This is a genomic window from Marivita sp. S0852 (genome assembly GCF_046591575.1).
In the GTDB taxonomy this organism is placed as follows: domain Bacteria; phylum Pseudomonadota; class Alphaproteobacteria; order Rhodobacterales; family Rhodobacteraceae; genus Marivita.
Genome location: NZ_JBIQWA010000002.1, coordinates 1 through 57,671 on the forward strand (window position 1 = coordinate 1; position 57,671 = coordinate 57,671).

The window sequence follows — 57,671 nt, forward strand, 5'->3', positions numbered from 1 at the left end:
CATCTTGCACACGCTGCGATGCAGGTCGCGATAGGTGATATGCTTGGCGGCCTCGTCAGGATTGTCAGGCTCGAAAATGATCGCGGTCTGATCGCCGCGCGTCGCCAGATGCCGGTCAATACAATTGGCCGCGACATTCAGCGTGCCATCGGCAAACCAGTTGATCTTGACCTGCCCCAGGGTGAAATCAACATCCGACACCTGGCTCGGGGCCTTGATCCAGTCCAGCCGTTGCGCCTGCTCGGCCCAAAACCCGTCAGGATCAGACACCGACCGCGCATACATCTCCTCATACCCCGCCGCATCAATATGCGCCGACTTCACAAGATCAGACGATGGTGGGTAGGTCATATCGTTCATTTTAGCCTCCTCCGCTTTGACCAAAAGAAAAACCGCTCTCGCCAGTTATGCAAGAGCGGCTATCGTCGCATAGTGCTGGTGCCCCGACGTTTAGATGGCGAGGTATTCTGCGCGGAGTGAATCGTTTTCCAGCACTTCTTCGGCGCTGCCGTCGAAAACGATCGATCCTGTGTCGAGAATAATCGCGCGATCCGCCAGTTGCAGCGCGCGGACAGCATTTTGTTCGACAAGGATCGTGGTCATACCCTGTTCCTTGATCAGACGCAGGGTTTTTTCGATTTCGTCGACAATCACCGGAGCAAGGCCTTCGTAAGGTTCGTCCAGCAAAAGTACCTTGAGATCACGTGCAAGGGCGCGGGCGATGGACAACATCTGCTGTTCGCCGCCGGACAATGTCACGCCTTCCTGTTTGCGCCGTTCGCCGAGACGCGGAAAAAGATCATAAAGACGCTCGATCGACCAGCCAATGGGCGGCGCGATCTGGGCAAGTTGCAGGTTTTCTTCAACCGTGAGACCGGGAATGATGCAGCGGTCTTCTGGCACGAGGCCAAGGCCAACACCGGATGCCTCGTAAGAGGTCATGTTGTGCAGCGGTTTGTGGTCCAACCAGATTTCGCCGTGATTAACCTGGGGTTCATCCATACGTGCGATAGATCGCAGAGTGGTCGTTTTCCCGGCACCGTTACGGCCCAGCAGTGCAAGGATTTCGCCTTCGTGAACATTAAAGGAGATACCCTGGACGATATAACTTTCGCCATAATAGCTGTGCATGTCCCAAACAGACAGAAAAGCCGGGGCTGTTTCGGCCATGTTGCGGTTCTTTGAAAAATCGGGTCTGACGTTCATTTTGTGATCCTCGCGAGGGGAGGGGTGGCGGACAGGCCGGCACCGAATGGGTTAAGCGGCTTCGCCGAGATAGGCTTCTTTGACCTTGGGGTGGCCCTTAATGTTTTCGGGGGTGTCTTCCACAAGTGGCGTGCCTTGAGCCAGCACAGTGATCCGTTCGGCCAGGGAAAAGACGACATGCATGTCATGTTCGATGATCGCGATGGTGATGTCGCGCTTTTCCTTGATCTCTTTCAGCAGGTCGATCGTGTTGTTCGTATCGGCCCGTGCCATACCCGCGGTCGGCTCATCAAGCAGCAGAAGCTTGGGGTTTTGAACAAGACACATCGCCATTTCGAGCCGCCGTTTGTCACCGCGTGACATGGATGCGGAATGCATGTTGCGTTTATCAAGCATGTTGACGTCTTCCAGCATCTGTTCGGCCTGTTCGCGCAGTTCGGCCTCGGACGTGACGGTGCGGATGCCATGCAGTGCGAACGACCCGTCGCGTTTGGCAAAGCACGGGATCAGCATGTTTTCCATGACCGTCAGATCCCCGAAAATCTCCGGGGTCTGAAACACGCGGCTGATGCCCATCTGGTTGATTTCGAAGGGCGTGCGCCCCAGGACTGATTGCCCGTCAAACATGACCGATCCGGTGTCGGGGATCAATTTGCCGACCAGGCAGTTCAGCAAGGTTGATTTACCCGCCCCATTTGGCCCGATGATCGCGTGAACGGTGTTTTCGGCAACGCTTAGGTTCACATCCCCGAGCGCCTGCAGGCCACCGAACCGCTTGTTGACGTCTTTGACTTCAAGCATTCCCATCTCAAAATCTCCTTATTCTGCGGGTTCAGTGGTGGCCGATTTCGGGTCTTCTGCTTTTTTCTTGCGAAACAGCGCTGCGATTTTCTGACCGCCCTGGACAAGCCCACCGGGCAGAAAGATCACAACCAGCATGAAGATAATGCCAAGCGTCAGATGCCACCCTTTGCCGATAAACGGGTAAACCATCGTTACAACAAGGTTTTCGAGCCCATCCGGCAGGAAGGCAAACCAACTATGCAGAATGTCTGAATTGATCTTGGAAATGATGTTTTCCATATATTTGATCGCGCCTGCGCCCAAAACCGGCCCGATCAATGTGCCCACACCGCCCAGAATGGTCATCAGAACGACCTCGCCCGAGGCGGTCCAGAACATGCGTTCGGGTCCGGCGAGCGGATCCATCGCCGCCATAAGGCCACCAGCAAGACCGGCATACATGCCAGATATAACAAAGGCCGCCAGCATATAGGGTTTGGGGTTCATGCCGGTATAGCTCAGCCGTTGCTGATTGGATTTGATCGATCGCAGGATCATGCCAAAGGGCGAACGGAAAATGCGGATCGAGAGGTAAAATGCGATCAGCATGATTGCCGCGCTGAAATAATAGCCGGCTGAGAACGTGAACACCCAATCGCCGACAGTCAGTTCGGTGGCACTGCGCATCTCAAGCCCGAACAGGCTGGGGACCGGGATGTTGCCCTCGGCCGTTGTCTGAGCGCCAAAGATGCGCGGGTCGGATTGCGTGAGTTGCAAACCCGTTTCACCGCCGGTCAAGCCCTTTTGCAAAAGGCCTTGCTGATCGGGGCCGTCCATATCCGTGGCCAGCACGGAATAGGCCAAGGCATAAGACATCATGGCGAAGGCGAGGGTCAGGATCGAAAAGTAGATACCCGAACGACGCAGGCTGACATATCCGATCAAGACAGCAAACAGTCCGGACATCACAATGGACAGCGCCAATGCGGGCAAGACGTTCATGCCAAACAGCTTGAACATCCACATCGCTGCATATGATCCGATCCCCAGAAACGCGGCGTGGCCGAATGACAGATACCCAGTAAGGCCAAACAGAATGTTAAAGCCTATGGCGAAAATCCCGAAGATGACGAAGCGCTGCATCAGATCGGGATAGCCCGCGTTGAACTGTGCCCAGCCAGAGCTTTCCGGAAAAGGATTGAGGAGGAAGGGGGCAAAGACCACCAATGCGACCACCAGCAAAAGCAGCGATCCGTCTTTTTTGTTCAGTCCAAGCATGGATTAATCCTCCATTACGCCTTTGCGCCCCATCAGACCGCGTGGACGGGTCAGAAGGATCACAATGGCGACGAGATAGATGATGATTTGATTCAAGCCGGGAAGAATTTCGAGAACTTCACGCATAGAGGCAAAGCTTTCGAGGATACCCAAAAGGAAACCGGCCAACACCGCACCGGGAAGCGATCCCATGCCGCCAACCACCACAACCACAAAGGACAGCACAAGAAAGTCCATGCCCATATGGTAACTTGGTGAGGTAATCGGTGCGTACATCACCCCGGCCAGCCCCGCGACCGCCGCCGCCAACCCGAACATGATGGTAAATCGCTTGTCGATGTTGATGCCCAGCAAGCCCACGGTTTCGCGGTCTGCCATACCTGCGCGCACGACCATGCCAAAGGTGGTGAACTGCAGAAAGGCAAACACGGCACCGATGATCAGCGCGGCAAAGGCAAAGTAAACAAGACGCCAATAGGGATAGATGATGGTTCCGGGTTCAAACCCGATCAACGCACCGAAATCGAACGATCCGATAAAGGCTTGTGGCGCAGGTGTCGGGATCGGGTTCGCGCCGTAATAGTATTTGATGATCTCTTGCAAAACGATGGCAAGGCCAAAGGTGACCAGGATCTGGTCGGCATGGGGGCGCTTGTAAAAATGTTTGATCAACCCGCGTTCCATGATCACGCCAATCGCGATCATGACCGGGATGGCCAGCAGAATCGACAGCGGCACGGCCCAGTCAATGATCGTGGCCCCGGCACTTTCGCCGAAGATGCTGTAAATATACGGCACATCCCGGGTCGCCTGATTGCCAAGGAAATCAACCTCTCCGGGGATCTCGACCTCGTGGCTGATGCTGATAATGCGCGACAGGGTCACAGCGCAAAACGCACCGATCATGAACAACGCGCCATGCGCAAAGTTCACCACGCCCAGCGTGCCAAAAATAAGTGTCAGGCCCAGCGCGATGAGCGCATAGGCAGAGCCCTTGTCGAGCCCGTTCAGAATTTGCAGAATTATGGCGTCCATTGCCCCACCCTTTGCGGTCCTAAGTGTGGAAGTGCTGACAGCCCGGAACAGCAGCGGGTTTTGTCAGAAATGGGGCAGGCCGTTTGGCCCACCCCCAAGAACAGCGGCTTACGCGCCGTTGTTGCACGAACCCAGCTGACCGCCCGCGAATTGCGGGTGATCGGGGGCATAGGTGACCTGATCCACCGGTGTGACTTCGACGATTTCCAGAAGGTCAAACTCGGAGGACGGGTTTTCTTTACCCTTCACAACCAGCACGTCTTTGAAGCACTGGTGATCGTCGCCACGATAGAGGGTTGGGCCATTGCCCATGCCGTCGAACTCGAAGTCCTTGAGCGCTTCGCCCACTGCGCATGGTGCGAACGACCCTGCGCGTTCGACCGCGTCTGCATAAAGCAGCGCCTGAACGTAGCAAGTGTGCGCCGCCTGCGAGGGCGGGAAGCCGTACTTCGTGCCAAAGGACTGAACGAACGCCTTGGAGCCTTCGTCCTGCAAAGACCAGTGCCAGTTGGTTGAGCCGAAGATGCCCTTGACGTTGGCACCCGCACCTTTCGCCATCAGGCGCGAATAGAGCGGAACGACGATTTCAAAGTTCTTGCCATTGACCACACGGTCCCGCAGGCCGAATTGCACCGCGTTGGTGAGCGAGTTCACCATGTTGCCGCCATAGTGGTTCAGGACCAGAACGTCAGCGTCCGATTGCAGAACCGGCGTGATGTAGGACGAGAAATCGGTCTGTGTCAGCGGTGTCAGGACGGTGCCGACGGTCTCCCATCCCATGGCCTCGGTCGAAGAGCGCACGGCTTCTTCTGTGGTGTAGCCCCAATTGTAATCCGCCGTCAGGTGGTACGCTTTACGATCCGCGCCGTAGTTGGCCTCTAGCACCGGGGCAAGCGCCGCACCGGACATGTAAGAGTTGAAGAAGTGGCGGAAACCATTAGCTTTCTTGTCTTTGCCGGTGGTGTCGTTTGAATGGGTCAGACCCGCCATAAAGATGATGCCGGCCTCTTGGCAGAGCGCTTGAACGGCCACGGCCACCCCCGAGGACGAGCCGCCCGTAATCATCACAGCGCCGTCTTTTTCGATCATCGACTTTGCCGATGCGCGCGCCGCGTCAGATTTGGTCTGCGTGTCGCCGGTGACGAATTCGACCTTCTTGCCAAGGATGCCGTTACCTTGAAGCGCCTTTGAGGAGAAGGTGTTCAGCATACCGCCGTCGCCTTCGCCGTTCAGATGTTCGACGGCCAGTTCGTAGGCGCGCAATTCATCCGCGCCTTCGTCGGCATAGGGGCCGGACTGGGGCACGTTAAAGCCCAACGTGACGGTGGAACCGGTGGGTGCGTTTGTAAAGCCGCTGTCTTGTGCCGACAGATATGTCGGGACCGCGAGGCTCGCACCGGCAACGGCGCCGGTCTTGAGCACGCCACGGCGTGTCAGGTTGCCTTTGGACATATAATCCTCCCAATGTCTTATAAGGGTCTGGCAGCACTCCTCCGGCTACCAATACCGCACCAATGTGCAAAGCGATTATCCGCCATGCGTGGAAAACATAGCAATAAGCGCTTTGCGCAAAACGATTTTTCTGTCAAAAAATGCACACTGCGTTGCAGAAATCTGTAAAGTTATTTTTCTGCAGCGCGGAAAGGGATTGATTCATCACAGGATTTACAAATGCCCCGCGACACTCTGACAGGCAGCCGGATTCGCGAACGGCGCATCATGGCGGGGATGAAGCAGTCCGAATTGGCCAAGCGTGCCGAAATATCGCCCTCGTATTTGAATCTCATCGAACACAATCGGCGAAGAATCGGCGGAAAACTGCTGGTCGATATTGCCCACGCATTAGAGGTCGAACCCGCATCTTTGACCGAAGGTGCCGAGACCGCGCTTTTGGCAACATTGCGCGAGGCGGCCTCTGATACGGACCTGCCCGCCGAAGAGCTGTCTCGGGTCGAGGAATTCGCGGGCCGCTTTCCGGGCTGGGCCGAGCTTTTGGCAAATAATCAGCGCAGGGTGGAGACGCTGCAAAGAAGCGTCGAGGCGCTGACCGATCGTTTGACGCATGACCCCCATCTTGCCGCGTCTTTGCACGAGATGCTGTCCACCGTAACCGCGATCCGGTCCGCCGCGTCCATTCTGGCCGAACCCGGAGATATCGAACCCGAATGGCAGCGTCGGTTTAACCGCAATATCTATGAAGACAGCGCGCGCCTTGCGGAAACTAGCCGCAGTCTAGCGCAATATCTGGAAGAGGCGGATACCGGCGTTTCAGAGACAAACGCACCGCAGGACGAAATTGATGCCGTGTTTCAGCGGGTCGGCTTTCATTTGCCCGAGCTGGAAGGCGCCGTTGCAGATGTAGACGAGGTGACAGATCAGATTGGCGCGGGGATCTCGCAATCCGCCCGCTGGCTTTTGCACCGGGCGCTGATGCGCTATCGCGAGGACGCCGAGCGGCTTCCGCTTGAGGCGTGTCTGGCTGTTCTCCCGAACATCGCCGCAGATCCGCTACAGCTGGCCGAGCATTTCGACGTCGATATTCCCACCGCCATGCGCCGTCTTGCGCAGATGCCTGACGGGGTTTTGCCGGAACCTGTTGGTCTGGCGATCTGCGATGGTTCCGGTGTGACGACATTTCGCAAACCGCTGCCTGAATTTCCGCTTCCGCGACTGGGAACGGGGTGTTCTTTGTGGCCGCTTTATCGGGCCCTCGCGCGCCCAATGATGGTGCAGTCCGAATTGCTTGAACAATCCACCCGCACGGCATCGCGTCACCGGGCCATTGCACTTGCACAGCCAACGCAGCGGCCAAAACTGAACGAGGATGCGCATTTCGAAAGTCACATGCTGATCATCCCCGAAGCCAAGCGCGACACCTCCGAGCCGGTGCGGCCCGTTGGATTGACCTGCCGGATCTGTCCGCGCGGTTCATGCGTGGCGCGGCGCGAGCCGTCGATCCTTGTTGTGTCAGACGCGCAGAGTTTTTGACACACGGCGCTTTCTTCGTATTAGTCTGTAAAGGTCGGGCAAACAAAAACAAATCAAGCGATTGCCCGCTGCACCGGGAGGGGGCGCATGTCAAAACAGGTTTTGCTGATCGAAGATGAGCCGAATATCATAGAAGCCATCAGCTTTATTCTATCCCGCGACGGGTGGTCAGTGAAAACCCACTCGAACGGGGCAGACGCGGTTGACATGGTCCGGCAGCGGCAGCCGGATGTCCTGATCCTTGATGTGATGCTGCCGGGCAAAAGCGGCTATGATATTCTGCGCGAATTGCGCAACGATCCCAGCCAGTCGCATGTGCCGGTGCTGATGCTGACCGCCCGGGGGCAAACCAAGGATCGCGAAATTGCGGAACGGGCCGGGTGCGACGCGTTTATGACCAAACCCTTTTCCAACGCCGATATGTTGGAGACCGTGAGAACCCTGGCTGCGAAATGACTGATCCTTCCGACATATCCGGTGCGTCCCCCGTGTTTCACGAAACAAAGACCTATCGGCGTCGCCGGATCATGGACGCGGCGCGTATGGCACCGCTGCTGGCGCTGCTTTTGTGGGGCATTCCGCTTTTGTGGCCGCAAACCGGTGACGACCGGGTCAGCAGTGGCTCGGCCTTGATCTATATCTTTTCCGTATGGGCCGGTGTGATATTCGTGACATGGGTCTTGTCGCGGGTGTTGGGCACCTCCATTGATCCGCCAACGGACCCCGACAGATGAGCACGCTCGACCTTTTGCTGGTGGTGTGCATCGGCTATGTGCTTTTTCTGTTTTCGGTGGCGTTCGCTGCCGACCGCATGGCGATGCAGGGGCACAAATCCTGGTTGCGGTCACCCTTGGTCTATACGCTGTCGCTGTCGATCTATTGCACGGCATGGACGTTTTACGGGGCCGTTGGATCGGCCGCGCGCAACGGGTTCGAATATCTGACGATTTATCTTGGGCCGACCCTCGTCATGGTCAGTTGGTGGTGGCTGCTGCGGAAATTGGTGCGCATCGGCCGCACGCAAAAAATCACCTCGATCGCTGATCTGATTTCGTCGCGATATGGCAAATCAAGCTGGCTGGCGGCCGGTGTCACGATCCTCGCAGTGATCGGCACGACACCTTATATCGCCTTGCAGCTGCAATCCGTGACCCTGTCTTTTTCGGTCTTTGCCGAAGAGGCCGAGGGCGTCACGCCGGACAGTCAGGGCAATCTGGCGCTTTGGTTGTCGCTGGGCCTGGCCCTGTTTACGGTCCTGTTCGGCACCCGCAATCTGGACGCCAAAGAACGCCATGACGGGGTGGTCATGGCCATTGCCATCGAAGCGATTGTCAAGCTCGTTGCGCTCTTGTCTGTCGGCATTTTTGTGGTCTGGGGCATTTCCGGCGGTGTGTCCGAAGCTTTGTCGCGCATTGATGCTTCTGAATTGAACCAATGGCAGATGGACCGGGGGCGCTGGACCGGTCTGATCTTTCTGTCCGCTGCGGCGTTGCTGTGCCTGCCGCGCACCTTTCAGGTGCTGGTGGTTGAAAACAACGACGAAAGCCACTTGCGCACGGCAAGCTGGGCGTTCCCCCTTTATATGGCGTTGATGAGCCTTTTCGTGGTGCCCATCGCCGTTGTCGGCCTTGATTTGATGCCGGAAGGATCAAACCCGGATCTGTTTGTCCTGACCATTCCTCTGGCCTTTGGCGAAGACGGGCTGGCCATGCTGTCGTTTCTTGGCGGGTTCAGTTCTGCCACATCCATGGTTGTGGTTGCCGCGATTGCGCTGTCGACCATGGTGTCGAACCACATCGTCATGCCGATCTGGCTGAAGCTCGTGCCAAGCGGGGCCAGCGTATCGGGCGACGTGCGATATACGGTGTTGCTATCGCGCAGAATATCCATCGTGGCGGTTGTCATGCTGGGATATTTTTATTTCCGCATGTCCAGCAGCGGCGAAGCGCTTGCCGCGATTGGTCTGGTTGCGTTTTGCGGGCTGGCCCAGGTGCTTCCGGCGATGCTTGGCGGGATGTTCTGGCGCGGGGCCACCCGGTTGGGGGCCTATGCGGGCCTGACGGTGGGTTTCGCGATATGGCTTTATACCTTGTACCTTCCCAGCTTTGGCGCGGGCACGGTGCTTCCGTCTTCGGTTATTGAAAACGGATTGTTTGGTGTCGCATGGCTCAAGCCCAATGCCCTGTTCGGAATCACTGGTCTGGATCAGCTGATGCATGCGCTGTTCTGGAGCATGGCGCTGAACGTGATCGCATTTGTGTCGGTGTCTTTGGTTACCTTTCCATCCCCTCTGGAGCGGCTACAGGCAGCGCAGTTCGTCAATATTTTCGAACATTCCACCAACGCACGAAGCCGCACAGGCGGCGGTGCCGAGGCCGAGGATTTGATGATCATGGCCCAGCGTATTCTTGGGGCCGAAGAAGCCCAGACGTTGTTTTCCGAATACGCCGCGAAACAGGGCGCGCGGGGCAATTTGCCTGATCCGACTTCAGATTTCCTGGAGGTGCTGGAACGCGAGCTTGGCAGTTCGGTCGGAGCGGCAACCGCCCATGCGATGGTGGGCCAGATCACCGGTGGCATGACCGTATCGGTCGAAGATCTGATGGCGGTGGCGGATGAAACGGCCCAGATGCTGGAATACTCGGCCCGGCTGAAGGCCCAGTCCGAAGAGTTGAGCCGCACCGCACTGGAGCTGCGCAACGCCAACCAGAAACTGACCCGTCTGTCGATCCAGAAAGACGCGTTTCTGAGCCAGATCAGCCACGAGCTGCGCACCCCGATGACCTCTATCCGGGCATTTTCAGAGATCTTGCGCGATACCGATGAAATGGAGCCAAAGGACCAATCCCGCTATGCCTCCATTATCCATGACGAGGCTCAGCGACTGACGCGGCTGCTGGATGATCTGCTGGATCTGAGCGTTGTCGAAAACGGGCAGGTGAACCTCAATATCCGGCAAGGCACGCTCAAGGATGCGCTGGACCGCGCCGTGTCGTCGGCGGGCATTGGCGAGGACGGGGTCAAGCTTGATATCGAACGCGATGTCACGCAAGAGGATATTGTGCTGTCCACCGATCTGGATCGGCTCAGCCAGGTCTTCATCAACCTTATCGCAAATGCGCGCAAATATTGTGATGCTGATCGCCCGCGCCTTGCGATCCGTGTACGGCAGGACGCTGACAGTATTTCAATTGATTTTCAGGACAATGGCAGCGGAATTTCATCCGAAGCCGCAGATATGATTTTCGAAAAATTCTACCGCGTGAGTGATCAAAAGGCGGGGGGTGCAGGGCTTGGGCTTGCCATTTGCCGTCAGGTTATGACCCGTCTCGGAGGCGCGGTGGATTATATTCCGACAGCAACCGGCACCACGTTTCGGGTGGTGTTGCCGCATCGGGTGGCCATGGCGGCGCAATAAAGTGTCAGACGCGGTGTTGCTAAGCCCTTGGTAACCAATTTCGGCAATAACTCTGATACGAGGCTGAGACGGGGATCACGCGCGACCATGGTGGATGACAGGGCAGACACGGTTCTTGAACGCAAAGCACATGCGCAACGCAAGGCGCTGGGCGTTGGCGCGGTGTCTGTGCCACGCGCTTTGGCCCGTGCCCTGTCGATCGCCGCGGATGCGCTTTGGGGGCTGGGGCTGACCTGTGACCTGGCGAACCATGATACGGGAACTGCAGAGCGGACGTTTCGGCAGCTGTCGGATGACCAGCTTCTGATCCTTCTCGAAAACGAGGCGGGCGCGCGGGGGCTTGTCGCGCTTGATCGGTCGGTGCTGACCGGGATCATTGAAATTCAAACCCTTGGCAAACTGACCCGCTTTCCCCTGGATGACCGTGATTTCACGCCCACCGATGCCGCAATGGTGGCGCCCCTGCTGGATGCCGCCTTGCCGCGTTTTGCCTCAATGCTGTCTTTGCAGGCGGAAATGGCGCATTTGCACGGATTTGAATTCGGCGCGTTGGTCGATGATATTCAAACGGCGGGTCTGACGCTAGAGGCGGATGCGTTTCAATATCTGGTGTATGACATCGGTCTTGAGGACGCCACGCGAAGCGGCCGGGTGGTTTTCTGCTTTCCAGAACCCGAAAAAACCGAGCAGGCGCAAAAGGATGACCCTGAAGCGGGCAAGTACGAATCCGTGCTGCAACTGGTTCCGGCCCGCATGCAAGCGGTGTTGACCCGCATCCATATTCCATTGGCAAAAGCGCAGGCCCTGCGACCGGGCGATGTGCTTCATATTTCGCCAAACGCGATCACGGCGGCCACGCTTGTGGTCGAGGGCGGGCATGTGGCGGCGCATGGCAAGATGGGGCAGATGAACGGCTTTCGCGCCATTCGCATCGGCGGACAAGAGGATCAAACCTGCCTGGCTGCGCCCACCCCACCGTTAGAGGGGCAGGACATGATCGACCAAACCCTGACACCGCCCGACCCGGAGGTTTTCGTTCCGGCAGACGAGCCAACACAGTCTGCATCAACTGCGCTGGAGGTGCCGTCTGATCTGATGACTCCGCTGGCACCCTAGCGCTGTGCGGCGGCAGCCGCGTCAAGCGTGGGGCGCAAGGCGCGTAGATCGTACCCGGCCCGACCTACGGCATCCAATATGGCGTCCGCGTCCTGTTGCCCCGCCTGAGACAGCGCCCAGATGATCGAGCACCGCGTCCCGGATGCGCAATAGGCCAGGACCGGTCCGTCAGATTCCTTCACCAAAGCCGCCTGCTGCGCGATGCGGTCCGGCGTCATTGTGTGATGTGTGATCGGCAGAACCTCAAACCGCAGACCTGCCGCCTCGATCGCGTGACGTATGGTTTCAGCCTGATGAGAGGCGGGCACTTCCTCGTCCGGGCGATTGCAAATCACCGTTGTGATGCCGGCGTCTTTGATCGCCTCGGCGTCCTCTGGACTGATCTGCGGCGAAACGTGATAGCGGTTTGTGATCTGGCGAATATCCATAAATGTCTCCTACTGCGCGTGTGCGGGCCTGTCCAGACGTGCAAGGGTCAGTGCCATGGTCGATGCCCCGGTTTGCGCCAAAGTGTACCGCGCAAAGTTGAATGAATTTCAAGCAGAATAAAGGTGGCTTGAATCCTGAGCCAGTCGCCGCGTAGGAGAGGCCATGAGCAGGCCAAACTTTCACCGATACGCCATTTTCCACGTTCCCACCGGAGCGCTGGGCGATTTTGGGGCGGCGTGGCTCGGATGGGATTGCCGGACCGGAAAGCCGCGCGCTGGGCCACCGTCGCAGCCATGGACGCACAGCGCGCAGCGTTATGGGTTTCACGCAACGCTGAAAGCGCCCTTTCGATTGGCCGAGGCGCGCAGCCCGTCTCAACTTGACGCCGCAGCACGGGCATTTGCGCAGCGATCTGCACCTGTGTGTCTTGGCCCGCTAAAGCAAACCTGGCTGGGCCGGTTTCTTGCACTGGTTCCATCACTACCATGTCAGGGCGTCAGTGATCTGGCGGCACGTTGCGTAACCGATTTCGATGACTTCAGAGCGCCGCAAAAACCACAGGATATTGCGAAATATGCCGGTCGCAGCTTATCGGCGGACCTGCGGGACAACCTGACGCGATGGGGGTATCCCTATATTTTTAATGCGTTCCGGTTCCATATGACATTGACGGATCGGGTGCCCAAATCGGACCGGCCAAAGATTGAAGCGGCGCTCTGCGCACCGGAGTTCCTGAGCCGGCCCTATGTGGTGGACCACATATCATTGGTAGGCGAAGACATAGGCGGTATGTTTCACGAGATCACCACCTATCCGCTGGCCGCCGCGCCGGACGGGTCCGCCAGGTAACGCAGCACATCGTTCTTTCCGATCATCCCAATCGGAGCGCCGTTTTCGATCACCGTCACGTCATGGTCGCAGCTCACGAGCGTGGTCATCACCTCTTGCACGCGGGCATCGGCGTCAACCTGATCCGGACCGGTCTTTGTTGTGCCCGCGCGCATCACATCCCGCGCACGCAGCACCCCAAGTGGATTCATGTGTTTCACAAAATCCGCGACGTAATCATTTGACGGATCACGGAAAATATCCTGCGGAATGCCGCATTGCACGATACGGCCACCATCCATTATGGCAATGCGATTGCCGATCTTGAACGCTTCATCAAGGTCATGGCTCACAAAGATAATGGTGCGCTGAAGCCGGGTTTGCAGTTCAAGCAACTCGTCCTGCAGCTTGGTGCGGATCAGCGGATCAAGCGCAGAGAAGGGTTCGTCCATCAACAAAATAGGCGCATCCGTGGCAAATGCCCGGGCCAGCCCGACGCGCTGTTGCATGCCCCCTGACAGCTCTGACACCTTGCGATCGGCCCAATCGGACAGCCCCACCAAAGCCAGTTGTTCGTCGACCCGGTCTTTACGTTCCGCTTTCGATTGGCCGCCTAACTCCAGCCCCAGCCCAACATTTTCGCGAACAGACCGCCATGGCAAAAGGCCAAATTGCTGAAATACCATCGCGACATGCCGCAGTCGCACCTGCCGCAGCACATCGGGGCTGGCATGGGTGACATCAACCATTTTTGTGCCATCATGCACGCGCACGCTGCCCCGCACGACCGGGTTCAACCCATTCACCGCCCGCAACAGGGTTGATTTGCCAGACCCCGACAAGCCCATCAAAACAAGGATCTCGCCCTCGGTCACCTGCAAAGAACAATCATGCACGCCCAACACCTGACCGGTATCGCGTTGAATGTCGGCGCGGCTTTGGCCAGCGTCCATCAAGGGCAATGCGGCCTCTGGCGTGTCACCAAAGACAATGGAGACAGCATCGAATTCCACGCGGGGGGCGGTCATCCTTTGCGCTCCATCCGCAGCATTCGGTCCAGCATGATGGCCACCACCACAATCACAAAGCCGCTTTCAAATCCGCGCGCGGTGTTCACCTGATTGAGCGCCCGCACAACAGGCACGCCCAACCCGTCCGCGCCCACAAGAGCCGCAATCACCACCATCGACAGCGACAGCATGATGGTCTGGTTCAGGCCGGTCATGATTTGCGGCAAAGCCGAGGGCAGTTCGACCTTCCACAACAACTGTGATCTGGTAGAGCCAAACGCCTGCGCGGCTTCGATCAGGGGCAGGGGCGTCGAGCTTATCCCAAGATGGGTCAGGCGGATCGGCGCGGGAAGCACAAAAATCACCGTGGCGATCAGACCGGGCACCATGCCGATGCCGAAAAACACAATCGCCGGAATAAGATAGACGAAGGTCGGCAAAGTTTGCATCAGGTCAAGCACCGGGCGCATCCAGACATAAAGTTTGGGTCTGTGGGCCACGGCGATTCCAATAGGCACGCCAAGCCCCATGCACACCACACAGGCAGACAAAACCAACGTCAGGCTTTCTGTTGTTTCTTCCCAATAGCCTTGGTTGATGATGAATAAAAACCCCAAAGCCACGAACAAAGCGACTTTCCAGCTGCGTTGCAGGGCATAGGTCAGCGCGACAAACAGCGCCACAATGATCAATGGATGCGGGGTTTGCAGCAGCCACAAAAAACCGTCGATCATCGCTTCCAGCGTATCGGCCAACGCGTCAAAGAAAAACGCGCCGTTGCTTTCAAGCCAGTCAAAGCCGTCTCCGGCGATTTGTCCCACCGGAATCTTGTTGTCGGTCAGCCAATCCATGTGTCTCCCCAAAACGATTAGAACGCAGGCACGCAGGCGACCGGGGCCGCCCGCGGTTTCGATCATGGAGCAAAATTACTCCAGCGCCGCTTTCACAGCTGCCACTGCGTCGCCGCCGTCTTTGGTCGTCACGCCGTCAAGCCATCCCGCAAACGCGTCCGGATTGTTTTTGAGCCACGCTTCGGCGGCATCGCGCGGGTCTTCTCCGTCGTTCAGGATCGCCCCCATGATTTCGTTTTCCATCGCCAGGGTGAATTCAAGATTGTTCAGCAATGCGCCGACATTGGCACATTCTGCCACATATCCGGCCCGCGTGTTGGTAAACACGGTTGCGCCGCCAAGGTTGGGCCCGAACCAATCATCTCCGCCCTCAAGATAGGTGAGGTCGAAATTCGCGTTCATCGGGTGGGGTTCCCAGCCCAGAAACACAATCGGCTCGTCCCGATCACTGGCGCGATCCACCTGTGCCAGCATCCCCTGTTCCGAGCTTTCCACAACTTCGAAACCGTCCAGATCAAAGGCGTTTGCCGCAATCATGTCGATGATCAGGCGATTGCCGTCATTGCCCGGCTCGATCCCGTAGATCTCGCCGTCAAGCGCGTCGCGATGTGTGGCGATGTCGGCAAAGGACGTGATACCCAGATCCGCCCCGGCCTTGTTCACGGCAAGGGTGTATTTCGCCCCTTCCAGGTTGGCGCGCACGATGTCGACAGTGCCCGCTTCGCGGTAGGGGGCGATGTCGGCTTCCATGGTTGGCATCCAATTGCCAAGAAAAACATCCACATCACCTTCGGCCAGGGCAGTATAGGTCACGGGTACGGACAGCAATTTGATATCGGTGTCATAGCCAAGCGCGTCCAGAACAACGGTGGTCGCGGCTGTGGTTGCTGTGATGTCGGTCCAGCCAACATCCGAAAACGTGACAGAATCGCAATTGGCGATGGCAGAGCTTGCTGCGCAAATCGCGAGTGCAGAAAGTGAGGTTTTAAGCATGGTGAGCGGTCTCCCTGAATTAAACCGGTTTTTTGTTGATTGACGAGTCAATTAAAAACGCCATAGGCTCCGCCCGTCAACCAAAGGGGTCAAACGTGCCGAAACTCGGGATGGAGCCTATACGCCGCGCGGCGCTGGTGAAAGCAACGATTGACGAGATCGGTCAGGCGGGGTCACTGGATGTGACCGTGGCCCAGATCGCGCGCCGTGCGGGAATGTCATCGGCGCTGGCGCATCACTATTTTGGTGGCAAAGATCAGATCTTTCTGGCCGCCATGCGCCACACCCTTAGCCTTTATGGTGCTGAAGTGCGCGGCGCCTTGGCCATGGCGCGGGGTCCGCGGGCGCGCACCGAAGCGATTATCCGCGCCGGATTCAGCAGCGCGAATTTTCGCGCCGAAGTGGTGTCAGCCTGGCTAAACTTTTACGTGTTGGCCCAATCCGACGATCAGGCGCGGCGCTTGCTGTCTGTCTATCAGAGCAGATTGCATTCCAATCTTGTTTATAACCTGAAACCTCTGATCGGACCCCGTTCTGGCGAAGCGGCCCTGCGTATCGCGGGGCTGATTGACGGGCTGTACCTGCGCGAAGCGCTGAAGCGGGACATTCCCTCTGGCGAAGACGCCACCCGGCAGGTGCTGACCCTGCTGGACCATGAACTCAGATCCTTTGGCAAAGACAGCGAAACATGACTTATCCCACACAACCCAACGCCAGCCATTTCATCAACGGACGTTATGTCGATGACACAGCGGGCACGCCCATTCCGGTCATTTATCCGGCCACCGGTGCCCAGATCGCGACGGTTCATGCGGCGACGCCCGCGATTGTCGAACAGGCCGTTGCATCCGCGCATGCCGCGCAGAACGCCTGGGCCGCGCTGAGCGGCACTGAACGCGGACGCGTCCTGCGGCGCGCGGCCGACATGATGCGCGAGCGCAATCATGACCTTTCGGTGCTTGAAACCTTTGACACCGGCAAACCCTATCAAGAGACCAGTGTCGCAGACGCCACCAGCGGTGCCGACGCGCTTGAGTATTTCGGCGGACTGGCCGGCAGCCTGACCGGTGAACATATCCAGTTGGGCGAGGACTGGGTCTATACCCGCCGCGAGGCGCTGGGCGTTTGTGTGGGCATCGGGGCGTGGAATTACCCAACCCAGATCGCCTGCTGGAAAGCCGCACCAGCCTTGGCTTGTGGCAACGCGATGGTGTTCAAACCGTCCGAGACAACACCGCTATGCGCCTTGAAAGTCGCCGAGATCCTGCATGAGGCCGGGCTGCCTGCGGGGATATTCAACGTGGTTCAGGGCCTGGGCGAGGTCGGGGCATCCCTGGTGTCTGATCCGCGTGTTGCCAAAGTGTCGCTGACCGGTTCCGTTCCGACCGGTAAGGCGGTTTACGCCGCCGCTGCCGCCCAAATGAAGCATGTCACAATGGAACTGGGTGGCAAGTCGCCGCTGCTGATCTTTGATGACGCCGATCTGGATAACGCCGTGGGTGGGGCAATTCTGGGAAATTTCTACTCCTCTGGTCAGGTGTGTTCGAACGGGACACGGGTATTTGTGCAGAAAGGTATTAAGGAAGCCTTTCTTTCACGACTGAAAGAACGGCTTGCCACGGCGGTCATCGGCGATCCACTGGACGAGGCGACCAGCTTTGGCCCGATGGTCAGTGAACGCCAGATGAACATCGTGCTGGGCTATATCGACACAGGCAAAGCGGAAGGCGCGCGGCTTGTCATGGGCGGTGAACGTCTTGATCGCGAAGGGTTTTTCCTCCAGCCCACGGTCTTTGCCGACGTCACCGACGACATGGCGATCGCCCGCGAAGAGATCTTTGGCCCGGTGATGGCGGTGCTTGATTTCGACACCGAAGACGAAGCCATCGCGCGCGCCAATGCCACCGAATACGGGCTATCCGCCGGTGTCTTTACCTCTGATCTGTCACGCGGGCACCGGGTGATTGCCCAGCTTGAGGCGGGATCGTGTTTTATCAATTCCTACAATGACGCCCCGGTCGAAGCCCCTTTTGGCGGCACCAAGATGTCCGGTGTTGGTCGCGAGAATTCGAAAGATGCGATCAACAATTACAGCGCGTTGAAATCCGTCTATGTGCGCATGGGCGATGTGGAGGCTCCATTCTGATGACCCATCCCGATGACATACAGGCGGGCATGAAGCCTGTCGATATTGTGAAATGGGTCGCCACCGCGATCCAGCTGGTCGGTTATGGCTTGACCGGTTTGAACGTAGTGCCGTGGAACGTGTTCGCGTTCTTCATCGGCATTTTCCTGTGGTTCGCTGTGGGTGTGATGTGGAAGGACCGGGCCATCATGGTGGTTCATGTCGGGGCCTTCATTTCCCTGCTCGTCGGATATTTAAACGCTTGATATGATTGCAGATTACGTTATTGTCGGCGCTGGCTCTGCCGGGTGCGCCATGGCTTACCGGCTGTCCGAAGCGGGGCGGTCGGTGATTGTTATCGAGCATGGCGGCACCGATGCGGGGCCGTTCATCCAAATGCCCGGCGCGCTAAGTTTTCCGATGAATATGACCCGGTATGACTGGGGCTATCAGACCGAACCGGAACCGCATCTGAACAACCGTCGGCTGGCCTGTCCGCGCGGCAAGGTGATTGGTGGGTCGTCGTCCATCAACGGAATGATCTACGTGCGCGGGCATGCCAAGGATTACGACCATTGGCGCGACCAAGGGGCAACCGGGTGGGGCTACGCGGATGTTTTGCCGTATTTCCAAAGGCTTGAAGATTGGCATGATGGCGGCCACGGGGGCGATCCGTCCTGGCGGGGAACGGGTGGTCCGCTGCATGTCACGCGCGGGGCGCGGGACAATCCGCTGACCAACGCCTTTGTCGAAGCGGGCGGTCAGGCCGGGTATGGCATCACTGGCGATTACAACGGGTATCGCCAGGAAGGGGTTGGTCCGTTTGACATGACGGTGTGGAACGGGGCGCGGTGGTCGGCGGCGAAGGCCTATTTGAAACCCGCGTTGCGGCGCGAAAACTGCACGCTTGTACGGGGGTTTGCGCGCAAGGTTGTGATTGCCGAGGGGCGTGCAACGGGGGTTGAAATCGCGCGGTCTGGCGGGGTGGAAACCATACAGGCGCGGGCCGAAGTCATCCTTGCGGCCTCGGCGATCAATTCACCGAAATTGCTGATGCTGTCGGGGATTGGTCCGGGTAAGCATCTGAAAGATAACGGAATTGAGGTTATTGCAGACCGTGCAGGTGTTGGCCAGAACCTGCAGGATCATCTTGAGGTTTATGTGCAGGCGGCGGCGTCTCAGCCGGTGAGCTTGTTCAAATACTGGAACCTGCTTGGCAAAGCCTATGTCGGGGCGCGGTGGCTGTTGACCAAGACCGGGCCGGGGGCGTCGAACCAGTTTGAGAGCTGTGGATTCCTGCGGTCGCGGGCGGGGATCGAATACCCTGATTTGCAGATTCACTTTCTGCCGATTGCCGTGCGCTATGACGGAAAAGTGGCTGCCGAAGGGCACGGGTTTCAGGCCCATGTCGGGCCGATGCGGTCTTTGTCGCGGGGGGAAATCACGCTGAGGTCGGCAGATCCGAATGACGATCCGCGGATTTTCTTCAATTACATGAGCCACGAGGACGATTGGACCGATTTCCGCCAAGGTATTAGATTGGTTCGGGAAATTTACGCTCAGGACGCGTTCAGCCCGTATTACAAACATGAAATCCAGCCCGGCGATGACGTGCAAAGCGATGCCGCACTGGATGCGTTTATCCGCGATCATGCCGAAAGCGCTTATCATCCTTGCGGGACGGCAAAGATGGGGGCGCGGGATGATCCGATGGCGGTTGTTGATCCGGAAACACGGGTGATCGGTGTGGATGGGTTGCGTGTTGCGGACAGTTCGATCTTTCCGCGGATCACCAATGGCAATCTGAACGGGCCGTCGATCCTTGTGGGGGAAAAGGCGTCGGATCACATTCTTGGAAAGCCGCCGTTACCCATGGGTAACCTTGAGCCGTGGATTCATCCCGAATGGCAGACCAAACAACGGTGAACGGTACGAATGGGACGGTCGCATCGTACGGTGTCGATTGTAACGGAGCACTGGGTGGTTGTTTGGGAAAAGTGAACGAAAACGGCGTTTGGTTCGTTTTAATCAAACAATAGCCGCGACACCGTCAAAGCCCGGAACCTGGTCATCAGCCAACGATCGCGCGGTACGTGGCCTTGCGCCGGTCGGGCGGGACGGACGAGGCGTATTGGCCTGTTCCCTTTTGGCCGCGTGGCCTATCTAAGACGCATGACCGAGTCGCTTTCTGACATGATTGCCTGCCCCAAATGCGATGTGTTGCATCACATTCCGCATGTCGAAATCGGGGCGCAGGCGCGGTGTGTGCGTTGCGATACGGTTTTGATGGCACCGCGGCAGGGCGCGATGACGCAGATTGTGATGTTGGCGCTGACCGCGCTGATCCTGATGGTGGGCGCGGTGTTTTTTCCCTTTCTTGAATTGCACACGCATGGGTTGGGGCACAAAAGCTCGGTTTTTGATGCGATTTTGTCGTTTTCGAGTGGGCTGATGCTGCCGTTGTCCTTTGCGGTGGCGGCATTGATCGTGGTGTTGCCTGTGACCCGGTTGATCGCCTTGATTTACGTGTTTGCGCCGATGGCGCTGGGCTGGGCTCCGGCGGCGAGGGCGCGGGCGGTGTTTCGGTTGGCGGAAACCATCCGGCCCTGGGCGATGGCCGAGATTTTCATTATCGGGGTGGCGGTGGCTTTGGTGAAAGTTGCGGGACTGGCGCAGGTGACGTTGGGGCCAGCCTTTTGGGCGTTTGTGGGATTGGTGATTGTCACGGTTCTGAAAGACAGTTTCATGTGTCGGGTGACGGTATGGCAAACGCTGAGCGCACGCAGCCTGTCCTGACGGCCCGTGCGGCCGGGTTGGTGGGCTGCTCTGGATGCGGCCGTGTCTATGCGCGTGGCACAGAGGCCTGCGCCTTGTGCGGAACGTCCCTGCACAGCCGTGATCGTGCCAGCCTGCAAAAGGTATGGGCCTGGCTGTTTGCCGGGCTGGTTGTCTATATCCCGGCCAATATCTATCCGATGCTGCGCACATCGACCTTTGGCAACACGGTGGAAAGCACCATTATCGGCGGTGTGTTTGATCTGATGGATCATGGGGCTTATGGCGTCGCGTTGATTGTGTTTGTGGCGTCGGTGGTGATCCCGATCAGCAAATTCATCTCGATTGCCTATCTGGCGATCCGGGTGCAGCGGGGATTGCCGGGGACGGCCACGCATTTCCATCTTTACGAGGTGGTCGAGTTCATTGGCCGGTGGTCGATGATCGACGTGTTTGTGGTGGCGATCCTGTCGGCACTGGTGCAGCTGGATTTTGTCGTGTCGATCAATCCCGGCATCGCTGCGGTCAGCTTTGCGCTTTCGGTTGCATTCACCATGATTTCCGCCAATAGCTTCGACCCGAGACTGATCTGGGACAGCCGAGAAGGAAAACGGGTTTGAGCGAGCCTACCGCCTCTGAAATGAAGGTCACACCGCCGCGCAAATCGTTTTGGCGCAACCTGTCGATTGTCTGGCTGGTGCCGGTTCTGGCATTGGTGGTGTCGCTGGGCATTGCGTGGCAGAATTTTGCCAATCGCGGCACGCTGATCCAGATCTCGTTTGGCAATGCGTCTGGTGTTGTCGCGGGTGAGACGACGATCCGCTATCGCGATGTGGTGGTGGGGCAGGTGGAAAACGTGCAGTTCACCGAAGATCTGGGCCGGGTGATTGTCAGCGCCCGTGTCGATAACGATGTGGTGCCATTCATGGATGCCGATGCGGCATTCTGGGTGGTGCGCGCCGAAGTGTCGGCAAGCGGGATTTCTGGCCTGTCTACGGTGTTGTCGGGTGTTTACATCGAAGGGGCCTGGGACAATGTGCCAGGAGAGGAAACGCGCAATTTCATCGGGGCGGATACGCCACCTTTGACGCAGCCGGGCCGACCGGGCCGCCGGATCACGCTGGCCACGGATGATGGCACGACGATTTCCTATGGCTCGCCGGTGCTGTATCGCGGTGTTCAGGTGGGTCGGCTTGAGACGCCGCGCCTGTCTGCTGACGGGCGCAATGTGCTGGTGGATGCGTTTATCGATTCCCCGCATGATGCGCGGTTGAGCCAGGCGACACGGTTCTGGGATACCTCGGGTTTTGAGGTGTCCTTTGGCGCGGCCGGGTTTTCAGTGGATTTCGACAGCATTTCGTCGCTTCTGTCCGGAGGGGTCGAGTTTGATAACCTGTATGACGATGGCGAAGACATCGGCGCGGGGTATGTCTTTACGCTTTACGAAGATGAAGAGGAAGCACGGCGCAACCGGTTGGTGCGCGGACCGGCGCAGGGCGTGGCGTTTTCCATTCTGTTTGATGAATCCGTCGATGGTTTGGAAGCCGGGGATGATGTGACCTATCAGGGGCTTGATGTCGGCATCGTGACCGAGCTTCGGTCGCGCATTGTCGAGACGCCGTTTGGCCCCGAATTGTCCCTGTTGGTGAATGTCGCCATCGACCCGCTGCGTATGGGCCTGCCGCCCGAGACGACCCCCGAGGAAACGGTGGAGTTCTTCCGCTTTGCGGTGGCGACCGGTCTGCGCGCGCGACTGGCGACCGAAAGCCTGCTGAGCAGTGATTTGCGGGTGGAATTGGTTGTGCTGGACGATGCGCAGATCGACAATCTGGCCGAGATCGAGGGCGAGGCCCCGCGATTGCCGAGCATCGAGTCCAACCTGTCGGACTTTACCGCGACCGCCGAAGGTGTGTTGGAGCGGATCAATGCGTTGCCCATCGAAGAGGTGATGGAGCAGGCGATCAGCCTTATGGATGCGGTGGAAACGCTAGCGCGGAGCGATGATTTGCAGCGTGTGCCGGGGGCGGCTGTGGCGCTGTTGGATGACACAAGAACGCTGGTCGGGAGCGATGCGGTTCAGTCCATTCCGGCGGTTTTGACGGCGGCGATTGAGGATGTGCGCGCGATCATTGCGGATCTGGAAGAGCAAGGCGCTGTGGCGGCGTTGGGCCGTGCGCTGCGCAATCTGGATCGCGCGATGGCCGATATTTCGGTGGCGTCACAGGATGCCCCGGCCTTGACGCAGAACCTGCGCGAGATCACCGAGACCGATATTCCAAAGCTTTTGACCGAGCTTGAAGCGGTGGCAACCACGGCCAATGCGCTTGAGCTGCAGGCCTTGGTGGACAGTGCCACGGGGACGTTAAGGCGGGTGGATGCGCTGATCGGCAGTGACGAGACGATGGATTTGCCGGGAACGCTGAACGATGCGCTGACAGAGATGCGTTTGGCCCTGGCCGAGCTGCGCGATGGCGGTGTTGTGGAAAACCTGAACGCGACGCTGCAATCGGCGTCGGACGCGGCCGGGTCGGTGGCGGCCTCGGTTGAAGATTTGCCGCAACTGACCGCCCGGTTGGAGCGTTTGGTTGCCGAGACCGAAGCCGTGGTGGCGTCATATGGCGCGCGCTCTGACTTCAATTCGCAGACATTGTCGGCCTTGCGCGAGGTGCAGAACGCCGCGAAGTCGATTTCGGAATTGGCCCGCGCCATTGAGCGCAGCCCAAATTCGCTGATATTCGGGCGCTGAGAGGGACGAGTGAGTATGATTTTGCTGAACTGGCGCGCAATCGGAGTTGCCCTGGCTTTGCCCTTGGCCGCATGTGGATCGGGCGAAAGTGCCCGGTATCTGATCGACGCACCGGTGGCGGCGGTGGCGACTCAGACACGGGTTGCGGTGCGCACGGTTGAATTGCGCGACGTGACTTTGCCCAGCCATGCATCGGGCAGTGACATTCTGGTGCGCGTTGAAACCGGTGCCCTCATGCCGCTGGGCGATGCGGTCTGGGCGGACGATCCAGAGCGTGCGGTGACCGGGACGCTGGCCCAGCTGTTGGACGAAAAAAGCACTGCAACCGTCGCCGCCGAACCTTGGCCGCTTTTTGATGGTCCCTCCGCGCGGCTGGATGTGCGGATCGACAAGATGCTGGCCAGTGCCAGCGGCGTGTTTGAAATCACAGGGCAGGCCGCCATCAGTGCGGTGGAGGGACGCCCGCGTGAGCGGGTTGAACGGTTTGCCATTGTGGTGCCGCTGGCAGAGCTGACGGCACCTGCGGTGACAGATGCGCAGGGCCGGGCGCTTGCCGGGTTGGCGGACGAGCTTGTCGGGTTGATGCGTTAAGCCCGATGCCGTTTTCGCCCACGTCACTGACGGACTTGCTGGATCACGGCTTTGATACGGTGATCGACGTGCGCAGCCCGGCGGAATTTGCCGAGGATCATGTACCGGGCGCTGTCAATCTGCCGGTTCTGGACAATGACGAGCGGGCCCGCGTTGGCACGATGTATACGCAAATGAGCCCGTTTGATGCCCGCAAGCTGGGGGCCGCTTTGGTGGTTCGCAATGCGGCGGCGCATATCGAGGGCCCTTTGTCGGATCGGGATGGAAGCTGGCGGCCTCTGGTTTATTGCTGGCGTGGTGGCCAGCGGTCGGGCACCTTTGCATGGCTGTTGTCAGAGATCGGCTGGCGGTCTGATATGATCGGGGGCGGGTACAAGACCTATCGGCGCATGGTTGTCGACATGCTGCACCGGGGGGCGTTGCCGCACAGGTTTGTGCAATTGGGCGGCTATACCGGGACGGCAAAAACCGCGTTATTGCCTTTGCTTGCTGCGCGTGGCGTTCAGGTGATTGATCTGGAAGGTCTGGCCAATCATCGCGGATCTCTTTTGGGAGGGATGGGTCCGCAACCGTCGCAAAAGGCGTTCGAGACGGCCTTGGCGCGGCGATTGTGCCGGTTGGACCCCACGCGACCGGTGCTTGTTGAGGCCGAAAGCAGCAAGATCGGCGATCTGTTGATCCCGCCAAGCCTTTGGTCGGCGATGAAACACGCGCCCTGGGTTGAAATCGTGGCCCCGCTTGAGGCGCGGACCGAGTACCTGATGCGGGCCTATGATGACATTTTGTCAGACAGCGACCGGTTGCGCCGCAAGCTTGCCCCGTTGAAGGCGCATCGCGGAGAGGCTCTTGTGTCTGAATGGATCAGATTGAGCGCGGCCGGCGACACGCGGAAATTGACGCGGTCGCTGATGGAGGATCATTATGATCTTGCCTATGCCAAGTCGATGAGAGCGCTGGCCCCCAATGTATTCAGGCAAATTACGGCGGCGGGGCTACACGCGGCAGACCTTTCGGATGTGGCTGCAAGGGTGGAGGCCGCGCTTCAGGATATGCCGACGTGACCTGCGGGTCCGTCATGCAAATGCCCGATCCTCGTGGCCTGTGCATAGCCTGACTGGCGAAGATCGTTTACGATTTCTTGGCATTTTTCGTGTGGAATGACGGCAAGCAGACCTCCACTGGTTTGCGGGTCAAACAACAACCTTGTGTGCGGGGTATCGGGAATGTGATCAAAGCCAAGCCGGTTGCTTGGGTAAAGGGAAGAGTGTTCACCACGCCGGGACAGACTGACGGCCCCGTTGAGCAAGGGAATTTTGTCAAGCTCCAGCGTTGCTGACAGATACGCGTTGGCGCAGATGGTCTGTAGATGTCCGGCAAGGCCAAAGCCGGTGACATCGGTCATGGCAAAAGCATGTGTGCGCAGGATGCGTGACGCACGCCCCTGTCCGTGTTGCATGGCAAGTAGCGCATCTGCGACATCCGATCCGGATGCACGCTGTGCCATTGCAGCGGCCATGATGACACCGGTGCCGATGGGTTTGGTCAGGACCAGGTCTGCACCTGCACGCGCTCCGTTCAGGGTGATGGGGGGCGTATCACATAATCCGGTCAGCGCCAGGCCGATGGTGAGTTCGTCACCGAGTGTGCTATGGCCGCCGACAATGTCGGCGCCTGCGTCTTTCAGAACCGCCTCGACCGTGGTGAGGATCTCTGACATCGTGCGGCGGGCAAGCCGGTCGGCCAACCGGGGCAGAGTGATAGACAGGGTGGCCGCCTGCGGATTGGCCCCCATGGCCCAGATATCGCCAAGTGCATGATGGGTTGCGATGCGGGCCATGACGGCAGGGTCCGCCCAAAAGCTGCGCAGGTGATCGGTGGTGAACACCTGTCTGGCGTCGCCCGTCAGCAAAAGCGCCGCGTCATCGCCGGGCAGCGGCTGGATGTCACTGCGTTGCGGCGGGGCGAGCGCGGCAAGCGCCTGTGACAGCGCATCGCGTCCCAGCTTGGCCCCGCATCCTCCGCAAAGCGGCTTTGGGCCAAGCGCCTTGGCCATGCCTGTCGCGCGGGGATAGGGCAAAGGTGATGTGGGCATTTTGGGCAGATTTTCGAATTGCGCCATGAATTTACGGTCAATGCGATCTTTCCAGCGCCAGACCCAAGGCCCCGAGAAGGTCAGGCCGAACCGATCGCCAAGCGCGGATTTTTCGCCAAGCGAGATAAGCTTTAGGTAATCTTTTTGTGGCAAATAGGGTTTCAGCGGACCATTCGAGAGGCGGGAGGTCAGATTATGAAATAAAACCGGTGCCTGACGCACCGCATAGACCCCGGCCTTGGGCCTGGGATCATGGGCCATATAGGCGCAATCGCCAACTGCAAAAACACGCGGGTCACTGGTGCGCAGCCTGTCATCGACCGTCAGAAAACCGTCATGTGTGTCAAGACCGGTCTCGGCCAACCAGGGGTAGGGGCGGGCACCGGCCGCCCCGGTGATGAAATCGGCCTCAATGATGCGGTTATCAGCCAGATGAACGGCACCTTCGCCAAGATGCGTGATGTTTGCATTTTCAAGCAGAGCCACGCCCTGGGCAAGCAGTGAACTGCGCAGGTGAGAGGCGCTTTTGTCGGGCAGGGCAGACAGGACAAAATCCGTGTCGATCAGGTGAATCCTTGCCGACCGGTTGCGCGTGCGAAGGGCGTGGGACATGGCCATTGCGAGTTCGGCACCAGCCACGCCACCCCCGATGATGGCGATTTGCGCCGGGCCGTCACCCCGGCAATATGCATCCCATTTGGCCGCAAACGGACCAAGGGGTTTGGCAGGAACCGCGTGATCCTGAAATCCCGGCAGGGCCGGCATATCGGATGTGATCCCCACATCCACCGACGCCACATCGAAGCCTATATCGGGGTGGGTTTCGATCCGGATGGTTTGCGACGGTAGGTCCATGCCAGTGACCGCGCCGATGATCAGGCGGGCATTTGCCGCCTGGGCGAGTTTGACAAGGTCGATGTCAAGCTGTTGCCGGGAATAATGCCCGGCGACAAAGCCAGGCAGCATCCCGGAATAGGGTGCCATAGGGCCGGGGTTGATCACGGTCAGCCTGACACCGGGAAGCGGTTTCATCACCCATTTGCGCAGGACCAGCGCATGGGTGTGCCCGCCTCCGATGAGGACGAGGTCTTGGGTCAGGGGCAAGGGGGTCTGGTGCATATTGTGTTCTTTCGTGTTGGCACCGGGCTTAGCACGCCGGCCCAGGCGACCCAAGGCGAAGGGGCAGCGCAGTGCGGTCCGGGGACGGTGACGTGCCTTGGGTGGCACCGCTTGGTGCGAGAAAGGGGAGGAGACTGGGTTCAAGGCAGGCGCTGTTGGTTGTGGATGTGACACGCGCTGTGAGAGTTTTGGCGTGACAAACCGAAGGCGGAGGGCGCTGGCCGGGACAGGGTTTCTTGGCATGTCGGCCTGTTGCGGGTGCTTTGGACAGAGGAGATCAGGCATGCCCTGCCACTTGCTGTTTGAGCGCGGATTGTCCAGAACACCAAGAGGAATTGGGAGGGCATACCATGGGTGACACGCGCGCCAATAAACGGTTTCGGTCGCAGGAGTGGTTTGACAACCCGAACAATCCGGGGATGACGGCGCTTTATCTTGAACGCTATCAAAATCAGAGCTTTACCAAAGGTGAGCTGCAGGCCGATAAGCCAATCATCGGGATCGCCAATACCGGTTCTGATCTGGTGCCATGCAACAAGATCCACGTGTTTTTGATGGACCGGATCAAAGCTGGTATCCGCGATGGCGGGGGGATTCCGATGGAATTCCCGGTTCACCCGATTCAAGAGACCGGCAAGCGCCCGACGGCGGGGTTGGATCGCAATCTTGCGTATCTAAGCCTGGTGGAAGTGTTGCACGGCTACCCGATTGACGGGGTGGTGTTGACCACGGGCTGTGACAAGACCACCCCGGCGCAGCTGATGGGGGCTGCAACGGTGGATATTCCGGCGATCGTGCTGAATGGCGGGCCGATGCTGGATGGGTGGTACAAAGGCAAACGGGCCGGATCGGGCACCACAATCTGGGAAGGGCGGCGTCTGATGGCGCGCGGCGAGATTGATTACGCCGAGTTCATGGAGCTGGCCTGTGCATCGTCACCATCGCTGGGGCATTGCAACACGATGGGCACGGCAAGCACGATGAACGCAATGGCCGAAGCGCTGGGCATGACCCTGCCCGGTGCGTCTGCTATTCCGGCCCCGTTCCGGGAGCGGATGGCAATGGCCTATGAGACCGGCAAGCGCTGTGTCGGGATGGTTCTGGAGGATCTCAAACCGTCGGATATTCTGACCCGCGCGGCGTTTGAGAACGCGATCGTTGTCAATGGCGCGATTGGCGGGTCCACCAATGCACCGCCGCATTTGCAGGCGATTGCCCGTCATGCAGGGGTTGTGTTGGACGTGACCGACTGGGAACGCATCGGGTTTGACGTGCCGCTTATGGTCAATATGCAGCCGGCCGGAGACTATCTGGGCGAGAGTTTTTATCGCGCGGGCGGCGTGCCTGCGGTGATGGGGGAATTGCGCAAGGCCGGGCGTTTGCACGAGGGCGTGATGACCGCGTCTGGGCACAGCATGGGTACGGTGCTGGCTGCGTGGGAAAGTCTTGATACGGATGTGATTACAACCCATGATGCGCCGCTGCGGGCGCAAGCCGGGTTCAAGGTGCTGTCTGGCAATCTGTTTGACAGCGCCTTGATGAAAACCTCGGTGATTTCAGAGGATTTCAAGACGCGGTTTTTGTCATCGCCGGGGCGGGAGAACGTGCTGGACGCGCGGGCCATCGTGTTTGAGGGGCCGGAGGATTACCATGACCGGATCAATGACCCGGAGCTGGCGATTGACGAGACGTGTATGCTGTTCATCCGGAATGTCGGATGTGTGGGGTATCCGGGATCGGCAGAAGTGGTGAATATGCAGCCACCCGATGCGCTGGTTCAGGATGGGTTGCGCCATTTGCCCACGGTTGGCGATGGGCGGCAATCGGGAACGTCGGAAAGCCCGTCGATCCTGAATGCATCTCCGGAAGCGGTGGTTGGCGGTGGGTTGGCCTATTTGCAGACCGGGGATCGGGTGCGGCTGGATCTGAACGCGTCGACGTTGAACGCGCTTGTCGATCCCGAAGAATGGGCCGCGCGGAAAGCTGCCTGGACCCCGCCGCAGAGTGTGAGCCAGACCCCGTGGCAAGAGATTTACCGTCAACATGTGGGGCAATTGGCGCAAGGTGGATGTCTGGAACTTGCAACGGCGTATCAGCGCATTGCCAGGCATCTGCCGCGGGACAATCATTGATGCGGGGCAGCGCCGTTCGCGTCTGATCGTGGATTAAGTATGAAAAACAAATGTGTAAGGGCCGCTTTATGACGCAGTCGATCATCATCACCGGGGCCGGGAGCGGTATTGGCAAGGCCTGTGCCTTGGCCTTTCTGGAGGCCGGGTGGCAAGTTGGATTGGTGGGACGGCGGGCTGCACCGCTTGAGGCCATTGCCGCAGAGCATACGGGCGCGTTGGCGTTGCCCTGTGATGTGACCGATGCGGCGGCTGTGGAGGCGGCGTTTGATCTTGGGCTTTCGGCCTGGGGGCGAATTGATGCCGTGTTCAACAATGCCGGACTGGCGGTTGTGGGCGCAACGATTGACGAGATTGCCGTGGAGGATTGGAAACACTGCCTGGATGTGAATGTCACAGGCAGTTTTCTGTGCGCCCGCGCGGCTTTTGCGCGGATGCGGACGCAAGATCCGCAAGGCGGGCGGATTATCAATAACGGGTCGGTTTCTGCGCATGTGCCGCGCTGGGGTTCGGCACCATATACCGCATCAAAACATGCCATTACCGGGCTGACACGGTCTTTGTCGCTGGATGGGCGGGCCTATAATATAGCCTGTGGACAGATCGATATTGGCAATGCAGAGACCGAGATCGTGGCCAATCTGCGCCAGCAGGCCGAGGCGGCGGGCGAAGTGTTTGATCCGGTGATGGATGTGGCGCATGTGGCATCATCGGTGTTGCATATGGCGTCGTTGCCGTTGGATGCGAATGTGCAATTCATGACGGTGATGGCGACCACCATGCCGTATATCGGCCGCGGATGACGGGGTGGGGTGCGGTCTTAAGGGCCGGGGCGCTTTTCGGACGCCCAGGTGACCGTGGCTTGCATGCCCTGATGGCTGCCCGGTTTTGCCGTACATAGCGACAGCGCAGTGTCGGTTGGGTCATATCCCAGCACCTGCATCGGGTCATCGTGGAACATGGGATGGACCCCGCGATAGGTAAAGTGACCGGGAGATCGTTGGCTGTAAGCGACGGCATGAGACAGCATCAGCGTGGCTTGCAGCGGGCCATGTACCACCAGTCCGGGGTAGTTTTCAACATCTTTGGCGTAGGACAGATCGTAATGGATGCGATGCGCGTTGAAGGTCACGGCGGAGTAGCGGAAGAGCCGGGTGATCGGCATCGGTTCGGATTTTGTGAAAACCGGGGTTGCGGGAACGGGTTTCGGGACCGGCGGTGCATAGGCGGGCGGGATGTCGACATAGGCGATGGTGTGGCGTTCTGACAGCGCGTGGATGTCGGACTGATATATCTCATGCGCCACCGTCACAAAAACCATGCGGCTGGATTTGCGTTCAATGGCGGTGACGGTGGATATCTGGGTCAGCGGTGCGCCGATGTGTAAAGGGGCGTGAAAGGTCAGCTCTCCTCCGGCCCACATGCGACGGGGGTGGGGCACCGGAGGCAGGAAATCGCCGCGATGCTGGTGTCCGTCATCGGCCAGATCAGACATCGGGACGGTTGGCGCAAAGGCGGCCCAGTGCCACAGATGCGGGGCAATATCACCGTTTTCTGGTGGCTCGTCTTTGGGTGTGCCGAGTGTTGCGTGCAGCATGGCCGCAAGCTGTTGGGTGATCTGACCAGGGGTCGACCGGGGTTTGCCGATCCATGCGGCGTAGTCTGTGGTCATGTCTGCAACCTTTGGGAATTGGTTTTTGCTGTGACTTAACGGTTATTTAGCGGTTTGTGGGTGAAAATGCACAGAGTGTCGCAGCGTCTGCACATGTTTCTGTGTCGAAAACTAAACTGATCGGTTTATATACCGACCAACTCATCTTCGGCGCCTGATGCGATTCAGGGCTTTTTTTATTTGTTTTGATCCTGACAGGAGTTTGAACATGCTGCGCTTTTTCGCCTTACTGTGCATGATGCTGATGCCCGTGCTGGGCAGTGCACAAGAGGTGCGGCTGGCCAAGATCATTGAAGTGCACCCGGTGAACGGTGACATCACACGACAGTTTTTCGGGCATGTGGTCGCCAAGGAAACGGTGGATCTGGCGTTTCAGGTTGGGGGTCAGATCGTTGAGCTGCCTTTGATCGAAGGCGACCGGATCGCCAAGGGCACGATGGTGGCACAGCTGGATCTTGAGCCTTTTCAGTTGGCGTTGGATCAGGCGCGGGTGCAGCGGGAACAGGCAGGGCGGACATTGGAGCGACTGCAGAAACTGCAGGGCAGCACGGTCAGTCAGGTCAGTGTGGATGATGCGGATACGGCGGTGAAACTGGCGGATATCGCGGTGCGCAATGCCCAGCGGTCGTTGAACAACGCGACGTTGCTGGCTCCGTTCGATGCCCTGGTGGCGACGCGCAATGTGGCGAATTATTCAACGATTGCAGCAGGTACGCCGATTGCGCGTTTGCATGACATGTCTGATCTACGGATCGAGATCGAGGTGCCGGAACTGTTGTTTCAGATTGCGGGGCGCGACCCGGATGTCACGCTTTGGGCGCAGTTTCCAACATCGGATCAGCGCTATGCGGTGACGCCACGGGAATTTAATGCCGAAACTTCGCAGATCGGGCAAACCTTTGGTATCACTTTGGGCATGGCCCCGCCGGACGACATTGTGGTGTTGCCCGGCTCTTCCGTCACCGTTTATGCAAAACTTGGTACGCGGGGCCGTACGATCACAATTCCCAGATCCGCCGTCACAACCGCCAATGACGGCACGACGCAGGTTCTGATTTTTGAACCGGTCGGCGCGGATGAGGGAACCGTGCGGCGTCATCCGGTAGAGATTGAAGCCGATGCCTATGGCAAGGTGCGCGTGATCGCGGGGCTTGAGCCGGGGCAAGAAATTGTGGCCAGCGGGGCCAGCCAATTGAGTGACGGGGACCGTGTCAAACGGTTCACCGGATTCACGAACTGAGGGGCGGAATATGAACATCGCGCGCGCCTCAATTGACCGGCCGGTCGTGACGTGGATCATCATCCTGGGCGCATTGCTTGGCGGGATCTGGGGGTTTTTCAATCTGGGACGTCTGGAAGACCCGGCGTTTACCATCAAGACGGCTGTTGTCATCACCGAATACCCGGGCGCGGAGGCCCAGCAAGTGGCGCGGGAGGTGTCCGAGCCGCTGGAATCCGAGATCCAGAAGATGTCGGAGGTCAAGCAGGTTCGCTCTATGAATCAGCCGGGGCTGTCATGGATCACCGTCGATATGAAAGACCAGTATGACGGGTCCGAACTGCCCGAAGTGTGGACCAAACTGCGCAACCGGGTGAATGCCGCGCGATTGCCCACCGGGGCCGAGCGGCCGTTTGTGAATGACGGGTTCGGCGACGTTTACGGGATTTACTATGCAGTGACGGCTGCCGGGTTCTCGGATGCCGAGATCAACAATCTTGCGACCTTTCTCAGGCGAGAGCTTTTGACGGTGTCGGGGGTGGCCGATGTCATCCTGTCGGGCGTGCCGAACGAGGTGATTTATGTGGAGCCGAACCTGGTTCTGAGCACAAATCTGAACATTCCGCCCATTGCCGTGCAAAGAGCCTTGGCCGATGCCAATTCAGTTGTGGATGGCGGGTCATTGCAAAGCGTTGAAGGGCGCACGCTGATTCAGGGTCCGGAGGGCAATGATACGGTGCAGGATATTGCTGGGCTGACCGTAGGAGTTGATGGCGAGATTCTGAATCTGTTCGATTTCGCCTCTGTCACGCGGTCGCGCGAGGCGACGCCGGAACTGATCGTGCGGCACAATGGCGTAGAGGCGTTTACGCTTGGGGTTGCCGGGATCGGATCAGAGAATATCGTGGATGTTGGCAAGCGCGTGGATGCCAGGCTGTCCGAGCTTGCGCCGCAAATCCCGGTGGGTGTCGATTTGCAGCCCATTTACCAGCAGCATGTTGTGGTCGAGGAAGCGTCGAACGCGTTTCTGGTCAATCTGGCCATGTCGGTGTCGATCGTGGTGATTGTTCTGGCCCTGTTCATGGGCTGGCGTGCGGCGCTGGTGGTGGGGTCGACCCTGTTGCTGACGGTGGTGGGCACCTTGTTCTTCATGTCGATCTTTTCAATCGAGATGGAACGGATTTCGCTGGGCGCGCTGATCATCGCGATGGGCATGTTGGTGGATAACGCCATCGTGGTGGCCGAGGGCATGCAGATCGCCATGCGACGGGGCAAAAGCTCTCGGGAGGCGGCGGATGAGGCGGCGAGCAAGACACAAATCCCGTTGCTGGGCGCAACGGTGATCGGGATCATGGCGTTTGCCGGGATTGGTCTGAGCCCGGACGCGACGGGCGAATTCCTGTTCTCGCTTTTTGCGGTGATCGCAATATCGCTTTTGCTGTCATGGGTGCTGGCGCTGACCGCGACGCCGCTTTTGGGGCATTATTTCTTTCGACGGGGGGCCTGCGGCGATGATGATGCCTATGGCGGCCTGATGTTCCGGGTGTACGCTCGGACTCTGCGCGCGGCGTTGCGGGCGTGGTGGGCGGTGATCATCGGTTTGATCGGCATCACCGTGGTCTGCATGATGATGTTTGGCCAGATCAAGCAGCAGTTCTTTCCGGACAGCAACACGCCGCTTTTCTTTGTGCATTACAAGCTGGATCAAGGCGCGTCGATCCACGAAACCTCTCGGGACGTGGCGGTTCTTGAGGATTGGTTGGCAGAGCGCGATGACGTTGTGTCCTCTACGGCTTTTGTCGGGCAGGGTGCGGATCGTTTCATGTTGACCTATCAGGCAGAAGACCCGAACCCGAGTTATGGTCATATTATTGTCCGCACCCAATCCATCACCGATATCGCCCCGCTGATTGCCGATATCGAGGCGTTTGCCGCAACGCATGTTCCGCAAGGGGAATTCCGGGCAAAGCGGCTGGCGTTTGGTCCGGGCGGCGGTGATCCCATTCAGGCCCGGTTTTCCGGTTCGGACCCCGAGGTCCTTCGGGATCTGGCGGATCAGGCGATGGCGCGGTTGTTGGAGGCGTCGGATAACATTGTGGCCCCGCGCATTGACTGGCGCGAGCAGGAACAGGTTTTGCGCCCCATCTATGCCACCGATCGCGCGCAAGAGGCCGGGATTACGCGGGATGACATCACAATGACGCTGCGCTTTGCCACGGAAGGCATTGATGCGGGGGTGTATCGCGAAGGCGAACGGCAAATCCCCATCGTGCTGCGTGCGGCACCGGATGCGGGGCTCGCGCTGACGGATCACGTTGTTTATTCGCAAAATGCCCAGAGCTTTCTGCCATTCGAACAGGTCACTGATGGTCTGGTCTTTGATTCCCAGAACACCCTGTTGATGCGGCGCGACCGGCTTTTGACGATCACGGTGGGGGCTGACATCGTCAAGGGGTTGACGGCTGCCCAAGTTCAGGCCGAGGTGCAGGAGGCGATTGACACGATGCCCCTTCCAGACGGGTACAAGATGGAGTGGGGTGGGGAGCTTGAAAGCTCGTCTGACGCGCAGGAAAGCCTGGGGCGGCAATTGCCGCTGAGCGGGATCATCATGGTGCTGATTTCGGTGTTGTTGTTCAATGCGTTGCGTCAGCCGTTGATCATCTGGCTGTTGGTGCCGATGTCGGTCAACGGGGTCAGCCTTGCGTTGCTTGGTGTGGGTGCGCCGTTTACGTTTACCGCGTTGCTGGGGCTTTTGTCGCTCTCGGGGATGTTGATCAAGAACGGGATCGTTCTGGTGGAAGAGATCGACATTGTGCGCGCCGAGAAGCCGCAGCAAGCTTTGGTGGATTCTATTGTAGAGGCATCAACGTCGCGTTTGCGTCCGGTGATCCTTGCCTCTGCGACCACCATTCTGGGTATGTTGCCGCTGGTGTGGGACGCGTTCTTTCGGTCGATGGCCATCACCATCATGGGCGGTCTGGCATTTGCATCTATCCTTACTTTGGTTGCCGCACCGGTGTTTTACTACACGTTTTTCATGCGCAGTACCGGATCACGGCGGGCCGCGGTGCCAGCTTGATCGGTGTGGAGACGTGCACAACGGCCAGTCCGATAGAGGCTTCTCCGTGTTGGGATAGTCCGGGATCAGCCGTTGCCGGATCGTGAGCCAAGCCTCGTTTTTGGCCCCGCCGTCAGCCGCCAAAAGCGGGTGACCCGGGGCGCTTTACGGCGATGGGGCATGTGCCGCGCGTTGTGATGCCTGATGGGATGCATGTCATCGGTATGAGACGGTCGCTGGCCAACCAAGGCACGATCGGTGTCGGAAAGACGCTGATGGCGGCGCATGGTAAGACGGCGGCGGATTTGCACAGCTGTGGCACGGCCAAAGACGTGCGGGACGCAGCGGGCAGGTGGTCCGAGCCGTGCACAAGTTTTGTGCACGGGGTCCCGTAGTCGGGGGCGCAGGGCATTTTTTCTTGACAGACTCTTGAAGCGCGTCTGATAAACCAATGTACGATTGGTTCGGATGGTTCGGTTTTGACCTGAGTGGAGCTGCGTGTGGGCGAAGGGGAGACCCGGATAAAGGCGACAGGCCATGCGGCGCATGGGGCGGCTTTATGCGTTCTGTCAGACTTGCGATTGGGGTTCAAAGGGCAATCTGCGGATGTGGTTGACGGTGTCACCCTATCGGTTCGCCCCGGCGAAGTGCTGTGCGTTGTCGGCGAATCCGGTTGCGGAAAAAGCGTGACCGCGATGGCGCTCATGGGGCTTTTGCCAGAAGGATCAACGCGAATTTCTTCGGGAAATCTGAGGATTGGGCAAGACAGCTTTGATCTGACGCAACGCACCCTTCCCGCCGAGATGCGCGGCAACCGTGTTGCGATGATTTTTCAGGAGCCGATGACATCACTGAATCCGGCGTTCAAAATCGGCGATCAGATTGCCGAGGCGGTGTTGCAGCACAAGGGTGGGTCGCGCAGCGATGCGTTGGCGCGGGCAGAAGAGATGCTGACCCGCGTGGGGATTGCCAACCCGCGACAGCGCCTGTCTGAATATCCGCACCAATTGTCCGGTGGTATGCGCCAGCGTGTGATGATTGCCATGGCACTGGCCAATGACCCGCAGCTTTTGATCGCGGACGAGCCGACCACCGCGCTGGATGTGACGATCCAGGCGCAGATTCTGGATCTGATCCGCAACCTGCGGGACGAGACCGGCATGGGCACCATCATGATCACCCATGATCTGGGTGTGGTGGCCGAAATCGCCGACAGTGTTGCGGTGATGTATGGCGGGCAAGTGGTGGAACAGGGGGCGGTGCAAGAGGTTTTCAGCAATCCACAGCACCCGTATACAATCGGTTTGATGAGCGCGATGCCGCGTCTGGACAAGCCGGGCGGGCGGCTGGCGATTGTGCCCGGCACAGTGCCGACCATCGCCAATATGCCCGAAGGCTGCCGGTTTCGCACGCGCTGCGCCTTTGCCACGCCGGTCTGTGCAGGCCGTCCTGAGCTGGCAGAGATCGTGCCGGAGCATTGCGTGGCCTGTCATTATGCGCCGTTGGAAGAGAATGTGGCGGTGTCTGCATGACGCGGGATGTGCTTTTGAAAGCGGTTGACGTGGTCAAGCATTTTGGCGGCGGCGGGTGGTTGTCGAAATCGGCTGTTGTGCAGGCGGTCGACCGGGTGTCGCTTGATATTCGGCGGGGCGAAACCTTTGCCATTGTTGGTGAGAGCGGATGCGGGAAATCCACGCTGGCGCGGGTGTTGATGCGGCTTTTGTCGCCGACATCCGGCACGGTGACGTTTGATGGGCGCGATATCAGCGCTGTCAAAGGGCACGCGCTGACCGTTTTGCGCGGCGAGATGCAGTTTATCTTTCAAGACCCGTTTTCATCGCTCAATCCGCGGATGACGGTTGGCAAGCTGGTGGGCGAACCGCTTGAGGTGCATGCCCCCGATCTGGACAAAGCGGCGCGGCAGGCCAGGGTCGCAGAGCTTTTGCGGCAGGTGGGATTGCGGGCGGAACATGCAGATCGCTATCCGCATGAATTCAGCGGTGGACAGCGGCAGCGGATCGGCATCGCGCGGGCGCTGGCATCGGGACCAAAGCTGATCATCGGGGATGAGCCGGTGTCGGCGTTGGACGTATCGGTGCAGGCGCAGGTGATCAATCTGTTGGGCGACCTGTCGCGCGATCTTGGGCTGACGCTTGTGATTATTGCGCATGATCTTGGCGTCATCCGCCATATGAGCGACCGGGTTGCGGTGATGTATCTGGGCCGGATTGTCGAAATGGGCCCGACCGAAGATGTTTATACAACGCCGCGCCATCCGTACACACAGGCGCTTTTGGCGTCGATTCCGTCGATGGGCGGGCCACAAGTCGATCACGAGGCGATTGTTCTGGGCGAAATGCCCAGCCCGACCGCGCCGCCGCCGGGATGCCGGTTTCACACCCGCTGTCCGTTTGCACAGGCGCGCTGCAAGACCGACACACCGGTGCTGGCGGAAACCGATCGCGGCGGACATCAGGTGGCCTGTCATTTCTGGGACAGCATCACCGTCGATGCGCCGCCTTCGATCGACCTGTTTCACTCAAAAGCCGCCAAGGCCCGGTTCGCGCTTTATCGCGCTGCGGCCGAAGGCGGGACGCTCAAACATAATAAAAATCAACCGACAGAGAGGACCTGACAAATGTCACATCTGAAAACTGCCATGATCACGGCCCTGATCGGCGCGACGGCGCTGACGGCAAGCCCTGTTTTGGCCAAGGACCTGCGTATCGCGTTGCAATCGGACGCCGATGTTTTGGACCCGGATCAATCCCGCACCTTTGTCGGGCGCATCGTTTACGCCTCGTTATGCGACAAGCTGGTGGATATCACGCCCGATCTTGAGATCATCCCGCAATTGGCAACCTCGTGGACCACATCCGAAGATGGGGCCTCGATCACCATGCAGCTGCGCGAAGGCGTTGTGTTTCACGACGGCACACCGTTCAATGCCGAAGCGGTTGCAGCGAATATTGAGCGATCCCAGACACTTGATGAGAGCCGGCGCAAGTCAGAGCTAAAGTCGATCACATCAACCGAGGTGACCGGAGACTACGAGATCGTGCTGAACCTTGCCGGGCCGGATGCCACTTTGATGGCACAGCTGGCGGACCGTGCCGGGATGATGATGTCACCGACAGCGGCGGCCGAAGCGGGCGCGGATTTTGGTTTGAACCCGGTATGCTCGGGCGCGTTCAGCTTTACCGAAAGGGTCGCGCAGGACAAGATTGTCCTGACCAAGTTTGACGATTACTGGAACGCGGATGCGATCCATTTCGACAGCGTGACGTTCCTGCCCATTCCGGACACCACGGTGCGGCTTGCCAATCTGCAGTCGGGCGACATTGACATGCTTGAACGTCTGGCGGCGACCGATCTGACGCAGGCGCGGGCGGATGACAGTATTGTGGTCGATAGCGCGGTGTCGCTGGGCTATCAGGGGATTACGTTCAACATCAACAACGGGGAAAAGGGCGACAATCCCTGGGGCAATGACAAACGTCTGCGACAGGCGCTCAGCCATGCGATCGACCGCGAGGCATTGAACCAGGTGGTGTTCGAAGGGGCCTTTGCGCCGGGCAATCAGCCGTTCCCGTCCACATCGCCCTGGTACAATCAGGATTTCCCGGTTCCGGCGCGCGACGTGGACAAGGCCAAAAGCCTGTTGGCCGAGGCTGGCTTTCCCGACGGGTTGGAGCTTGAGGTGCAGGTGCCCAATTCGACCGAGCCGCTGGCCGTGATGCAGGTTGTGCAGGCAATGGCAGCCGAGGCCGGGATTGACATCAAGCTGACGTCAAAAGAATTCGCGACGCTGCTGTCGGATCAATCAGCGGGGGATTACACCGCGAGCCAGATCGGCTGGTCCGGTCGGGTCGATCCGGATGGCAACAATCACCAGTTTGTCACAACCGATGGCGGGATCAACGATTCCAAGTTCTCGGATGCGCGAATGGACGAGTTGATGAACGCCGCGCGGGTCGCCGACAGCACCGAAGAGCGCAAGGCGCTTTATGACGAAGCGATCGGCATCATGATGGATGAGCTGAACCGCGTGTTCCTGTATCACGTGACCTGGATCTGGGCCTATAACAGCGCCTTGACCGGCTTTACCCCGTATCCTGATGGCATGATCCGTCTTGAGAACGTGACCTGGGAAGAGTGATCTTTCCCGTCCGCGCCGCCGGTTTGTGTGGCGCGGGCGCTTTGATGTCTGGGTTTTGACATGCTTGTCTTTCTGCTGCGCCGCATCCTGATTGCGATACCGACGATTGTGATCATTTCGATCATGGTGTTCGGGCTGCAACAGCTGTTGCCGGGCGATCCGCTTTTGATTTTGGCAGGCGAGGAGCGCGACCCGGAGGTGCTTGAGGCATTGCGCGAAAAATACCGTCTGAATGATCCAATCCCGGTGCAATATCTGGCCTGGGTCAGCAATGCGCTGCAGGGTGATCTGGGGATTTCGCTGCGCACCAACCAGCCGGTCACGGAATTGATGGCGGAAAAGCTGCCGGTGACACTTCAGCTTGCGGTCATGTCGATGATCTTTGCGCTGGTGATCGGTGTTCCGGCCGGTATTCTGTCGGCTGTCAAAAAGGGAACGGCGACCGATTATGTGGCAAATGTGGTTGCGTTGTCGGGCCTGTCGATCCCGAATTTCTGGCTGGGCATCATGTTGATCCTGCTGGTGTCGGTGAAATGGCAATTGCTGCCGGCATCGGGCTATGTGCCCCTGTCCGAAGATTTCTGGCAATCCATTCGCACCATGCTGATGCCTGCGTTTGTGCTGGGCACCGCGCTTGCCGCGACGCTGATGCGGCACACGCGGTCGTCGATGATTGGTGTGTTGAGCGCGGATTATGTGCGCACCGCGCGGGCCAAGGGGCTGAAAGAGCGGGTGGTGATCCTGAAACACGCGCTGCGCAATGCGCTGACGCCGATTGTGACGCTGTCGGCGCTGCTGTTTGGTGAACTGGTTGCGGGGGCGGTGTTGACCGAGCAGATTTTTACCATTCCCGGCTTTGGCAAGCTGGTGGTCGATGCGGTGTTCAACCGCGATTACGCTGTGGTGCAGGGGATCGTTCTGGTGACCGCTGTCGGCTTTATCTTTATGAACATCTTTGCCGATGCCATGTATTACGTGCTGAACCCACGTTTGAGGGGGCAGTGACATGACAGATGCTGTGACCCCGGCCGCCGCAGACCCGGTGCTGGCCGCAAAAACGGAAAATCGCGTCTGGAAGAAATTCCGCAGCCACAAAAGTGCCATGGTGGGCGGAGTTCTGGTCTTGTTTTTTGTTCTGATGGCGGTGCTTGCCCCGGTTTTGCCGATCCCTGAACCGGCAGCGACAGATTGGGGCGCGGTGCGCAAGGCGCCCAGTTGGGATCATTGGATGGGCACGGACGAGATCGGGCGCGATGTGATGTCCCGGCTGATCTGGGGCGCGCAGGCGTCGCTGCTGGCGGGCGTTGTGTCGGTTGGGATTGCGGTGTTGTTTGGTGTGCCGCTGGGCATCATTGCCGGGTATTTCGGCGGCTGGACCGATGCGGTGATTTCGCGCTGCACCGAGGCGCTTCTGGCGGTGCCGTTCCTGATCCTGGCCATTGCGCTGGCCGCGTTTCTAAGCCCGTCACTGACCAATGCGATGATTGCCATCGGGATCTCGGCAACGCCGATCTTTATCCGGCTGACACGCGGGCAGGTGATCAACATCAAATCCGAAGATTACGTTGACAGCGCCCGCGCCATCGGATTGCCGACGCGCAAGATCCTGACCCGCTATATCTTTCCCAATGTGTTGCCGCCGATCCTTGTGCAGGCCACACTGACCATCGCAACGGCAATCATTGCCGAAGCGTCCCTGTCTTTCCTTGGTCTTGGCCAACAGCCCCCTGCGCCCAGCTGGGGGTCGATGCTGAACACCGCGAAGAACTTTCTCAACCAGGCCCCCTGGATGGCGATGTGGCCGGGGCTGTCGATCTTTTTCGTGGTTCTGGGTTTCAACCTTTTGGGCGACGGGCTGCGCGATGCGCTTGATCCGCGCGAACATTGATCCGGAGACGTTATGTCAGATTTCACCACCCGTCCTGAAATTCGCGGCACCTTTGGCGTGGCCACGTCAACCCATTGGATTGCCTCTGCGGTTGGCATGAGCATTCTTGAAAAGGGCGGGAACGCCTTTGACGCGGCTGTGGCCACCGCGCTGACCTTGCAGGTGGTCGAGCCACATCTGAACGGGCCAGCCGGGGACATGCCCGCGATTTTCTATTCGGCTGACACAGGCCGGGTCGAGGTTTTATGTGCGCAAGGCGTGGCACCCGAGGCGGCCACCATCGCGCATTACACCGAACAGGGACTGACGCTGATACCGGGTTCGGGGCTTTTGGCGACGGTGGTTCCGGGGGCGTTTGATGGCTGGATGCTGATGCTGCGCGATCATGGCACGATGACGCTGCGCGACGTGATGCAGCCGGCCATAGAGTATGCGCGGGATGGCCATCCGGTGTTGCCGCGCGTGGCAAACACCATCGCCGAGCTGGCGGATTTCTTTGCCGAGGAATGGCCGACATCGGCGGCGGTCTGGACACCAGAGGGCAAAGCCCCAGCGCCGAATGCGCTGTTCCGCAACCCTGACCTGGCTGACACATATGACCGTCTGGCGTCTTCGCCCGGCGACACGCGGGAGGCACAGATTGATGCCGCGCGGCTTGCGTGGCGGGACGGGTTCGTGGCGGATGCGATCTTTGACTATCTCAAAGACGCGCATGTGATGGATGTGTCGGACCGCAAACATTCCTCGGTTTTGGCCCGGTCTGACATGGTCGATTGGCGCGCCACTTATGAAGAGCCGTTGTCCTACAGCTATCACGGCTGGACGGTGCACAAGACACAGGCGTGGTCGCAAGGGCCGGTGATGCTTCAGGCTTTGGCGATCCTGAAGGGGTTTGATCTGGGCGCAATGGACCCGAACGGGGCCGAATTTGTGCACACGGTGATCGAGGCGATGAAGCTCGCTTATGCGGACCGCGAGGCGTATTACGGCGACCCGGATTTCAGCGAGATCCCGATGGAGCATTTGCTGAGCGAGGACTACGCGGCAGAGCGGCGCAAGCTGATCGGAGCGAAGGCGTCGCGCGACCAGCGACCCGGGCGTGTGCCGGGGTTTGAGCATCAGGCCAAGGCCTATATCGACCGCGCCGCGCGGGATTTCGATGTGGGCGATGTGGCGGCACAGGAACCGACCATGTCGCACCTGACGGAACGGCGCGGCGATACGGTGCATCTGGATATCATTGACCGCTGGGGCAATATGGTGGCCGCCACGCCGTCGGGTGGATGGTTGCAGAGCAATCCGGTGATCCCCGGTCTGGGCTTTCCGCTGAATTCTCGGGCGCAGATGTTCTGGCTTGAGGATGGATTGCCGACCTCACTGGCCCCCAAGCGCCGCCCGCGCACGACGCTGACGCCATCGCTTGCAGAGAAAGACGGCGTGCAGCTTGTCTTTGGGACGCCGGGTGGAGATCAGCAGGATCAGTGGCAGCTGATCTGGTTCTTGCGGTTTGTGCATTTCGGCATGGGGTTGCAGGAATGTATGGACCAGCCGTTGTTCCATTCGATGCATTTTCAGGGATCGTTCTTCCCACGCGAGGTGAAACCCGGAGAGATGATGATCGAACCCAATGTCGGAGACGCGGTGATCGCCGATCTGCGCGCGCGGGGGCATGTCGTGACTGTGGCCGAACCCTGGACGGTGGGCCGTCTGACCGCGGCGCTGCGCGAACCGGACGGGATGTTGCGCGCGGCGGCGACGCCGCGGTTGATGCAGGCATATGCGGTGGGGCGTTAGAATGACATATTCTTTGATTGCCAAAGACAGCGATGGCAGCATTGGTCTGATCGTGGCCAGCAAGTTTTTTGCCTGCGGTGCCGCCGTTCCTTACGTATCGCAGAGCGTCGCAGTGGCCAGTCAGGCGTTTTGCAATCCGGTCTGGGGCACCGAAGGGCGCGCGCGTCTGATGGATGGGGAACGGGCGGATGACGTTCTGGCCGATCTGGTGGCCCGTGATGATGGCCGTGCCATCCGGCAGGCGCATATGATGGACAGATCAGGCCATTTCGCGGCTCACACAGGGGCGGATTGTGTGGAGTGGGCCGGGCATCTGATCCGCGATGATCATTCCGTCGCGGGCAATATGCTGGCAGGGCCGCGTGTGATCGAGGCCACGTCCGACGCTTATGCCACGCACGCTGACCTGCCTTTTGCCGAGCGTCTGATCAAGGCCATGCGGGCCGGAGAAGCCGAGGGCGGTGACAAGCGCGGTCGGCAGGCGGCGGGGTTGGTGATCCATTCCGGTCAGGCGCATCCCTGGCTGGATTTGCGCGCCGATGATCACGCCGATCCGCTTGGAGAATTGTCGCGTCTGTGGGCCGTCGCGCAGGAACGGTATGTGCATTTCGCCAAGGGTATGCCGACCGCCGAACGGTTTTCCGGCTATCCCACCCGCGCAGGGATCGACGCCGACATCGCCGCTGCCGAGGCGCGGCGCAAGGCCGAAGGCCGCCCCAGTCAGTCAAATGCGGTCGAGTTTGAGTGATGCACGGGTTTGTCAGACACAGATCCAGGCACCAGCCGATTGGAGTTGTGCGGCCATGAATGTGATGTCGTCCAAAGCGGTGACGGGTCAGGTTCGGGACAAACTTCTCGAGCTAATCACATCGGGGGATTTGAGCGCCGACGGCAAACTGCCGACGGAACGCGCCCTTGCGGATCGCTTCGGGGTGGGCCGGCGGTTTGTGCGGCAGGCGCTGGATGCGCTTGAGGCCGAAGGTCTGGTCTGGCGCAAGCAAGGCAAGGGCACGTTTGCGGGCCAGCCCTCTGATCCGATGGGCGATCTGGCGGCGAAAATCACCGGTGAAACCAATGCGCTTGAGGTGATGGAAGCCCGTCTATGCATCGAACCGGAACTGGCGGCGCTGTGTGCCAAGCGCATGTTGCCGGAAGAGGTTGCGCGTTTGCGGATGCTGGCGCAGCGTCAGCTGGAAGCCAGCGATGCGCAGGCCATTGAGCTGTGGGACGGGTCACTGCACCGGCTAATTGCGCAATGCGCGCGCAACCGGCCTTTGCTGACGGCGTTTTCCCTGCTCGACACGATCCGGTCAAACCGCGATTGGGTGGCGATCCGCGCGAAGGGGCGGGACGGGGCATCTTTGGAAGTCACCCATAACGAACATCTGGCCATCATCGACGCAATTGCCGCGCGGCATGACGGGGCGGCGCGCACCGCGATGCGGGATCATCTTGTCACCCGGTTCGATGCGCTGCGTGGAGAGATCGAAGCCTCGGCCAGCGACCGCGATGATGCCTTTTTCGCGACCCGGCGTTCGACCTGATCGTTTGCGGCATCGGACCAAAGGTTAGGTTCGCAAAGCAAAAGTGGATGTGACATCTGACACTGCGAAAGGTGGACCCATAGCGGGGTGTCTGGTCGGATCAGAGCCGCTCTGGCCGCGAATCGCCGCATCGCTGAGGGTGCCCAGATCGCTGTCCTTGCGGGGATTTGCTGAAAAACCCGGCCCTTATGAGCCTAGAACCGCTTAATTTGGCTGAACTTTCTGCCAATCACGCAAACGCGACGGTTTCCGTAACCGGCTGTCCTGCGTATACTCATCCCTCAGAACACTGGTAAACGTCGTGTTCGTCCAAGGGGATGCGAGACTATGATACGCTCGGAATTGATTCAGAAGATTGCCGATGACAACCCGCATTTGTATCAACGCGATGTTGAGCGCATTGTGAATACAATTTTTGAAGAGATTATCAACGCGATGGCCCGTGGTGACCGTGTTGAGCTTCGTGGGTTTGGCGCGTTTTCTGTCAAAAAGCGCGATGCGCGTGTGGGTCGGAATCCACGCACAGGTGAAGCGGTTGAGGTTGAAGAAAAGCACGTTCCGTTCTTTAAGACCGGTAAGTTGCTTCGAGACAGATTGAACGGAAAGTAAAACTGATGCGATACATTCGCTATGCGTTTCTTGCGGTGCTGGCCATCGCTTTGGTGTCTGTGGCACTGGCCAATCGCGAGATGGTCATGCTGCAACTTTTGCCTTCGGGGCTGTCGGACATGGTGGGGATGAACCGGTCGATTGAACTGCCGTTGTTCATCGTGATCTTTGGCGGCATCGTGGCCGGTTTGCTGATCGGGTTTGTGTGGGAATGGCTGCGCGAACACAAGCACCGCGCCGAAGCCGCGCAAAAGCGGGCGGAGGTCAAAAAGCTTGAACGTGAACTGCGCCGGACCAAGGCAGAGCGTGACAAGGACAAGGACGAGGTTCTTGCACTTCTGGACGAGGCCAGCTGAGCCGGTCTGATGTCTTTGGGAATTCGCACAAAAATCTGCGGGCTGACCCGGCCCGAGGATGTCACCGCTGTTGCGCAGGCAGGAGCGGCGTATTGCGGCTTTGTTTTTTTTCCCAAAAGCCCGCGCAATCTGTCGATCGGTGACGCGCGGGATCTGGCGATTGACGTGCCGGTGGGCATTGCCAAGGTTGCTTTGGTGGTGAATGCGGATGACGCATTTTTGGACGCGATCACCGATGCGGTGCCGTTGGACATGCTGCAATTGCACGGATCTGAAAGCCCGGACCGGGTGTCAGAGGTGCGGGCGCGATATGGTCTGCCGGTGATGAAAGCCGTTGGCGTGGCCGATGCCGATGATGTGGCGTCACTGGACCTTTATGCAAAGGTTGCAGATCAGTTGTTGGTGGATGCAAAACCGCCCAAAAACGCGACCTTGCCCGGTGGCAATGGCATTTCATTTGACTGGCGGTTGATCTCTGCGCGGCGGTGGTCGGTGCCGTGGATGCTGGCGGGCGGATTGACGCCAGACACGGTGGGCGAAGCGATTGCGCTGACCAATGCCAAACAGGTGGATGTGTCGTCCGGCGTTGAAAGCGCGCCGGGGATCAAGGACGCCGATCTGATCGCTCGTTTTGTCGCAGCCACCAACGTGCCGCGCGTCGCTTAGCCGGGCGCGCGCTTGCGGGATCAGGTGTCTGCGCCAATTGCGGCACTGACCGTCTCAAAGCCATCGCGCTTGAGCACCGCCTCCAGACCGTTTGCGATCTCAGGCACAAGGCTGAGGCCCTGATAGGTGAGGGCAGAGTAAAGCTGCACCGCCGTCGCGCCCGCGCGGATTTTGGTATAGGCGTCTTTGGCGGATGCAATTCCGCCCACGCCAATGATCGGAAGCTTGCCGTTTGTTTCGCGGTAAAGCCGGGACAGCACGCGCGTCGATTTTTCGAACAAGGGGGCCCCGGACAACCCGCCCTTTTCCGGCGCGGATGCAGAGGTCAGACCGTGCCGGTCGAGCGTTGTGTTGGTGGCAATCAGGCCATCAATACCGGACGCCAGCGCCACATCCGCCACATCGGCAATTTCCGCATCCGACAGATCCGGGGCGATTTTGAGGAACACCGGCACCGGTGTTTCCAGCGCCTGCCGGGTGGTCATCACGCCGTCAAGAAGCGCCGACAGCGCATCCTTACCTTGCAGGTCGCGCAGCTTTTCGGTGTTTGGCGAACTGACATTGACGGTGGCGAAATCAATATGCGGACCACAGGTGGACAGGACCGTGGCAAAATCCTCGGCGCGATTTTCGCTGTCCTTGTTGGCCCCCAGGTTCAGGCCGATCACCGCGTCGCGGGGGCGGTTTTTGAGGCGGGTGGCAATCGCGTCCATCCCGTCATTGTTGAACCCGAACCGGTTGATCACGGCGCGGTCCTGGCTCAAGCGGAACAATCGGGGCTTTGGGTTGCCCGGTTGCGGACGGGGTGTGGCGGCACCGACCTCAAGAAAGCCGAAACCCGCGCGGGACAGCGGGCGCAGCGCGGTTGCGTTTTTGTCGAAGCCGGCGGCAAGCCCAACCGGATTGGGCAGGGTCAGACCGGCAAGCGACGTGCGCAAGCGCGGGCTTGTCATCGTTCCGGTGGTTGGGGCCAGCCCCAGTTGAAGGGCGCGCAAGGCCAGCCCATGGGCGGTTTCCGGGTCCAGCTTGTGCAGCAGGCGCAGACCGATACGCTCGACCGTGCTCATGCCAGATCGTCCGGAAAGACGTGGCCTGCATCGGTCAGGACAAGCGGTTTGACCCAGGCGATGTCTGCGTGCCGCAAAGGCGCGTAAAGATGCGGAAACAGCGCCCCGCCACGGGACGGCTCCCAGCGCAGATCACCGGACAGCGTACTGTCGTCGAAGGCCAGAAGCATCACATTGTCTTCACCGGCAAAGTGTTTGGCCGCGGTTTCGCGCACCTGGTCGGCGGTTGAAAAGTGAATGTAGCCATCGGCCACATCTATCGGAGCCCCCTGGGTTTCACCCTGGCTTTGCAAGGCGGCCCATTCATCGGCGCGAAGGAGTTTGTAAATCATCATGACGTCCTGTTGCCGTGTCGATGGGGCAGGGTCAAGCCACCCACCTGCGCAGGGGGGGCCAGGGCGGCCCGCGTTTGCCGCTGTGGCGACGGATCTGACGCAACTGCGGCTTTGACTCTCTGCAACAGAGGGATCACGATCAAAGCATAAAAAATCGACCGACAGAGAGGATGTCCATGATGACATATAGATTACTCACAAGCGCCGCTGCTTTGGCGATCAGTGCAGGGGTGGCACATGCCGATTATTCGTTGACCATCTTGCACACCAACGATTTCCACGCGCGGTTTGAACCGATCAGCAAATACGACTCGGGCTGTTCAGCCGAAGACAACACCGCCGGAGAATGTTTCGGCGGATCGGCGCGTCTGATGACGGCGATCAGTGATGCCAAAGCCCGAAGCAACAACCACATCCTTGTGGATGGCGGCGACCAGTTTCAGGGCACGCTGTTTTACACCTATTACAAAGGCAAACTGGCGGCCGAGATGATGAACCAGATGGGCTATACCGCGATGACGGTTGGCAATCACGAATTTGATGACGGGCCGGAAGTGCTGCGCGGATTTGTCGATGCGGTTGAATTTCCGGTCCTGATGTCAAATGCCGACATTTCGGGCGAGCCTTTGCTGAGTGATGCCATTCAGAAATCCGTGGTGATCGAACAAGGGGGCGAACGGATCGGTCTGATCGGTCTGACGCCGCAGGATACGGATGAATTGGCGTCTCCGGGGCCAAACGTGATTTTCACCGACCCGGTCGAGGCGGTGCAGGGCGAAGTGGATCGGCTGACCGAGGACGGTGTCAACAAGATCATCGTGCTGAGCCATTCGGGTTATGGCACCGATATTCGCGTCGCGGAGAACACAACAGGCGTTGATGTGATCGTCGGGGGCCATTCCAACACGCTGTTGGGTGATATGGACAGCGCGGCTGGGCCGTACCCAACCATGGTCGGCAATACGGCGATTGTGCAGGCCTATGCCTATGGAAAATTCCTGGGCGAGCTGAATGTCACGTTTGATGACGCGGGCAATCTGACCGAAGCGGCAGGCGCGCCGATCATCATGGATGCGGCTGTGGCCGAGGATGATGCGACCAAGGCGCGGATCACCGAAGCGGCGGCGCCGCTTGAGGAAATCCGCAACCGGGTTGTGGCCTCGGCTGCCGAAGCGATCGAAGGCAATCGCGATGTGTGCCGGGTGATGGAATGCTCCATGGGCAATCTTGTGGCAGATGCAATGCTGGCCCGCGTGGCCGATCAGGGCATTTCCATCGCCATCGCCAATAGCGGTGGGTTGCGTGCCTCGATTGATGCGGGCGATGTGACCATGGGCGAGGTGCTGACCGTGCTGCCGTTCCAGAACACGTTGTCAACCTTTCAGATCACCGGCGAAACGCTTGTCGCGGCACTTGAGAACGGTGTCAGTCAGGTTGAGGACGGGGCCGGTCGCTTCCCTCAGGTTGCGGGAATGAGCTTTGCCGTGGATCTGACACAAGAGCCGGGACGCCGGGTTTCGGACGTGATGATCGGCGGCGCGCCGGTTGAGATGGACAAGGTCTATGGCGCTGTGTCGAACAATTATGTGCGCAATGGTGGCGACGGGTATGCGATGCTGCGGGATGCGCAAAATGCGTATGATTTCGGGCCGGATCTTGCCGATGTGACGGCAGAATATCTGGCCGAAAACGCACCTTATCAGCCTTATACGGATGGGCGCATCACAATCAATCGCTAACCGCTGAACGGGTCGGGCCCTGGGGTCCGGCCTGATTTGCCCGTGTGTGGACCCATGTGTGGACGATTTTCCCTGACATTGCCGTCCGATGCGATGGCGCAGCTGTTTCAAGCGGTGCCTGCCAACGCGTTGCCGGAGGGTCCCAATTATAACATCTGTCCGACAAATCAGGTGCATGCGGTCCATCTTGTCGATGGCACACGGCGTTTGGTTTCCATGCGTTGGGGGTTCCTGCCGCAGTGGTACAAAACCGAAAATGGCGGCCCCTTGCTGATCAACGCACGCGCCGAAACGATTGCAGACAAGCCAGCCTTCAAATCGGCCTGCCGCACCCGGCGCTGCCTGATCCCGGCCTCCGGGTTCTACGAATGGACCAAGGACGAAAAGGGCAACCGTTTGCCCTGGTATACCTATCCGACGCAGGGGCCGATCCTGGCCTTTGCCGGGATATGGCAGGATTGGGAACGGGACGGGGTGGCGCACCGCACATGTGCGATTGTCACAACGGCGGCGGGTGACAAGATGTCCGCGCTGCATCATCGTCAACCGGTGACGCTTGACCCCGATCAATGGCCGCTTTGGCTGGGCGAGGCCGGGCATGGCGCGGCCCGGCTGATGACGGCGGCACCGGACCGCACATTGGCGCTTTATCGGGTCGATCCCAAGGTCAATTCCAATCGCGCGACAGGCGCAGATCTGATTGAGCCATTGATCCCCTGACAAGGGTTTCGTGCGACGCGCGATGGCGCTACATCCGTCCCGAGCAATCAGGAGGCCGCAATGCGTTCCGCACATATAGAACAGACCATCACCGCCCTGCGCACGCTTTTGGGGGATCGCCTGTCAACCGGATCTTCGGTGCTGGATCAGCACAGCCATGACGAAGCGTATACCAGCCCGATGCGTCCCGACGCGGTGGCCTTTCCCGAAACCACGCAAGAGGTGTCGGCGATCCTGCGTCTGTGCAACGAAAACTCATGCCCCGTGGTGCCTTACGGCATCGGATCATCGTTGGAAGGGCATATCGTTCCGGTTCAGGGCGGCATTACCATTGACACCAGCCGCATGAACAAAGTGCTGGAAATCCACGAAAGCGATCTGGATGCGGTGGTCGAGCCGGGTGTCACCCGCACCCAGCTGAACGAGGCCCTGCGCGCAACCGGGCTTATGTTCACCGTTGATCCCGGTGCGGATGCCACGCTGGGCGGCATGGCCGCGACACGGGCTTCTGGCACCAATACCGTGCGCTATGGCACGATGGCGGATAATGTGCTGGCGATGGAAGTGGTGCTGCCTGATGGGCAAATCCTTCATACCGGAAGCCGCGCGCGGAAATCTTCGACAGGGTATGATCTGACGCATCTTTTCGTCGGATCAGAGGGCACTCTGGGCATCATCACCAAGCTGACGGTCAGGCTATATGGTCAACCAGAGCATATCGCGGCGGCAACCTGCGCCTTTCCCAATATCGAAAGCGCGGTTGATACCGTCATTCTTGCCATTCAGATGGGTTTGCCGCTGGCGCGGATTGAGCTGCTGGACGAGATGCAGATGAAAGGCATGAATATCTACAATCCCGATATGGTCTTGCCGGAAATCCCGCATCTTTTCCTTGAATTTCACGGTACCGAGGCGGGCGTTGCGGAACAGGTCGAAAGCTTTGCCGCGCTGGTCGAGGAAAATGGCGGATCGGACTTTGCCTGGGCCAGCAAAACCGAGGACCGCACCCGTCTGTGGAAGGCCCGCCACGAGGCCTATTACGCGGGCAAGGCGCTGCGCAAAGGGGCCGAAAGCGTGGTCACGGATTGTTGCGTTCCGATCTCGGCGCTGGCGGCGTGCATTGCCAAAACAAAGGAAATCGTCGCGGCATCCGGCCTGATCGCGCCATTGGTGGGCCATGTGGGGGACGGCAATTTCCATCTTCTTATTCTGATTGAACCCAACAACACAGACGAGATGGCCCGCGCCAGGGATCTGGCGGAACAGGTGAACATGCTGGCGCTGGAGTTTGGTGGAACGGTCAGCGGGGAACATGGTGTCGGGCTGGGCAAGCGCAAATATCTGGCGCAGGAACATGGCCCGGCCTATGCGCTGATGAACACGCTGAAACGCACGATTGATCCCAACAACATCATGAATCCCGGCAAGCTGGTGACGCTGAACTAGGCGGGGGCAGATCATAGACCGCCGGTGCAGGCACCCGGCAGGGCCGCCTTTGCTGCGCGTTTGCCCGCCGATACGGGATCAGCCTTTCACCGCCCCTGCGGTCAGGCCGGACACGATCTGGCGCTGGAAAAACATGATCAGCAAAAACAGAGGGGCGGTTGTTGACACAACGGCGGCCACCGCAAACATGACGTTGCCTTTGGTCTGGGTGGTGCCCAGGAAAGACGCGATTTTGGGGATCATGGTCTGGTTCTGCTTGTCCAGGATCATCGCGGTCACCGCAAAATCGTTATAGGCCAGCAGAAACGAAAACAGCCCCGTTGTGATCACCCCCGGCCACATCACGGGGATGATGACATAGCGAAACGCCTGAAAGCGGGTACAGCCATCCACCATCGCGCTTTCGTCCAGATCCTGGGGGATATTCTTGAAAAACGAATGTAGCATCCAAAGCGTAAAGGGCTGGTTGATTGCCACCAACACGATGACCGCGGTGGGCAGATAGCCCCATACGTTCCATTCAAAGAAGACCGGCAGATACCCCGACACCAAAGTGATCGGCGGCATCGCGCGAAAGATCAGCGCAACCAGCAGGAACCAGAACGCGTAGCGATAGGTCGAACGGGCCAGAGCGTATCCGCCCAATGTGCCGAAGGTCAGCGAAATGGTCACAACGAAAAGACACACCAGCATCGAATTCAATGCCGCGCGCCAGAATTCTTCCTGCACCCAGGCCCCGCGATAGCCCTGGGTGGTAAAGGCATCACCGGTTTCGGTTGTGGTCAGTTCGCCGGTCAGGGCATTGGTCCAGTCCGCCAGTGAAAAGAAATCGCCTTCAACCTTGAACGATCCCCAGAGCGTCCAGAAAAAGGGAAAGGCAGCGGCCAGCAACCATATCACAAGGATCGCCAGCAGAAGGATGTTCAATGCGAGGGGCCGTTTTTGCGCCTGGCTTGCCATGTCCGAACTCCTCTATGCCTTACCGTAAGCGCGATAGGTCCGGATGAGGACCGGCGACAACAGGATGGCGACACCCAGAATGGTCAGCACGGATGTCGCCGCGGCCGAACTAAGCTGTTGGGTTTCACCGCCCAGATCGTTGTAGATCGCCCAGCTGAGAGAGGTCGCATGGGCGCTGGCGTTGAAGCTCACGATCGGTTCGAACACCCGGAAATTATCCATCAGTTGGATCAGCGCAATAAATGTGGTCAGTGGCAGCAGATGTGGAATGATCACATGCCGGATTTGTTGCCAGCGGCTTGCTCCGTCGATGCGCGCGGCCTCAAGCGTGTCGGTGTTCACCGTTTGCAGCCCGGCATAGTAGATGATGAAGGCAAATGGCGCAGAGGACCAGACGCCATAGACCATCAGCATAATCCACATCAGCCCGGTATCTGCCTTGACCGACAGCGATGGATCATCCGCAAGCCATCGCAGCGCGGTGCCAAGGATGCCGCGCGCATCCACCATCCAGAACAGGATCAACGCGCCCACAAGCGGGGTCACAATCATGGGCAGAAGCGAGAAAAAGATCATCGGCCCCCGCAAGGACCGGGCCGCCGCATTCACCGCGACGGCAATCACAAAGCCAAAGATCACCGTCAGCGGAGTGACCACAAATGTATAGGTCAGCGTGAAGCCAAGCGCCTTGTAAAATGGCAGGTTCATCAGATTGCCAAGAAAATCCCGCAAGCCGGTGCTTTGGTCCCAGATCAGGCCGATTTCGCCGACCGCAAGATGGTTGCGGTCTTTGTAAATTTCCAGCCCCGCGAATTGGCCCAATGGCTGTTCGGCGCGCAGGGCAGCGGTGGCGTCCTGGTCAATGGCGGTGGCGGTGGTGCAGCCGAACGGCCCGCAGTTTTCAACCTCGATGATGACCTGCTCATGCGCCACATGGAAGGATTGCAAAACCACGGACACGATCGGGAAAAAGATGAACAACAGCATCGCAATGGCAGACGGTAGAACGAACCAGAAAAATGCGGTGTGTTTCATCGAAATACCTATGCGTGCGCAGTTGGTCGGATGAGCAAGGCGCGCAGAGGCAGCAATCTGTCTCTGCGCGGTGCGGGCTTAGTTCACAAAGCCCTTTTCGCGGGCAGCAGCCATATAGGCGGCTTCAATGTCGGACAGCGCCTGTTCTGCGCTTTCCTTGCCCTGCAGGAAATCGGCGATGTTGTCGCCAAGAGCGGTGTGCAGCAACCCGTGATGCGGCAGCATCGGGTAGGGTGTTGTGCCCATCGAGATCGCCTGGAACACACCCTGGTTCACCGGGGCGGGTTCATAGCCTTCGATCATCCAGACCGCCTGACCCATGGTGGTGTCATCCAGAATGGCCGGGCTGATGGCGTGTGCCATGGCTTTGAACGTCGCTTCGGCATCGGCATCGCTGATGTTTTTGGCCACGGTCCAGCCATCCCACCAAAGGGTCGAGGCGGGCCGGTCCCCGCCGGCCACCGTCATCGGGCCTGCAACAGCGGTGTTTTCGTAAACCTGTGGTGCCGAGCCTTCGCTGTCCATCAACACGCCGGTCCGTGACCCCCACATGTTCATCAGGGCGACGTTGCCAGCTTCCCATTCGGCGCTGGTTGCATTGGAATCGTGGGTCAGAAAATCGGGGTTCATATAGTCACTGAGCGATTTGAGCATTTCCAGCGTTGCCACACCCGCCGAATTGTTGATCGAGACATTCGCAGTGCCCGGTTCGTAGAATTCTCCGCCGTGACCCAGATACATGTTCACAAATTCCTGCGCGAGGTTCCAACCCGCAGCGTAGGGGCCACCCAGCGGATTTTCGAGGATACCTTCCGCGCGGATTTTCTCGGCCGCTGCCAGCATCTCTTCGTAGGTTTTCGGTGGTTCGACACCGATTTGTTCAAGAATGTCAGCACGGTACACAAGGTGCTGCGCATTTGCCATAAAGGCCACAGCCATGACCTGACCATTGATGGTGATCAGCTGATTTGTCGGAATGTTCTGACCGTGGGCGGCAATAAGATCATCCAGCGGGCGGATGACATCTTCGTTGATCAGCGCCACAATCGATGAATTGGCCACGATGGCGGTTGTGTATTCAGCCGGATTGCCCTGCATGCCGGGCAGGTTGATGGTCTGGTGATCCGCCGTCAGATTGGCCTCTGCGCTGGTCAGACCCTCGCAGGATTGTGCGGCTGCCGCGACGGTCTGGATCGCGGGGAATTCATTGCCGATGATGCTGAGACGGCCATCGGTGATGCCGCAATCGGCGGCCAAGGATGTTGTCGCACTGGCGGCAACAAGGAAAGATCCCGCCATCAGGATGTTCTTAAGCGTCATGTTGGTCTCCCTGTGTGTTTGGGTGCGCCTTGCAAGCCCGCACCGCACTGTCCCGGTTTGTTCGGGAATATCTTGTGTCGTCACGCGTCAACCCGTGCCCCGCTTTGGGTGTCAAAGACATGACAAATCCTAGCAGGCACACGGATTGACACCATGTCGTCTATTTCGGCTCTGAATGTCTTGTCGGCTTTCACCGCAATAAGGGCAGGACCAATGCGCACCGAAATCATGGTCGCATCGCCCAACAGCTCAAGCGTATAGATCGGTGCCGTGATCTGGCCATCGCCATTTTCGGCAAGGGTGGCATCTTCGGCCCGAAAGCCCAAAGTCACGGAACCATCCGGGGCGCTCAGGCCCGAAACGCGGGTGTTTTCCGTCTCGAACACCCCGCCGCGTATCTGGCCATCAATCAGGTTCATCGCCGGGTTGCCGATGAAACTGGCAACAAAGGCATTTGCCGGGCGGTCGTAAATTTCGGTCGGGCTGCCCACCTGTTGGACAATGCCCTTTTTCATCACCACAACACGATCCGCGAGCGTCATGGCTTCGATCTGATCGTGGGTCACATAGATCGTTGTGACAGCCAGTTCATGGCTCAAATTCTTGATCTGCGCCCGTGTGCTGACCCGCAATTTCGCATCCAGGTTTGACAGGGGTTCGTCCATCAAAAAGACATTGGGTTCGCGGACAATGGCACGGGCCAGGGCCACGCGTTGGCGTTGACCTCCGGACAATTCCGCCGGCTTGCGGTGCAGAAAGTCGTCCAGTTCAACCATCGCCGAGGCGCGGCGGACCTTTTCGTCATGTGTGGCGCTGTCCACGCCGCGCACCCGCAAGGGAAAGCGGATGTTTTCATAGACATTCATATTCGGGTAAAGCGCGTAGGACTGGAACACCATGGCCACATCGCGGTCTTTGGGATCGAGGGTGTTGATCACCTTGCCATCAATCGCGATTTCGCCGTCGGTGATGTCTTCCAATCCCGCGATCATCCGCATGGTTGTGGTCTTGCCACATCCGGACGGGCCAAGCAGCACCAGAAATTCCTTGTCGGCGATTGTCAGGTTGAAGTTGTCCACCCCAACAAAAGAGCCCCAACGTTTGTTCACGTTCCTGAGCTGGATTTCTGCCATGCTTGCCCCTTCTGAAACGCGCATTTCATGCGTTAGGCCTATGTAGCAAGCCACAGGCCTATCGGTTTGGCAAGAATTCTTTGCAAACGTGTGCAAAAAATTTAGCTTTCGCATCCGCAATGGTTCGTGTGCTGCCAAATGGCCGTTTGGCCGTGTCGGATTGTACGATTTTATGTGACGGACGCAGCGTCATAGAGCAGTGTCGTAGCGTCGTTCTGGTCTGCTGTGATCTATTGTCGGCTAAACACCACCAGCAACGACGTACCGCGCATCCACTGCGCGATTTTGGGAGGGACAGCCATGACGTTTGCGAGTTACGAGGACCGCAATGCTATCGAAAATGAAATGCCGTGGGCCAGCCGCGATTTGCCAGCCACGCTCTATGGCCAGCTGAGCAAAACGGCGGCGGCCTTCCCCGATCGCCCGGCGGTGAGCTACCAGCTGTTGTCCGGACCCAAGGACAAAGCCGAGACGCTGACCTGGGCAGAGCTTTTGGCCAAAACGGTGCAGGCGGCGAATCTTTTCCGGAGTTTGGGTATCGGGGAAGAGGATGTTGTCGCCTACGTCCTGCCCAACACAAACGAAACCATCCTGTCGCTGCTGGGCGGGGCCATTGCGGGTATCGTGAACCCGATCAATCCGCTGCTTGAGCCCGAGCAGATCGCGTCGATCCTGCGCGAGACACAGGCCAAGGTGGTGGTCACGCTGAAAGCCTTTCCAAAGACCGATGTGCCGCAAAAGGTTGCCGAGGCCTGCCGCCACGCGCCCAAAGTGCACACCGTTCTTGAGGTTGATCTGAACCGGTATCTGACACCGCCGAAATCATGGATCGTGCCTTTGGTGCGTCCCAAGAACCCCGGCAATCACCACGCCGATGTGCTTGATTTCAAGACCGAGCTTGCCAAGCAGAAGACAACGCTGGATTTTGCCGACAGCACGGGTGACCGGGTGGCAGCATATTTTCACACCGGCGGGACAACCGGGATGCCCAAGGTTGCGCAGCATCGGTATTCGGGGCTGATCTATAACGGATGGCTGGGTCACAGATTGCTGTTTACCGAAAATGACAGCATCATGTGTCCCTTGCCGTTGTTCCATGTGTTCGCCTGTCATGTGATCCTGATGGCGTCGGTCGTTTCGGGGGCGCATACGGTGTTCCCGACCCCCCAGGGATATCGGGGCGACGGTGTGTTCGACAATTTCTGGAAGCTGTGCGAACGCTGGAAAACCACCTTTGTCATCACGGTGCCCACGGCCATGTCTGCGATGATGCAGCGCCCTGTGGATGCCGATATCTCGACCATCAAGACCGCGTTTTCGGGGTCATCTCCGTTGCCGCTTGAGTTGTTCAACCGGTTCGAGACGGCTTGTGGTGTGCGTGTTGTCGAAGGCTATGGCCTGACCGAGGCGACCTGTCTGGTATCCTGCAATCCGCCGGA

At 59.0% G+C, this 57,671-nt stretch carries 52 protein-coding genes (1 of these 52 running past the window's edge); 34 read left to right on the forward strand and 18 right to left on the reverse strand.

From position 1 onward, the window contains the following. The 6 genes from ACG74X_RS04110 to ACG74X_RS04135 all read right to left on the reverse strand — a co-directional run. On the reverse strand, positions 1–360 hold a 360-nt coding region (locus tag ACG74X_RS04110), incomplete at its 3' end, for an acetyl-coenzyme A synthetase N-terminal domain-containing protein (RefSeq protein WP_411232888.1). A gap of 90 nt (positions 361–450) precedes the next feature. Continuing rightward, the gene (locus ACG74X_RS04115) at positions 451–1,206 is read right to left on the reverse strand and encodes an ABC transporter ATP-binding protein (protein WP_411232889.1); all 756 of its coding nucleotides are present in this window, start codon (positions 1,204–1,206) and stop codon (positions 451–453) included. A gap of 51 nt (positions 1,207–1,257) precedes the next feature. Then, on the reverse strand, positions 1,258–2,013 hold the full coding sequence (locus ACG74X_RS04120; RefSeq protein ID WP_411232890.1) for an ABC transporter ATP-binding protein: 756 nt from the start codon (positions 2,011–2,013) through the stop codon (positions 1,258–1,260). A 12-nt stretch (positions 2,014–2,025) separates the two neighbouring features. Continuing rightward, positions 2,026–3,267 carry a branched-chain amino acid ABC transporter permease gene (locus ACG74X_RS04125; RefSeq protein ID WP_411232891.1) on the reverse strand — a complete coding sequence of 414 codons (1,242 nt, stop codon included), beginning with the start codon at positions 3,265–3,267 and terminating at the stop codon, positions 2,026–2,028. Positions 3,268–3,270: 3 nt separating this feature from the next. Next, positions 3,271–4,302 carry a branched-chain amino acid ABC transporter permease gene (locus tag ACG74X_RS04130; RefSeq protein WP_411232892.1) on the reverse strand — a complete coding sequence of 344 codons (1,032 nt, stop codon included), beginning with the start codon at positions 4,300–4,302 and terminating at the stop codon, positions 3,271–3,273. A gap of 108 nt (positions 4,303–4,410) precedes the next feature. After that, positions 4,411–5,754, reverse strand: a complete 1,344-nt coding sequence (locus ACG74X_RS04135; RefSeq protein WP_411232893.1) for a substrate-binding protein — start codon at positions 5,752–5,754, stop codon at positions 4,411–4,413. 219 nt (positions 5,755–5,973) lie between these two features. Between ACG74X_RS04135 and ACG74X_RS04140 the strand changes: the two genes are divergently transcribed. The 5 genes from ACG74X_RS04140 to ACG74X_RS04160 all read left to right on the forward strand — a co-directional run bounded on the left by ACG74X_RS04140 (position 5,974) and on the right by ACG74X_RS04160 (position 11,824). Further along, entirely contained in the window at positions 5,974–7,290 is a 1,317-nt protein-coding gene (locus ACG74X_RS04140; protein ID WP_411232894.1) for a helix-turn-helix domain-containing protein, read from the forward strand. 87 nt (positions 7,291–7,377) lie between these two features. After that, positions 7,378–7,746, forward strand: coding sequence for a response regulator transcription factor (locus tag ACG74X_RS04145; protein ID WP_411232895.1), 369 nt, complete (start codon positions 7,378–7,380; stop codon positions 7,744–7,746). After that, a complete protein-coding gene (locus ACG74X_RS04150) occupies positions 7,743–8,024 on the forward strand; it encodes a hypothetical protein (RefSeq protein ID WP_411232896.1) in 282 nt (93 codons plus the stop codon). Before ACG74X_RS04145 ends, ACG74X_RS04150 begins: the two co-directional genes overlap by 4 nt. Continuing rightward, positions 8,021–10,708, forward strand: a complete 2,688-nt coding sequence (locus ACG74X_RS04155) for an ATP-binding protein (protein WP_411232897.1) — start codon at positions 8,021–8,023, stop codon at positions 10,706–10,708. The genes ACG74X_RS04150 and ACG74X_RS04155 overlap by 4 nt, the downstream gene beginning before the upstream one ends. Before the next feature lie 87 nt (positions 10,709–10,795). Further along, positions 10,796–11,824, forward strand: a complete 1,029-nt coding sequence (locus ACG74X_RS04160; protein WP_411232898.1) for a FliM/FliN family flagellar motor switch protein — start codon at positions 10,796–10,798, stop codon at positions 11,822–11,824. Here ACG74X_RS04160 and ACG74X_RS04165 read toward each other — a convergent pair. Beyond that, positions 11,821–12,252 carry a TIGR01244 family sulfur transferase gene (locus tag ACG74X_RS04165; RefSeq protein WP_411232899.1) on the reverse strand — a complete coding sequence of 144 codons (432 nt, stop codon included), beginning with the start codon at positions 12,250–12,252 and terminating at the stop codon, positions 11,821–11,823. The two genes, ACG74X_RS04160 and ACG74X_RS04165, sit on opposite strands and share 4 nt — an antisense overlap. Before the next feature lie 163 nt (positions 12,253–12,415). Between ACG74X_RS04165 and ACG74X_RS04170 the strand changes: the two genes are divergently transcribed. Next, positions 12,416–13,102 carry a DUF1045 domain-containing protein gene (locus tag ACG74X_RS04170; RefSeq protein WP_411232900.1) on the forward strand — a complete coding sequence of 229 codons (687 nt, stop codon included), beginning with the start codon at positions 12,416–12,418 and terminating at the stop codon, positions 13,100–13,102. On the opposite strand, the gene choV is transcribed toward ACG74X_RS04170, so the two are convergent. The 3 genes from choV to choX form a co-directional block, all read right to left on the reverse strand. Then, entirely contained in the window at positions 13,063–14,109 is a 1,047-nt protein-coding gene (choV, locus tag ACG74X_RS04175) for a choline ABC transporter ATP-binding protein (protein WP_411232901.1), read from the reverse strand. The two genes, ACG74X_RS04170 and choV, sit on opposite strands and share 40 nt — an antisense overlap. After that, a complete protein-coding gene (gene choW / locus ACG74X_RS04180; protein WP_411232902.1) occupies positions 14,106–14,942 on the reverse strand; it encodes a choline ABC transporter permease subunit in 837 nt (278 codons plus the stop codon). Before choW ends, choV begins: the two co-directional genes overlap by 4 nt. Before the next feature lie 75 nt (positions 14,943–15,017). After that, complete coding sequence (gene choX, locus ACG74X_RS04185) at positions 15,018–15,935, reverse strand: choline ABC transporter substrate-binding protein (RefSeq protein ID WP_411232903.1); 918 nt, start codon at positions 15,933–15,935, stop codon at positions 15,018–15,020. A gap of 95 nt (positions 15,936–16,030) precedes the next feature. Here choX and betI point away from each other — a divergent pair, with 95 nt between their 5' ends. From betI to mnmH, 9 genes are all read left to right on the forward strand, one after another. After that, positions 16,031–16,627 carry a choline-responsive transcriptional repressor BetI gene (gene betI, locus ACG74X_RS04190; protein ID WP_411232904.1) on the forward strand — a complete coding sequence of 199 codons (597 nt, stop codon included), beginning with the start codon at positions 16,031–16,033 and terminating at the stop codon, positions 16,625–16,627. Then, positions 16,624–18,081: a betaine-aldehyde dehydrogenase gene (betB, locus tag ACG74X_RS04195; protein WP_411232905.1), complete on the forward strand. Its 1,458-nt coding sequence runs from the start codon at positions 16,624–16,626 to the stop codon at positions 18,079–18,081. Before betI ends, betB begins: the two co-directional genes overlap by 4 nt. Continuing rightward, complete coding sequence (locus ACG74X_RS04200; RefSeq protein ID WP_411232906.1) at positions 18,081–18,326, forward strand: DUF6552 family protein; 246 nt, start codon at positions 18,081–18,083, stop codon at positions 18,324–18,326. The genes betB and ACG74X_RS04200 overlap by 1 nt, the downstream gene beginning before the upstream one ends. A 1-nt stretch (position 18,327) precedes the next feature. Further along, positions 18,328–19,986 (forward strand): choline dehydrogenase, encoded by a 1,659-nt coding sequence (gene betA / locus ACG74X_RS04205; protein ID WP_411232907.1) that lies wholly within the window; start codon positions 18,328–18,330, stop codon positions 19,984–19,986. 246 nt (positions 19,987–20,232) lie between these two features. After that, positions 20,233–20,856, forward strand: coding sequence for a paraquat-inducible protein A (locus ACG74X_RS04210; protein ID WP_411232908.1), 624 nt, complete (start codon positions 20,233–20,235; stop codon positions 20,854–20,856). Continuing rightward, positions 20,823–21,455: a paraquat-inducible protein A gene (locus tag ACG74X_RS04215; RefSeq protein WP_411232909.1), complete on the forward strand. Its 633-nt coding sequence runs from the start codon at positions 20,823–20,825 to the stop codon at positions 21,453–21,455. The genes ACG74X_RS04210 and ACG74X_RS04215 overlap by 34 nt, the downstream gene beginning before the upstream one ends. Beyond that, positions 21,452–23,581, forward strand: coding sequence for an intermembrane transport protein PqiB (locus ACG74X_RS04220; protein WP_411232910.1), 2,130 nt, complete (start codon positions 21,452–21,454; stop codon positions 23,579–23,581). Before ACG74X_RS04215 ends, ACG74X_RS04220 begins: the two co-directional genes overlap by 4 nt. Positions 23,582–23,596: 15 nt before the next feature. Continuing rightward, positions 23,597–24,172: a membrane integrity-associated transporter subunit PqiC gene (locus ACG74X_RS04225; RefSeq protein WP_411233327.1), complete on the forward strand. Its 576-nt coding sequence runs from the start codon at positions 23,597–23,599 to the stop codon at positions 24,170–24,172. Positions 24,173–24,177: 5 nt separating this feature from the next. Further along, positions 24,178–25,233 carry a tRNA 2-selenouridine(34) synthase MnmH gene (mnmH, locus tag ACG74X_RS04230; RefSeq protein WP_411232911.1) on the forward strand — a complete coding sequence of 352 codons (1,056 nt, stop codon included), beginning with the start codon at positions 24,178–24,180 and terminating at the stop codon, positions 25,231–25,233. On the opposite strand, the gene selD is transcribed toward mnmH, so the two are convergent. Further along, positions 25,215–27,383: a selenide, water dikinase SelD gene (gene selD, locus ACG74X_RS04235; RefSeq protein ID WP_411232912.1), complete on the reverse strand. Its 2,169-nt coding sequence runs from the start codon at positions 27,381–27,383 to the stop codon at positions 25,215–25,217. The two genes, mnmH and selD, sit on opposite strands and share 19 nt — an antisense overlap. A 350-nt stretch (positions 27,384–27,733) precedes the next feature. Here selD and ACG74X_RS04240 point away from each other — a divergent pair, with 350 nt between their 5' ends. Continuing rightward, positions 27,734–29,515 carry an IlvD/Edd family dehydratase gene (locus ACG74X_RS04240; protein ID WP_411232913.1) on the forward strand — a complete coding sequence of 594 codons (1,782 nt, stop codon included), beginning with the start codon at positions 27,734–27,736 and terminating at the stop codon, positions 29,513–29,515. Positions 29,516–29,583: 68 nt separating this feature from the next. After that, a complete protein-coding gene (locus ACG74X_RS04245; protein ID WP_411232914.1) occupies positions 29,584–30,315 on the forward strand; it encodes an SDR family oxidoreductase in 732 nt (243 codons plus the stop codon). Between the two features lie 17 nt (positions 30,316–30,332). On the opposite strand, the gene ACG74X_RS04250 is transcribed toward ACG74X_RS04245, so the two are convergent. Beyond that, positions 30,333–31,184 carry a MaoC family dehydratase N-terminal domain-containing protein gene (locus ACG74X_RS04250; protein WP_411232915.1) on the reverse strand — a complete coding sequence of 284 codons (852 nt, stop codon included), beginning with the start codon at positions 31,182–31,184 and terminating at the stop codon, positions 30,333–30,335. Between the two features lie 208 nt (positions 31,185–31,392). Here ACG74X_RS04250 and ACG74X_RS04255 point away from each other — a divergent pair, with 208 nt between their 5' ends. The 13 genes from ACG74X_RS04255 (at position 31,393) to ACG74X_RS04315 (ending at position 46,477) form a co-directional block, all read left to right on the forward strand. Continuing rightward, a complete protein-coding gene (locus tag ACG74X_RS04255; RefSeq protein ID WP_411232916.1) occupies positions 31,393–32,424 on the forward strand; it encodes an efflux RND transporter periplasmic adaptor subunit in 1,032 nt (343 codons plus the stop codon). A gap of 10 nt (positions 32,425–32,434) precedes the next feature. Then, positions 32,435–35,482 (forward strand): efflux RND transporter permease subunit, encoded by a 3,048-nt coding sequence (locus ACG74X_RS04260; RefSeq protein WP_411232917.1) that lies wholly within the window; start codon positions 32,435–32,437, stop codon positions 35,480–35,482. Between the two features lie 479 nt (positions 35,483–35,961). Further along, a complete protein-coding gene (locus ACG74X_RS04265) occupies positions 35,962–36,993 on the forward strand; it encodes an ABC transporter ATP-binding protein (RefSeq protein ID WP_411232918.1) in 1,032 nt (343 codons plus the stop codon). Continuing rightward, on the forward strand, positions 36,990–38,096 hold the full coding sequence (locus tag ACG74X_RS04270; protein WP_411232919.1) for an ABC transporter ATP-binding protein: 1,107 nt from the start codon (positions 36,990–36,992) through the stop codon (positions 38,094–38,096). Before ACG74X_RS04265 ends, ACG74X_RS04270 begins: the two co-directional genes overlap by 4 nt. A 3-nt stretch (positions 38,097–38,099) precedes the next feature. Continuing rightward, positions 38,100–39,620 carry an ABC transporter substrate-binding protein gene (locus tag ACG74X_RS04275; RefSeq protein WP_411232920.1) on the forward strand — a complete coding sequence of 507 codons (1,521 nt, stop codon included), beginning with the start codon at positions 38,100–38,102 and terminating at the stop codon, positions 39,618–39,620. A gap of 60 nt (positions 39,621–39,680) precedes the next feature. Beyond that, positions 39,681–40,625 (forward strand): ABC transporter permease, encoded by a 945-nt coding sequence (locus ACG74X_RS04280; protein WP_411232921.1) that lies wholly within the window; start codon positions 39,681–39,683, stop codon positions 40,623–40,625. A gap of 1 nt (position 40,626) precedes the next feature. Continuing rightward, positions 40,627–41,508: an ABC transporter permease gene (locus ACG74X_RS04285; RefSeq protein WP_411232922.1), complete on the forward strand. Its 882-nt coding sequence runs from the start codon at positions 40,627–40,629 to the stop codon at positions 41,506–41,508. A gap of 12 nt (positions 41,509–41,520) precedes the next feature. After that, positions 41,521–43,302: a gamma-glutamyltransferase family protein gene (locus ACG74X_RS04290; RefSeq protein ID WP_411232923.1), complete on the forward strand. Its 1,782-nt coding sequence runs from the start codon at positions 41,521–41,523 to the stop codon at positions 43,300–43,302. A 1-nt stretch (position 43,303) separates the two neighbouring features. Next, positions 43,304–44,050: a DUF1028 domain-containing protein gene (locus ACG74X_RS04295; RefSeq protein ID WP_411232924.1), complete on the forward strand. Its 747-nt coding sequence runs from the start codon at positions 43,304–43,306 to the stop codon at positions 44,048–44,050. Positions 44,051–44,105: 55 nt separating this feature from the next. Next, a complete protein-coding gene (locus ACG74X_RS04300; protein WP_411232925.1) occupies positions 44,106–44,846 on the forward strand; it encodes a FadR/GntR family transcriptional regulator in 741 nt (246 codons plus the stop codon). A gap of 327 nt (positions 44,847–45,173) precedes the next feature. Then, a complete protein-coding gene (ihfB, locus tag ACG74X_RS04305) occupies positions 45,174–45,455 on the forward strand; it encodes an integration host factor subunit beta (RefSeq protein ID WP_247081596.1) in 282 nt (93 codons plus the stop codon). 5 nt (positions 45,456–45,460) lie between these two features. Next, positions 45,461–45,811, forward strand: coding sequence for a lipopolysaccharide assembly LapA domain-containing protein (locus ACG74X_RS04310; protein WP_411232926.1), 351 nt, complete (start codon positions 45,461–45,463; stop codon positions 45,809–45,811). 9 nt (positions 45,812–45,820) lie between these two features. Continuing rightward, positions 45,821–46,477 carry a phosphoribosylanthranilate isomerase gene (locus ACG74X_RS04315; RefSeq protein ID WP_411232927.1) on the forward strand — a complete coding sequence of 219 codons (657 nt, stop codon included), beginning with the start codon at positions 45,821–45,823 and terminating at the stop codon, positions 46,475–46,477. A gap of 20 nt (positions 46,478–46,497) precedes the next feature. On the opposite strand, the gene ACG74X_RS04320 is transcribed toward ACG74X_RS04315, so the two are convergent. Continuing rightward, positions 46,498–47,544: a quinone-dependent dihydroorotate dehydrogenase gene (locus ACG74X_RS04320; RefSeq protein WP_411232928.1), complete on the reverse strand. Its 1,047-nt coding sequence runs from the start codon at positions 47,542–47,544 to the stop codon at positions 46,498–46,500. Next, the gene (locus tag ACG74X_RS04325; RefSeq protein WP_411232929.1) at positions 47,541–47,879 is read right to left on the reverse strand and encodes a DUF952 domain-containing protein; all 339 of its coding nucleotides are present in this window, start codon (positions 47,877–47,879) and stop codon (positions 47,541–47,543) included. The genes ACG74X_RS04320 and ACG74X_RS04325 overlap by 4 nt, the downstream gene beginning before the upstream one ends. Positions 47,880–48,058: 179 nt before the next feature. On the opposite strand from ACG74X_RS04325, the gene ACG74X_RS04330 reads away from it, so the two are divergent. Genes ACG74X_RS04330 through ACG74X_RS04340 form a run of 3 tightly spaced genes read left to right on the forward strand, consistent with a single transcriptional unit; the run spans position 48,059 to position 51,784 of the window. Continuing rightward, positions 48,059–49,618: a bifunctional metallophosphatase/5'-nucleotidase gene (locus ACG74X_RS04330; protein WP_411232930.1), complete on the forward strand. Its 1,560-nt coding sequence runs from the start codon at positions 48,059–48,061 to the stop codon at positions 49,616–49,618. Positions 49,619–49,672: 54 nt separating this feature from the next. Further along, positions 49,673–50,338 (forward strand): SOS response-associated peptidase, encoded by a 666-nt coding sequence (locus ACG74X_RS04335; protein ID WP_411232931.1) that lies wholly within the window; start codon positions 49,673–49,675, stop codon positions 50,336–50,338. A 60-nt stretch (positions 50,339–50,398) separates the two neighbouring features. Next, the gene (locus ACG74X_RS04340; protein ID WP_411232932.1) at positions 50,399–51,784 is read left to right on the forward strand and encodes an FAD-binding oxidoreductase; all 1,386 of its coding nucleotides are present in this window, start codon (positions 50,399–50,401) and stop codon (positions 51,782–51,784) included. A 78-nt stretch (positions 51,785–51,862) separates the two neighbouring features. Here ACG74X_RS04340 and ACG74X_RS04345 read toward each other — a convergent pair whose 3' ends face one another. The 4 genes from ACG74X_RS04345 to ACG74X_RS04360 all read right to left on the reverse strand — a co-directional run bounded on the left by ACG74X_RS04345 (position 51,863) and on the right by ACG74X_RS04360 (position 56,232). Then, positions 51,863–52,744, reverse strand: a complete 882-nt coding sequence (locus ACG74X_RS04345) for a carbohydrate ABC transporter permease (protein ID WP_411232933.1) — start codon at positions 52,742–52,744, stop codon at positions 51,863–51,865. Between the two features lie 12 nt (positions 52,745–52,756). Beyond that, a complete protein-coding gene (locus ACG74X_RS04350; protein WP_411232934.1) occupies positions 52,757–53,779 on the reverse strand; it encodes a carbohydrate ABC transporter permease in 1,023 nt (340 codons plus the stop codon). A gap of 78 nt (positions 53,780–53,857) precedes the next feature. Next, positions 53,858–55,099, reverse strand: a complete 1,242-nt coding sequence (locus ACG74X_RS04355; RefSeq protein WP_411232935.1) for an ABC transporter substrate-binding protein — start codon at positions 55,097–55,099, stop codon at positions 53,858–53,860. Positions 55,100–55,179: 80 nt separating this feature from the next. Further along, positions 55,180–56,232, reverse strand: coding sequence for an ABC transporter ATP-binding protein (locus tag ACG74X_RS04360; protein ID WP_411232936.1), 1,053 nt, complete (start codon positions 56,230–56,232; stop codon positions 55,180–55,182). Between the two features lie 300 nt (positions 56,233–56,532). On the opposite strand from ACG74X_RS04360, the gene ACG74X_RS04365 reads away from it, so the two are divergent. Beyond that, a protein-coding gene (locus tag ACG74X_RS04365) for an acyl-CoA synthetase (protein WP_411232937.1) crosses the window boundary here: on the forward strand, positions 56,533–57,671 show its 5' portion. It continues 742 nt past the right edge of the window; the window shows 1,139 of its 1,881 coding nt (coding positions 1–1,139); the start codon lies at positions 56,533–56,535; its stop codon lies off the right edge, out of view.

Coding starts and splice junctions, on each gene's coding strand:
- ACG74X_RS04115 (WP_411232889.1), bottom strand. CDS start 1,206: ATGAACGTCAGACCCGATTTTTCAAAGAACCGCAACATGGCCGAAACA.
- ACG74X_RS04120 (WP_411232890.1), bottom strand. CDS start 2,013: ATGGGAATGCTTGAAGTCAAAGACGTCAACAAGCGGTTCGGTGGCCTG.
- ACG74X_RS04125 (WP_411232891.1), bottom strand. CDS start 3,267: ATGCTTGGACTGAACAAAAAAGACGGATCGCTGCTTTTGCTGGTGGTC.
- ACG74X_RS04130 (WP_411232892.1), bottom strand. CDS start 4,302: ATGGACGCCATAATTCTGCAAATTCTGAACGGGCTCGACAAGGGCTCT.
- ACG74X_RS04135 (WP_411232893.1), bottom strand. CDS start 5,754: ATGTCCAAAGGCAACCTGACACGCCGTGGCGTGCTCAAGACCGGCGCC.
- ACG74X_RS04140 (WP_411232894.1), top strand. CDS start 5,974: ATGCCCCGCGACACTCTGACAGGCAGCCGGATTCGCGAACGGCGCATC.
- ACG74X_RS04145 (WP_411232895.1), top strand. CDS start 7,378: ATGTCAAAACAGGTTTTGCTGATCGAAGATGAGCCGAATATCATAGAA.
- ACG74X_RS04150 (WP_411232896.1), top strand. CDS start 7,743: ATGACTGATCCTTCCGACATATCCGGTGCGTCCCCCGTGTTTCACGAA.
- ACG74X_RS04155 (WP_411232897.1), top strand. CDS start 8,021: ATGAGCACGCTCGACCTTTTGCTGGTGGTGTGCATCGGCTATGTGCTT.
- ACG74X_RS04160 (WP_411232898.1), top strand. CDS start 10,796: ATGGTGGATGACAGGGCAGACACGGTTCTTGAACGCAAAGCACATGCG.
- ACG74X_RS04165 (WP_411232899.1), bottom strand. CDS start 12,252: ATGGATATTCGCCAGATCACAAACCGCTATCACGTTTCGCCGCAGATC.
- ACG74X_RS04170 (WP_411232900.1), top strand. CDS start 12,416: ATGAGCAGGCCAAACTTTCACCGATACGCCATTTTCCACGTTCCCACC.
- choV (WP_411232901.1), bottom strand. CDS start 14,109: ATGACCGCCCCCCGCGTGGAATTCGATGCTGTCTCCATTGTCTTTGGT.
- choW (WP_411232902.1), bottom strand. CDS start 14,942: ATGGATTGGCTGACCGACAACAAGATTCCGGTGGGACAAATCGCCGGA.
- choX (WP_411232903.1), bottom strand. CDS start 15,935: ATGCTTAAAACCTCACTTTCTGCACTCGCGATTTGCGCAGCAAGCTCT.
- betB (WP_411232905.1), top strand. CDS start 16,624: ATGACTTATCCCACACAACCCAACGCCAGCCATTTCATCAACGGACGT.
- ACG74X_RS04200 (WP_411232906.1), top strand. CDS start 18,081: ATGACCCATCCCGATGACATACAGGCGGGCATGAAGCCTGTCGATATT.
- betA (WP_411232907.1), top strand. CDS start 18,328: ATGATTGCAGATTACGTTATTGTCGGCGCTGGCTCTGCCGGGTGCGCC.
- ACG74X_RS04210 (WP_411232908.1), top strand. CDS start 20,233: ATGACCGAGTCGCTTTCTGACATGATTGCCTGCCCCAAATGCGATGTG.
- ACG74X_RS04215 (WP_411232909.1), top strand. CDS start 20,823: ATGGCAAACGCTGAGCGCACGCAGCCTGTCCTGACGGCCCGTGCGGCC.
- ACG74X_RS04225 (WP_411233327.1), top strand. CDS start 23,597: ATGATTTTGCTGAACTGGCGCGCAATCGGAGTTGCCCTGGCTTTGCCC.
- mnmH (WP_411232911.1), top strand. CDS start 24,178: ATGCCGTTTTCGCCCACGTCACTGACGGACTTGCTGGATCACGGCTTT.
- selD (WP_411232912.1), bottom strand. CDS start 27,383: ATGCACCAGACCCCCTTGCCCCTGACCCAAGACCTCGTCCTCATCGGA.
- ACG74X_RS04240 (WP_411232913.1), top strand. CDS start 27,734: ATGGGTGACACGCGCGCCAATAAACGGTTTCGGTCGCAGGAGTGGTTT.
- ACG74X_RS04245 (WP_411232914.1), top strand. CDS start 29,584: ATGACGCAGTCGATCATCATCACCGGGGCCGGGAGCGGTATTGGCAAG.
- ACG74X_RS04250 (WP_411232915.1), bottom strand. CDS start 31,184: ATGACCACAGACTACGCCGCATGGATCGGCAAACCCCGGTCGACCCCT.
- ACG74X_RS04255 (WP_411232916.1), top strand. CDS start 31,393: ATGCTGCGCTTTTTCGCCTTACTGTGCATGATGCTGATGCCCGTGCTG.
- ACG74X_RS04260 (WP_411232917.1), top strand. CDS start 32,435: ATGAACATCGCGCGCGCCTCAATTGACCGGCCGGTCGTGACGTGGATC.
- ACG74X_RS04270 (WP_411232919.1), top strand. CDS start 36,990: ATGACGCGGGATGTGCTTTTGAAAGCGGTTGACGTGGTCAAGCATTTT.
- ACG74X_RS04275 (WP_411232920.1), top strand. CDS start 38,100: ATGTCACATCTGAAAACTGCCATGATCACGGCCCTGATCGGCGCGACG.
- ACG74X_RS04280 (WP_411232921.1), top strand. CDS start 39,681: ATGCTTGTCTTTCTGCTGCGCCGCATCCTGATTGCGATACCGACGATT.
- ACG74X_RS04285 (WP_411232922.1), top strand. CDS start 40,627: ATGACAGATGCTGTGACCCCGGCCGCCGCAGACCCGGTGCTGGCCGCA.
- ACG74X_RS04290 (WP_411232923.1), top strand. CDS start 41,521: ATGTCAGATTTCACCACCCGTCCTGAAATTCGCGGCACCTTTGGCGTG.
- ACG74X_RS04295 (WP_411232924.1), top strand. CDS start 43,304: ATGACATATTCTTTGATTGCCAAAGACAGCGATGGCAGCATTGGTCTG.
- ACG74X_RS04300 (WP_411232925.1), top strand. CDS start 44,106: ATGAATGTGATGTCGTCCAAAGCGGTGACGGGTCAGGTTCGGGACAAA.
- ihfB (WP_247081596.1), top strand. CDS start 45,174: ATGATACGCTCGGAATTGATTCAGAAGATTGCCGATGACAACCCGCAT.
- ACG74X_RS04310 (WP_411232926.1), top strand. CDS start 45,461: ATGCGATACATTCGCTATGCGTTTCTTGCGGTGCTGGCCATCGCTTTG.
- ACG74X_RS04315 (WP_411232927.1), top strand. CDS start 45,821: ATGTCTTTGGGAATTCGCACAAAAATCTGCGGGCTGACCCGGCCCGAG.
- ACG74X_RS04320 (WP_411232928.1), bottom strand. CDS start 47,544: ATGAGCACGGTCGAGCGTATCGGTCTGCGCCTGCTGCACAAGCTGGAC.
- ACG74X_RS04325 (WP_411232929.1), bottom strand. CDS start 47,879: ATGATGATTTACAAACTCCTTCGCGCCGATGAATGGGCCGCCTTGCAA.
- ACG74X_RS04330 (WP_411232930.1), top strand. CDS start 48,059: ATGACATATAGATTACTCACAAGCGCCGCTGCTTTGGCGATCAGTGCA.
- ACG74X_RS04335 (WP_411232931.1), top strand. CDS start 49,673: ATGTGTGGACGATTTTCCCTGACATTGCCGTCCGATGCGATGGCGCAG.
- ACG74X_RS04340 (WP_411232932.1), top strand. CDS start 50,399: ATGCGTTCCGCACATATAGAACAGACCATCACCGCCCTGCGCACGCTT.
- ACG74X_RS04345 (WP_411232933.1), bottom strand. CDS start 52,744: ATGGCAAGCCAGGCGCAAAAACGGCCCCTCGCATTGAACATCCTTCTG.
- ACG74X_RS04350 (WP_411232934.1), bottom strand. CDS start 53,779: ATGAAACACACCGCATTTTTCTGGTTCGTTCTACCGTCTGCCATTGCG.
- ACG74X_RS04355 (WP_411232935.1), bottom strand. CDS start 55,099: ATGACGCTTAAGAACATCCTGATGGCGGGATCTTTCCTTGTTGCCGCC.
- ACG74X_RS04360 (WP_411232936.1), bottom strand. CDS start 56,232: ATGGCAGAAATCCAGCTCAGGAACGTGAACAAACGTTGGGGCTCTTTT.